General features: G+C 72.4%; 50 protein-coding genes and 1 pseudogene (1 of these 51 only partly in view). 14 read left to right on the top strand and 37 right to left on the bottom strand.

Translation table 11 applies throughout. The annotated features are described in order from the left end of the window. Positions 1-341: the 5' end (the start) of a BTAD domain-containing putative transcriptional regulator gene (locus ABZS58_RS29225; protein ID WP_354786425.1), read on the bottom strand. It extends 3,430 nt beyond the left edge of the window; the window shows 341 of its 3,771 coding nt (coding positions 1-341); it begins with the start codon at positions 339-341; its stop codon lies off the left edge, out of view. 107 nt (positions 342-448) lie between these two features. Between ABZS58_RS29225 and ABZS58_RS29220 the strand changes: the two genes are divergently transcribed. Further along, complete coding sequence (locus tag ABZS58_RS29220) at positions 449-1,111, top strand: hemerythrin domain-containing protein (protein WP_354786424.1); 663 nt, start codon at positions 449-451, stop codon at positions 1,109-1,111. Here ABZS58_RS29220 and ABZS58_RS29215 read toward each other — a convergent pair. Then, positions 1,108-1,554 (bottom strand): hypothetical protein, encoded by a 447-nt coding sequence (locus ABZS58_RS29215; RefSeq protein ID WP_354786423.1) that lies wholly within the window; start codon positions 1,552-1,554, stop codon positions 1,108-1,110. The genes ABZS58_RS29220 and ABZS58_RS29215 overlap by 4 nt on opposite strands. Positions 1,555-1,641: 87 nt before the next feature. Then, entirely contained in the window at positions 1,642-3,135 is a 1,494-nt protein-coding gene (locus ABZS58_RS29210) for an amino acid permease (RefSeq protein WP_354786422.1), read from the bottom strand. Between the two features lie 116 nt (positions 3,136-3,251). On the opposite strand from ABZS58_RS29210, the gene ABZS58_RS29205 reads away from it, so the two are divergent. Beyond that, a complete protein-coding gene (locus tag ABZS58_RS29205; protein WP_354786421.1) occupies positions 3,252-4,553 on the top strand; it encodes an FAD/NAD(P)-binding protein in 1,302 nt (433 codons plus the stop codon). Here ABZS58_RS29205 and ABZS58_RS29200 read toward each other — a convergent pair. Genes ABZS58_RS29200 through ABZS58_RS29185 form a run of 4 tightly spaced genes read right to left on the bottom strand, consistent with a single transcriptional unit; the run spans position 4,507 to position 8,381 of the window. After that, complete coding sequence (locus tag ABZS58_RS29200) at positions 4,507-5,112, bottom strand: ATP/GTP-binding protein (RefSeq protein ID WP_354786420.1); 606 nt, start codon at positions 5,110-5,112, stop codon at positions 4,507-4,509. The genes ABZS58_RS29205 and ABZS58_RS29200 overlap by 47 nt on opposite strands. After that, on the bottom strand, positions 5,093-5,476 hold the full coding sequence (locus ABZS58_RS29195; RefSeq protein ID WP_354786419.1) for a DUF742 domain-containing protein: 384 nt from the start codon (positions 5,474-5,476) through the stop codon (positions 5,093-5,095). Before ABZS58_RS29195 ends, ABZS58_RS29200 begins: the two co-directional genes overlap by 20 nt. Next, a complete protein-coding gene (locus ABZS58_RS29190) occupies positions 5,463-5,885 on the bottom strand; it encodes a roadblock/LC7 domain-containing protein (protein WP_354786418.1) in 423 nt (140 codons plus the stop codon). Before ABZS58_RS29190 ends, ABZS58_RS29195 begins: the two co-directional genes overlap by 14 nt. Beyond that, positions 5,886-8,381 carry a nitrate- and nitrite sensing domain-containing protein gene (locus tag ABZS58_RS29185; protein WP_354786417.1) on the bottom strand — a complete coding sequence of 832 codons (2,496 nt, stop codon included), beginning with the start codon at positions 8,379-8,381 and terminating at the stop codon, positions 5,886-5,888. A 217-nt stretch (positions 8,382-8,598) separates the two neighbouring features. Between ABZS58_RS29185 and ABZS58_RS29180 the strand changes: the two genes are divergently transcribed. Continuing rightward, a complete protein-coding gene (locus ABZS58_RS29180) occupies positions 8,599-8,985 on the top strand; it encodes a hypothetical protein (protein ID WP_354786416.1) in 387 nt (128 codons plus the stop codon). A 4-nt stretch (positions 8,986-8,989) separates the two neighbouring features. Here the strand turns inward: ABZS58_RS29180 and ABZS58_RS29175 are convergent, their stop codons facing one another. Continuing rightward, entirely contained in the window at positions 8,990-10,084 is a 1,095-nt protein-coding gene (locus ABZS58_RS29175; RefSeq protein ID WP_354786415.1) for a DUF5925 domain-containing protein, read from the bottom strand. 11 nt (positions 10,085-10,095) lie between these two features. Then, positions 10,096-11,037: a PfkB family carbohydrate kinase gene (locus ABZS58_RS29170; protein ID WP_354786414.1), complete on the bottom strand. Its 942-nt coding sequence runs from the start codon at positions 11,035-11,037 to the stop codon at positions 10,096-10,098. Here ABZS58_RS29170 and ABZS58_RS29165 point away from each other — a divergent pair. Next, a complete protein-coding gene (locus tag ABZS58_RS29165; protein ID WP_354786413.1) occupies positions 11,005-12,240 on the top strand; it encodes an FAD-binding oxidoreductase in 1,236 nt (411 codons plus the stop codon). The two genes, ABZS58_RS29170 and ABZS58_RS29165, sit on opposite strands and share 33 nt — an antisense overlap. A 55-nt stretch (positions 12,241-12,295) precedes the next feature. Here the strand turns inward: ABZS58_RS29165 and ABZS58_RS29160 are convergent, their stop codons facing one another. Next, positions 12,296-12,886 (bottom strand): helix-turn-helix transcriptional regulator, encoded by a 591-nt coding sequence (locus ABZS58_RS29160; RefSeq protein WP_354786412.1) that lies wholly within the window; start codon positions 12,884-12,886, stop codon positions 12,296-12,298. A 57-nt stretch (positions 12,887-12,943) separates the two neighbouring features. Between ABZS58_RS29160 and ABZS58_RS29155 the strand changes: the two genes are divergently transcribed. The 4 genes from ABZS58_RS29155 to rpsT all read left to right on the top strand — a co-directional run bounded on the left by ABZS58_RS29155 (position 12,944) and on the right by rpsT (position 17,780). Further along, positions 12,944-13,693 carry an ABC transporter ATP-binding protein gene (locus ABZS58_RS29155; RefSeq protein WP_354786411.1) on the top strand — a complete coding sequence of 250 codons (750 nt, stop codon included), beginning with the start codon at positions 12,944-12,946 and terminating at the stop codon, positions 13,691-13,693. Positions 13,694-13,755: 62 nt separating this feature from the next. Then, complete coding sequence (locus ABZS58_RS29150) at positions 13,756-16,170, top strand: ATP-binding protein (RefSeq protein WP_354786410.1); 2,415 nt, start codon at positions 13,756-13,758, stop codon at positions 16,168-16,170. A 21-nt stretch (positions 16,171-16,191) separates the two neighbouring features. Next, on the top strand, positions 16,192-17,382 hold the full coding sequence (locus tag ABZS58_RS29145; RefSeq protein ID WP_354786409.1) for an Ig-like domain-containing protein: 1,191 nt from the start codon (positions 16,192-16,194) through the stop codon (positions 17,380-17,382). A 131-nt stretch (positions 17,383-17,513) separates the two neighbouring features. Further along, a complete protein-coding gene (gene rpsT / locus ABZS58_RS29140; RefSeq protein WP_354786408.1) occupies positions 17,514-17,780 on the top strand; it encodes a 30S ribosomal protein S20 in 267 nt (88 codons plus the stop codon). 654 nt (positions 17,781-18,434) lie between these two features. On the opposite strand, the gene ABZS58_RS29135 is transcribed toward rpsT, so the two are convergent. The 10 genes and pseudogenes from ABZS58_RS29135 to nadD form a co-directional block, all read right to left on the bottom strand. Then, the gene (locus ABZS58_RS29135; protein ID WP_354786407.1) at positions 18,435-21,347 is read right to left on the bottom strand and encodes a hypothetical protein; all 2,913 of its coding nucleotides are present in this window, start codon (positions 21,345-21,347) and stop codon (positions 18,435-18,437) included. Then, positions 21,344-22,327 (bottom strand): DNA polymerase III subunit delta, encoded by a 984-nt coding sequence (holA, locus tag ABZS58_RS29130; protein ID WP_354786475.1) that lies wholly within the window; start codon positions 22,325-22,327, stop codon positions 21,344-21,346. Before holA ends, ABZS58_RS29135 begins: the two co-directional genes overlap by 4 nt. 35 nt (positions 22,328-22,362) lie before the next feature. Further along, positions 22,363-23,472: a ComEC/Rec2 family competence protein gene (locus ABZS58_RS29125; RefSeq protein ID WP_354786406.1), complete on the bottom strand. Its 1,110-nt coding sequence runs from the start codon at positions 23,470-23,472 to the stop codon at positions 22,363-22,365. A gap of 67 nt (positions 23,473-23,539) precedes the next feature. Then, a pseudogene (locus tag ABZS58_RS29120) lies at positions 23,540-24,100 on the bottom strand (ComEC/Rec2 family competence protein); the annotation flags it as partial. Positions 24,101-24,669: 569 nt separating this feature from the next. Then, the gene (locus ABZS58_RS29115; RefSeq protein ID WP_354786405.1) at positions 24,670-25,416 is read right to left on the bottom strand and encodes a ComEA family DNA-binding protein; all 747 of its coding nucleotides are present in this window, start codon (positions 25,414-25,416) and stop codon (positions 24,670-24,672) included. A gap of 85 nt (positions 25,417-25,501) precedes the next feature. Then, entirely contained in the window at positions 25,502-26,368 is an 867-nt protein-coding gene (locus ABZS58_RS29110; RefSeq protein WP_354786404.1) for a DegV family protein, read from the bottom strand. A gap of 17 nt (positions 26,369-26,385) precedes the next feature. Continuing rightward, positions 26,386-26,763 (bottom strand): hypothetical protein, encoded by a 378-nt coding sequence (locus ABZS58_RS29105; protein WP_354786403.1) that lies wholly within the window; start codon positions 26,761-26,763, stop codon positions 26,386-26,388. A 59-nt stretch (positions 26,764-26,822) separates the two neighbouring features. Then, entirely contained in the window at positions 26,823-27,422 is a 600-nt protein-coding gene (locus tag ABZS58_RS29100; RefSeq protein WP_354786402.1) for a histidine phosphatase family protein, read from the bottom strand. A 58-nt stretch (positions 27,423-27,480) separates the two neighbouring features. Next, the gene (gene rsfS, locus ABZS58_RS29095; protein WP_354786401.1) at positions 27,481-27,864 is read right to left on the bottom strand and encodes a ribosome silencing factor; all 384 of its coding nucleotides are present in this window, start codon (positions 27,862-27,864) and stop codon (positions 27,481-27,483) included. Between the two features lie 81 nt (positions 27,865-27,945). Continuing rightward, the gene (gene nadD / locus ABZS58_RS29090) at positions 27,946-28,539 is read right to left on the bottom strand and encodes a nicotinate-nucleotide adenylyltransferase (RefSeq protein WP_354786400.1); all 594 of its coding nucleotides are present in this window, start codon (positions 28,537-28,539) and stop codon (positions 27,946-27,948) included. A gap of 84 nt (positions 28,540-28,623) precedes the next feature. On the opposite strand from nadD, the gene ABZS58_RS29085 reads away from it, so the two are divergent. Continuing rightward, complete coding sequence (locus ABZS58_RS29085) at positions 28,624-28,842, top strand: DUF397 domain-containing protein (protein ID WP_033365485.1); 219 nt, start codon at positions 28,624-28,626, stop codon at positions 28,840-28,842. Positions 28,843-28,914: 72 nt separating this feature from the next. On the opposite strand, the gene ABZS58_RS29080 is transcribed toward ABZS58_RS29085, so the two are convergent. After that, positions 28,915-29,472: a hypothetical protein gene (locus ABZS58_RS29080; RefSeq protein ID WP_354786399.1), complete on the bottom strand. Its 558-nt coding sequence runs from the start codon at positions 29,470-29,472 to the stop codon at positions 28,915-28,917. 457 nt (positions 29,473-29,929) lie between these two features. On the opposite strand from ABZS58_RS29080, the gene trpS reads away from it, so the two are divergent. Continuing rightward, a complete protein-coding gene (trpS, locus tag ABZS58_RS29075; RefSeq protein ID WP_354786398.1) occupies positions 29,930-30,961 on the top strand; it encodes a tryptophan--tRNA ligase in 1,032 nt (343 codons plus the stop codon). Here the strand turns inward: trpS and ABZS58_RS29070 are convergent. The 10 genes from ABZS58_RS29070 to ABZS58_RS29025 all read right to left on the bottom strand — a co-directional run bounded on the left by ABZS58_RS29070 (position 30,894) and on the right by ABZS58_RS29025 (position 44,349). Continuing rightward, on the bottom strand, positions 30,894-32,042 hold the full coding sequence (locus tag ABZS58_RS29070) for a hypothetical protein (protein WP_354786397.1): 1,149 nt from the start codon (positions 32,040-32,042) through the stop codon (positions 30,894-30,896). The genes trpS and ABZS58_RS29070 overlap by 68 nt on opposite strands. A gap of 16 nt (positions 32,043-32,058) precedes the next feature. Next, a complete protein-coding gene (locus ABZS58_RS29065; protein ID WP_354786396.1) occupies positions 32,059-32,979 on the bottom strand; it encodes a GNAT family N-acetyltransferase in 921 nt (306 codons plus the stop codon). A 69-nt stretch (positions 32,980-33,048) separates the two neighbouring features. After that, positions 33,049-34,503, bottom strand: a complete 1,455-nt coding sequence (gene obgE / locus ABZS58_RS29060; RefSeq protein ID WP_354786395.1) for a GTPase ObgE — start codon at positions 34,501-34,503, stop codon at positions 33,049-33,051. 178 nt (positions 34,504-34,681) lie between these two features. Then, entirely contained in the window at positions 34,682-34,939 is a 258-nt protein-coding gene (gene rpmA / locus ABZS58_RS29055; protein WP_033365480.1) for a 50S ribosomal protein L27, read from the bottom strand. 10 nt (positions 34,940-34,949) lie between these two features. Further along, positions 34,950-35,264 (bottom strand): 50S ribosomal protein L21, encoded by a 315-nt coding sequence (gene rplU, locus ABZS58_RS29050; protein ID WP_033365478.1) that lies wholly within the window; start codon positions 35,262-35,264, stop codon positions 34,950-34,952. 160 nt (positions 35,265-35,424) lie between these two features. Next, complete coding sequence (locus ABZS58_RS29045) at positions 35,425-38,367, bottom strand: Rne/Rng family ribonuclease (RefSeq protein ID WP_354786394.1); 2,943 nt, start codon at positions 38,365-38,367, stop codon at positions 35,425-35,427. Positions 38,368-38,499: 132 nt separating this feature from the next. After that, positions 38,500-39,303, bottom strand: a complete 804-nt coding sequence (locus tag ABZS58_RS29040) for a TIGR03936 family radical SAM-associated protein (protein ID WP_354786393.1) — start codon at positions 39,301-39,303, stop codon at positions 38,500-38,502. Then, positions 39,296-41,248, bottom strand: coding sequence for a TIGR03960 family B12-binding radical SAM protein (locus tag ABZS58_RS29035; RefSeq protein WP_354786392.1), 1,953 nt, complete (start codon positions 41,246-41,248; stop codon positions 39,296-39,298). Before ABZS58_RS29035 ends, ABZS58_RS29040 begins: the two co-directional genes overlap by 8 nt. 27 nt (positions 41,249-41,275) lie before the next feature. Beyond that, entirely contained in the window at positions 41,276-43,621 is a 2,346-nt protein-coding gene (locus tag ABZS58_RS29030) for a glycosyl hydrolase family 65 protein (RefSeq protein ID WP_354786391.1), read from the bottom strand. After that, positions 43,621-44,349: a beta-phosphoglucomutase family hydrolase gene (locus ABZS58_RS29025; RefSeq protein ID WP_354786390.1), complete on the bottom strand. Its 729-nt coding sequence runs from the start codon at positions 44,347-44,349 to the stop codon at positions 43,621-43,623. The genes ABZS58_RS29030 and ABZS58_RS29025 overlap by 1 nt, the downstream gene beginning before the upstream one ends. A gap of 85 nt (positions 44,350-44,434) precedes the next feature. Between ABZS58_RS29025 and ABZS58_RS29020 the strand changes: the two genes are divergently transcribed. Further along, entirely contained in the window at positions 44,435-45,289 is an 855-nt protein-coding gene (locus ABZS58_RS29020) for a hypothetical protein (protein ID WP_354786389.1), read from the top strand. A gap of 2 nt (positions 45,290-45,291) precedes the next feature. Here the strand turns inward: ABZS58_RS29020 and ABZS58_RS29015 are convergent, their stop codons facing one another. Together ABZS58_RS29015 and ABZS58_RS29010 are read right to left on the bottom strand one after the other, a co-directional pair. Beyond that, positions 45,292-45,990: a lysophospholipid acyltransferase family protein gene (locus tag ABZS58_RS29015; RefSeq protein ID WP_354786388.1), complete on the bottom strand. Its 699-nt coding sequence runs from the start codon at positions 45,988-45,990 to the stop codon at positions 45,292-45,294. A gap of 99 nt (positions 45,991-46,089) precedes the next feature. After that, complete coding sequence (locus ABZS58_RS29010) at positions 46,090-46,944, bottom strand: DMT family transporter (protein WP_354786387.1); 855 nt, start codon at positions 46,942-46,944, stop codon at positions 46,090-46,092. A gap of 134 nt (positions 46,945-47,078) precedes the next feature. Between ABZS58_RS29010 and ABZS58_RS29005 the strand changes: the two genes are divergently transcribed. Beyond that, positions 47,079-47,684, top strand: a complete 606-nt coding sequence (locus ABZS58_RS29005; protein WP_354786386.1) for an XRE family transcriptional regulator — start codon at positions 47,079-47,081, stop codon at positions 47,682-47,684. Here the strand turns inward: ABZS58_RS29005 and ileS are convergent. Continuing rightward, a complete protein-coding gene (gene ileS, locus ABZS58_RS29000) occupies positions 47,671-50,775 on the bottom strand; it encodes an isoleucine--tRNA ligase (protein ID WP_354786385.1) in 3,105 nt (1,034 codons plus the stop codon). The genes ABZS58_RS29005 and ileS overlap by 14 nt on opposite strands. 349 nt (positions 50,776-51,124) lie before the next feature. Here ileS and ABZS58_RS28995 point away from each other — a divergent pair, with 349 nt between their 5' ends. Further along, positions 51,125-52,642 (top strand): glycosyl hydrolase family 18 protein, encoded by a 1,518-nt coding sequence (locus tag ABZS58_RS28995; RefSeq protein WP_354786384.1) that lies wholly within the window; start codon positions 51,125-51,127, stop codon positions 52,640-52,642. 73 nt (positions 52,643-52,715) lie between these two features. Here the strand turns inward: ABZS58_RS28995 and ndk are convergent, their stop codons facing one another. After that, positions 52,716-53,129: a nucleoside-diphosphate kinase gene (ndk, locus tag ABZS58_RS28990; protein ID WP_354786383.1), complete on the bottom strand. Its 414-nt coding sequence runs from the start codon at positions 53,127-53,129 to the stop codon at positions 52,716-52,718. Between the two features lie 235 nt (positions 53,130-53,364). Here ndk and ABZS58_RS28985 point away from each other — a divergent pair, with 235 nt between their 5' ends. After that, a complete protein-coding gene (locus tag ABZS58_RS28985; protein WP_354786382.1) occupies positions 53,365-55,821 on the top strand; it encodes a VOC family protein in 2,457 nt (818 codons plus the stop codon). Here ABZS58_RS28985 and ABZS58_RS28980 read toward each other — a convergent pair whose 3' ends face one another. Together ABZS58_RS28980 and ABZS58_RS28975 are read right to left on the bottom strand one after the other, a co-directional pair. Further along, complete coding sequence (locus ABZS58_RS28980) at positions 55,822-56,793, bottom strand: YafY family protein (RefSeq protein ID WP_354786381.1); 972 nt, start codon at positions 56,791-56,793, stop codon at positions 55,822-55,824. Between the two features lie 89 nt (positions 56,794-56,882). After that, on the bottom strand, positions 56,883-57,236 hold the full coding sequence (locus ABZS58_RS28975) for a DUF4233 domain-containing protein (protein ID WP_354786380.1): 354 nt from the start codon (positions 57,234-57,236) through the stop codon (positions 56,883-56,885). Between the last annotated feature and the right edge of the window lie 243 nt (positions 57,237-57,479).

Genomic DNA, 57,479 nt, shown 5'->3' with positions numbered 1-57,479 from the left:
GCGTCGGCGAGCAGGGACTCGAAACGCCAGGCGTCCACGGCGTCGGGCGGCACCCGGATCGCATAGCCGGGCGGCGCGCTGACCAGGAGGCGGGCCGGGGCGCGGCGCTCGCGGCCGGGTTCGAGGACGCGGCGCAGGTTGGACACGTACGCCTGCAGCGACGCGATCGCGCGCGGGGGTGCCTCGCCGCGCCACAGGTCGTCGATCATCCGGTCGACGGAGACGACCTCGCCGCCGGCGGACAGCAGGAGCGCGAGCACGGCGCGCTGGCGGGGGCCGCCGAGGTCGGCCGCACCGCCGTTGACGTCGACCGCGAACGGTCCGAGCACCCGCATCAGCATGACGCGCGTCATCGTAGCCGCCCACAAGCGCCTTCCAAGACCGCTACAAGACAGTCCCCGCACCTTGAATCCACTGCTGAACCGAGCTGATTTGAGGAGCGACCGATATGACCACCACCGTCGAGCGTCCGTGGGTCCAGGAGATGATCGTCGTGCACCGCGTGTTCCGGCGCGAGTCGCGGCTGCTGCCCGAACTCGTCCGGGGCGTGCGGCCCGGCGACGTGGAGCGGGCCCGTTTCCTGGCCGGCATGGTCCGCGAGTACGACAAGGGCCTGCACTCGCACCACACCACCGAGGACGCGTTGCTGTGGCCGAAGCTCCTCGCCCGGGTCGACCTCGACGCGGACCTGGTGCTGCGGATGGAGCAACAGCACGACGTCGTCGCCAAGGGGTTGCACACGGTGATGGGCCGCCTCGCCACCTGGGAGCGGGACGCGTCGGCGAGTGCCCGGGACGGGCTCGCCGAGGCGATGGACGAGCACCGCCGGGACCTGCTCGTGCACCTCGACGAGGAGGAGCGCTCGGTGCTGCCGCTGGTGTCGGAGCACATCACGGTCGCGGAGTGGGCGGAGCTCGGCGAGACGGGGCGGTCGCACACGCCGAAGGACAAGCTGCTGTTCATGCTGGGCGCGCTGCTGGAGGAGGCGACGCCGGACGAGACGGCGCGGTTCCTGTCGCACCTGCCCGTGCCGGCGCGGATCCTGTGGCGCACGGTGGGCCGCCGCCAGTATGCGAAGCAGATGCGGAAGGTCCGCGCCGGGCTGCGTTAGTTCGAGGTGTACCCAGGGATCTCCTGCGAGCCGTCGGCGGTCTCGACGCGGTCGACCTCGCCGTCGAAGTCGTCGTCGTGGTAGATCAGGTCGATCCGGCCGTCGTGGTCCTGGTCGTAGGCGACCTGGTCGATGAGGCCGTCGCCGTTGGTGTCCCACATGGCGATGTCGGTCACACCGTCGTGGTTCTCGTCGGCGAGCAGGACGTCGGCGATGCCGTCACCGTCGCTGTCGTAGCCGGCGGTCTGCAGCCCTTCGGTGGACGGCGGCGCCTGCGAGCCGGTGTCGGACCCGGTGTCGCCGGTCGCGGCGGCGGGTTCGAGACCGGCCTCCACGCCGTGTTCGGCGCCGAACACGGCGTGCGGGTCGGCGAAGTCGGACACGCTGAGGTCGTCTGGATCGAAGTCCGCACCGAAGTCGGACTGCAGGCCGAAGTCGCTCATGCGTGTCACCTTTCCAGCACCGGCGAGCCCGGCGCCACCCGGGACACGTGCGGGTGGGTGTGCGAAGACCCGGCGGCGCCGGACTCCCTACGACGACCGGTCCGCCGGTCCATCAGGTCGCGCGTCGCCTGCGGCGGAAGCGCTGTCGATGGCCAGGTTCGCTCGGCGCATGCCGTACACGAAGTAGAGCACCAGACCGGCGGCCATCCAGATCAGGAACCGCGCCCACGTGATCACCGGCAGGTTGAGCATCAGCCACACGCTGGCCAGGACGCTCAACGCCGGCAGCCACGGCACCCCCGGCACCCGGAACGCCCGCGGCAGGTCGGGCCGGGTCCTGCGCAGGACGACGACGCCGATCGACACGACCACGAACGCGAACAGCGTCCCGATGCTGGTCAGCTCGGAGAGCTCGGACAGCGGCACGAACGCGGCGAGCACCGCGACGACGACCCCGGTGATGGTCGACATGACCCACGGCGTGCCGTACCGCGGGTGCACACGCGCGAGGACCGGCGGCAGCAGCCCGTCGCGGGCCATCGCGAACGTCACCCGGGACTGCCCGAGCAGCAGCACCAGGATGACCGAGGTGATGCCGCACACAGCGCCGAGGGAGATGATGTCGGCGGCCCAGCCCTGCCCGACGAGGTCGAAGGCCTTGGCGAGCGGCGCGGCGGTGTCGAGCTGTTCGAAGGGGACCATGCCCGTGACGACGAAGGCGGTCGCCATGTACAGCACGCCGCAGATGATGAGCGAGCCGATGATGCCCCACGGGACGTCCCGCTGCGGGTTGCGGGTCTCCTCGGCGGTGGTGGCGACGACGTCGAAGCCGATGTAGGCGAAGAACACGATGGACGCGGCGGCGACGATGCCGAACCAGCCGAAGTGCTGCGGGGTGATCCCGGCGAGGACCTGCAGCAGCGGCGCGTCGCCGCCGCCGGCCTTCTCCGAGGGCGTAGCGGCGGGGATGAACGGCGTGTAGTTGGCGGCCTTGATGAAGAACAGCCCGAGGCCGATGACGAACACGACGACGGCGACCTTGACGACGACCAGGACGCCGGTGACGCGGCCGGACAGCTTCGCGCCCATGATCGACACGATGGTGAGGGCGGCGACGATGAACGCGGCGCCGAGGTCGGGCCGTGCCGCGTCGCCGGCCAGCCAGGTGGGCAGGTCGAAGAGCTCCTGCAGGTAGGCTGACCAGCCGCGGGAGACGACGGCGGCGCCGAGCGCGAGCTCCAGGCACAGGTCCCAGCCGATGATCCAGGCGACGAACTGCCCGAGGGTGGCGTACGAGAACGTGTAGGCGGAGCCGGCCACCGGCACGCTGGAGGCGAACTCGGCGTAGCAGAGGGCGGCGAGGGCGCACACGATGCCGGCCAGGGCGAAGGACAGCACGATCGCGGGGCCGGCGTTGCGGGCGGCCTGCTGGCCGGTCAGGACGAAGATCCCCGTGCCGATGATGACGCCCACCCCGAAGACGGTGAGGTGGAAAGCCGACAGGTTCTTGCGCAGTCCTCTGCCCGGTTCGTCCGTGTCCCGCAGTGACTGTTCGATCGACTTGGTGCGGAATATCGACATCGGTGCACCTCCTAGGCCCTCAGACCCGACATGCCCGGAGGATCTGGGTTCTACACGCCGCCGCCCGCACCTAGTACAGTTAAAACCTACCGGGTAGATAGAAATTAGGGGTTGCTATGCGAACCACAGTGGTCGTGGGCGGAGGCTGTAGCGGCGCGCTGACGACGATCCATGTCAGCGCACCCGAGGAGCGCGTCGTGCTCGTCGACCCGGCGCCGGCGGACGCGCTCGGTCGCGGCGCGGCCTACCGGACCACCGACCCGACGCATCTGCTCAACTCGCGGGCGGCGGCGATGAGCGCCCTCGCCGACGCGCCCACCGACTTCGTCGACTGGTGCCGGGAGCAGGGGCTCTCCATCGGCCCGGCGGACTTCGCGCCCCGTGCGGTCTTCGGCGGCTACCTGCACGACCGGCTGGGGACCGCCGACTTCGAGCACGTGCGCGGCGTGGCGATCCGCCTGGTCGCCCACCAGGACGAGGTGCGGGTGGTCCTGCGCGGCGGGGAGGCGGTGGCCGCCGACCGGGTCGTGCTCGCCCTCGGCCATGGCGCCCCGGCCGGTCCGCTGTCGATCACGTCGGCGGTACGGACGCATCCCTACTATGTGGGAAACCCGTGGACGCCAGGCGCGCTGGACCGGGTGCCGGGCGACGTGCCGGTGCTGCTGATCGGCACCGGCCTCACCGCCCTCGATGTGGCGATGTCGCTGAGCAACCGGGGGCGCCGGGCGCCGCTGCACGCGGTGTCGCGCCGCGGGCTGCTCCCCCAGTCGCATCTGGAGATCCAGCCGAGGGCCGTCGGGACGTTCGCCTACGACGGCAGCGACGCCCGTGGGTTGCTGCGCGCGGTCCGGCGGTACGCGGCGACCGAACCCGACTGGCGCTGCGCGGTGGACACCCTGCGGCCCCAGATCGACCGGCTGTGGTGGCAGCTGTCGGTGGACGCCCGGCGCAGGTTCCTGCAGCACGTCGCGGCGTACTGGGAGGTCCACCGGCACCGGATGGCGCCGACGGTCGCCTCGCGGGTGGCGGCGCTGCGCGACAGCGGCGCCCTCTTCACCCACGCGGCGGCGATCCACTCCATCCGCCGCGGTGAGCGTGGGTTCGTCGTCACGCTGCGGTTCAGGCACAAGGACGAGAGCTGGCCGGTCGGCGCGATCGTCAACTGCACCGGCCCCGGCGGCGCGGCCACCAGCACCCTGGGCAGGGCGCTGCTGGACGACGGCCTGGCCCGCCGCGACCCGACCGGCACCGGCCTGGACGTCGACGGCCGTGGCCGGCTCATCGGGCGCGACGGCGAGCCGGACGACCGCATCCTTGCGATCGGCCCGACCCGCCGGGGCGCCTGGTGGGAGACGACGGCCGTGCCGGAGATCAGAACCCAGGCCGCCGCGCTGGCTCGAGTGCCGGTGGCTGCTTGATCGTCATCACGTGCTCGACGAGGGCGATGAGCACGCCCTTGATCGAGCGCCGGTCCCGGGCGTCGCAGAGCACGACCGGCACGTCCGGGTCGAGGTCCAGGGCCTTGCGGACCGCTTCCGCGGTGTGCTTCTGCACGCCGTCGAAGCAGTTGACGGCGACCAGGAACGGCGTGTTGCGCCGCTCGAAGTAGTCCACCGACGGGAAGCAGTCGGTGAGCCGCCGGGTGTCGGCGAGCACGACCGCGCCCAGCGCGCCCAGCGCGAGCTCGTCCCACAGGAACCAGAATCGGTCCTGCCCGGGGGTACCGAAGAGGTAGAGCACGATGTCGTCGTTGATGCTGATCCGGCCGAAGTCCATCGCCACCGTCGTGGTGGTCTTGCCCTCCACGCCGTTGACGTCGTCGATGCCGACGCCGGCGTTGGTGAGCACCTCCTCCGTCTGGAGGGGACGGATCTCGCTGACCGCGCTGACCAGCGTGGTCTTGCCGACGCCGAACCCCCCGGCGATGAGGATCTTCACCGCCAGCGGGATGTGCCCGTCAGAGCGATCGGAGACCATTGACAACCGCCTTGAGGATGCGATCGTCGGGCCGCTGCGGCCCGACGGACTGTTCGTACACCGGTTCGTGCATCTCGATCAGACCCTGCTGGAGCAGGTCGCCCAGCAGCACGCGCACCACGCCGAGCGCGAGATCGAGGTGTGAGGCGAGTTCCGCGACCGTGACCGGCTCGCGGGTGCGGGCCAGGATCGCGTAGTGCTCGGGCTGCAGGTGCCGTGGCCCGGCACCGTCGGAGGCGTTGACGACGAACGCCACCAGGTCGAAGCCGCCGACGACGGGTTTGGCCCGCCCTCCGGTCACGGCGTAGGGGCGCACCACCGGCCCGGCGTCGGAGTCGAGCCAGTCGTGCTCACCCCGCGGCATCGGTGGGTGCGCCCGTTCGTGACGGTGCGGTGAGGTACTGCCCGACCCGGGTCACCAGCATCGCCATCTCGTAGGCGATCACGCCGATGTCGGAGTCCGCCGCGCTCAGCACCGCCAGGCAGGCACCTTGCCCCGCGGCGGTGACGAACAGGAACGCGTCGTCCATCTCCACGATCGTCTGCCGGACGGCACCGCCGTTGAAGTGCCGGCCGGCGCTGCGGGCCAGGCTCTGAAACCCTGAAGCCACCGCCGACAGGTGCTCGGCGTCGTCGCGGCCGAGACCCGTGGACGCGCCCATGAGCAGCCCGTCGGCGGAGAGCACCACGGCGTGCTGCGCCGACTCGACCCGATCGACGAGATCGTCGAGGAGCCAGTCGAGCTTGCCGGTGCGACTCGTCGATTGTGCCACCTATGCGTCCCTTTCCAGTGTGGGTTGATCGTCGGTGAGCGCCGCTTCCCGGCGCCCCCGGGTGAACCCTGCCTGCAGCGACGTCATCATCGCGCGGGTCTGCTCCGGCGACCTGACACCCGTCGCGGTGGCGGCCGCGAACTGGGCCGCCGGCACGCCGTCGACCGTGTGCTCGTCCTCCGGCCGCTCCCGCAGCTGCGGGGCAAGGCTCGCCTGCCGGCGCCGTTTTGGCAACCCGTCATCGGTCAGATCTTCCGGTTCTGGTTGCCGCGGGTGTACCGGTTCCGCGGGCTCCCGCGGTGGCGGCAATGACGGCAGCACCTCCGCCTCGATGTCGGGCCGGCGGTGAGACCCGCGGGTCTGCGCCGGCACCATCTCCAGCACGTCGGCGACGACCCGTTCGGCCGGCTCGACGGCGTGCTCCGACGCGGACCCGTCCAGTTCGGCCGCCCGCCCTGCAGCCGACCCGGAAGCCGGCCCGGTGGCCAGCCCAGGAACCAGCCCGGTGGCCAGCTCTGAGGCCAGTTCTGAGGCCAGCTCTGAGGCCAGCTCGGACGGTGTCGACGCGGTCAGCTCCGGCGTCGCGCCGGCGATCAGGTGCGGCGGGATCAGCACGACCGCGGTCACGCCACCGTACGGCGAGGACCGCAGCGTGACCCGGACGCCGTGGCGGGCCGCGAGCAGCGCCACCACGAACAGGCCCAGCCGGGCGCTGTTGGCCGGGTCGAAGTCCGGCGGGTGCAGCAGCCGCTGGTTGGCCTCGTCGATCGCCTCGGGGGCCATGCCGAGACCGCGGTCCTCGATCTCGATCGCGAAGCCGTTCGGCACCAGCTGCCCGCTGATCTGCACCCGGGTGTGCGGCGGCGAGTACGACGTCGCGTTCTCGATGACCTCGGCGAGGAGGTGGATGACGTCGGCGACGGCCCGGCCGACCAGCGACGCCTCGGGCAGCGTGAGGAAGCCGACCCGTGCGTAGTCCTCGACCTCGGAGACCGCGCCGCGGACCACGTCGACCATCGGCACCGGGTTGCGCCAGCCGCGGCCCGGTGTCGCGCCGGCCAGGATGACCAGGTCCTCGGCGTGCCGGCGCATGCGGGTCGCGAGGTGGTCGACCCGGAACAGGTCCTCCAGCTCCTCCGGGTCGCCGGTGCGCCGCTCCATGCGGTCCAGCAGTGCCAGCTGCCGGTGCAGCAGCGTCTGGCTGCGGCGGGCGATGTTGAGGAAGACCTCGTTGAGGCCGCGCCGCAGCTGCGCCTCGTGCGCCGCGGACTCGATGGCGGTGCGCTGCACGGCGCTGAACGCGTTGCCCACCTTGCCGATCTCGTCCGTGCCGTATTCCAGCGGTGGCGCCGCCTCCGCCAGGTCGAACTCCTCGCCGCGTCGCAGCCGGCCGACGAGTGCGGGCAGCCGCTGGTCGGCGAGGCTCTGCGCGTCCTGCCGCAGGCCCGTCAGCCGGTTGATCAGCGACCGGCCGATCCGGATCGACAGGATGACCGAGACCGCGATCGCGAGCAGCCCCAGGACCGCGGCGAGGACCAGCCGCACGATGATGCCGACGGCGACCGGCTCGGCCCGCACGAGGATGGTGTCGCCGTACTGCAGGTCCAGCTTGCGCAGCTGCTCGGCGAGTTTGTCGTAGGCGTCCCGCCAGACGGCGATGTCGACCGGGACGGCCCCGTTCGGCTTCGCCTCGGAGATGATCTTGTTCTCGAAGTCGGTCAGCTTCTGGTGCGGGTCGCCGGCGACGATGTCCCGGTACGTCTGCTGCACCGCCGCGGGCAGCTCCGCCGACTGTTCCGCGTACGCGTTGCGCTTCGCGCCGATCATCGCGATCAGGTCGGCGGCCTCGGTGCGGATGAACTTGCCCGCCGCGGCGGCGCCGTTGACCAGCGAGTCCTCCCGGGCGAGCAGCTCCCGGGCCCGGCTCATCGCGATGTTGGTGCGGGCGTCCTTGCCCAGCTGCGCGTCACCGACGCCGGGCAGCGAGTTGTACCACCGGTAGATCGCGTCGATCGGGCCGTTGTAGATCTCCATCGCGCCGGACCGGTCGACCTGCCCGAGCGAGATCCCCGACCGTCCCGACACGATCCCGTCGAGCGCCACCATGATCTCGCCGAGGCGGCCCTTGGCGGCCTCGGGCATCGCCTCCCGGGTCTCGGCCTTGGACGCGAGGGTCCGGAAGTTGCCGAGGGCGGCGTCGGTCTTACGCCGCTGCTCGGCCAGCAGCGCCGCCTCCGGCTTCCCCTCGGCCCGGCCGGACCCCAGGTACACCAGCGACAGCTTCCGCTCCCGCTGCAGCTCGACCGTCACCGTCTCGGCCGGCTCGGCGGCCAGCTCGTAGTAGGTCTGGGCGTCGAACAGCTCGACCACGGCGCTGGACGTCAGGCTGGTCGCGAAGATCCACAGCACGACGAGCGACAGCAGTGGCGGGAGCAGCAGGGTGACGATCTTGGCGCGGATCGACCACGTGCGGATTCTCCACGTGCGGGACTTCATGTGATCCTCGTGGGTCGCGTCGACAGGGGGGTGGCGCGTCTCGGGCATGATACGGACACACAGGCGGGGAAGTCACCAACAAGGTCGTCGCCGTCCCAAACCCGGCCGGCCCTCGGGGCGCGGATCTCCCCCGGGATCTCCTCCCGGGACTCCCCCAAGGTCCGGTGTGCTTCCCCACCTCCCGGGCAGGGCGCCCCCCATGCGAGGTGGACGGTGGGTGTTCGCGATCGGCGCCTGGACCATGTGCACGGCGGCACTGAGCGCGTTCGGCATCGGCAAGGTGGACGCCGTCCGGTCGGCGCTGCTGGCCGCCACGGACGGTGACCGCTCCGCCGCCGCCCCCACCGCTTCCCCGTCCCCGTCACCGTCACCGGGCTCCGCCCGGGTCCTGCGCACCCCGGGCGGCGACATCGTCGCCCGCTGCGACGCTGGCATGGCCTGGGCCGACTACCTCAGGCCGGCGCTCGACTTCCACGTCGAGGACGCCCAGCCAGGGCCCGCCGTCGAATACCGGGTGACGTTCAAGACCGACGGCCGGGAGGTCCGCGTCGTCGTGCGCTGCGACCCGTCGCTGACCCCGACCGCCGACGTGACCCTCGGCTGACGGGTCACAGGTAGAGGCCCACCCGGGGCGGTTCGTCGTCGGTGACGGTGAGGCGCGGGGAGCCGTCACGCAACGCGTACAGCTCGGCGAGCGTCGCGCCGTCCGGGCCGATGCCCACCGGGGTGCCGAGCCAGGCCACGGCCTCGGTGAACGGCAGCGGCGCCACGTGCAGCTGGGCCAGGCAGCGGCCGGGACGCACCACGGCCGGGTGCAGTTGCGCGACGTCCTCGTTGGTGGTGATCGCGACCAGCACGTCGCGGCCCTGGCCGAGCAGGCCGTCGGTGAGGTTGAGCAGCCGCGACAGCGCCTGGCCGGTGGCCTGCTTGGCCTCGCCGCGGATCAGCTCGTCGCAGTCCTCGAGCAGCAGCAGCCGCCATTTCGGGGCGCGGTCGTCGTCCTCGCCGAGGGCGGTGTCCATGAGGTACGCGGGGTCGGCGAACAACCGCTCCGGGTCGAGCACGCAGTCGACCTGGCACCAGTCGCGCCACTGCTTCGCCAGGGTCCGCAGCAGTGTGGTCTTGCCGGTGCCGGGCGGGCCGTGCAGCAGGATCATCCGGCCGGTGACCTGCTCGGCGGTCGTCGCCATCAGGCGGTCGAGGGCCTCGGCGGTCTTCGTGGCGTAGTTGCCGCGCACCGCGTCCCACGGCTCCGCGGTGATCCGGCGCGGGGTGCGCTGCGGGCCGTGCTTGCCGGAGTGCCAGAAGCCGATCGACACGGACTCGTCGGCGGGCGGCGGCGGCTCGGTGGCCCCGTCGACGGCGCCGGCGATGACGCTGTCGGCGAGGTCCGCGGTGACGGCGGTGACGGTGACGTTGGCCCGGCGGCCGTGCTTCCAGCGGGTGGCGCGCAGCGTCCAGCCGTCGCCGGCGGCGAGCGTGCAGACGTCGTCGTCGTCGAACGCCTCGCGCAGGACGGTGGCGCCCTCCGGCAGGAGGGTCGCCTCGCGGCGGAGGTTGGACAGGTGGCGGGTGCGGGCGTAGGGCTGGCTGCCGGCGACGAACGCCGACAGCGCGAGGAGGTCGAGGACGTCGATCACGCTGTCCGCGTCGTCCACGGCGGCCGCGATCGGCAGTGCGGTGGTGGGATCGACGTGGGTCACGCACACAAGGATCAGGCCCGCGCGGCCTGGAGTACACCAATTTTCGCGGCGGCCAGCGCCAGGTCGCGGTCGCGGATGGCGGCGCAGCGCTGGGCGGTCGCGGCGGCCTCCGGCAGGGGCGCGCCGGCGAGCTGGGCGAGGACGAAGCCGGCGACGTACGCGGACCTGTTCCGGGGCGCGGGCGCCGCCGACGTGTGGACCGTGTCCGCGTCCTGGCCGATCACGACCGCCCCGTCGGCGTCGAGCGTGACGGCGACGACGGCGGCGGCGGTCGAGCGCAGGAGCATGCCGCGGGCCGCGACGACGGCGGCGGCGTTGGTACCGTCGACGACCCCACTGACGGTGTCGAGCGTGGGCGTGACGAGATCCGGCCCGAGGTGCGCCCACGGCGCGAGGTCCAGCGCGTCCACGGCCAGGAGCGGCACGTCGAGGCGGCGGCCGGCGAGCAGCGCCCGGACGGCGGGGCCGAGGGTGCCGGCGCCCAGGTCGCACACGACGACCGCCTCCGGGCGCTCGGCGAGGGACTCGTCCAGCCGTTGCAGGAGCGTCTCGGCCGCCGGGCCGTCGAGGGCGCCCGTGTCGCCGTCGTCGAAGCGGGCGAGGACCTGGCCCGAGGCCACGACGCGCCGTTTGGTGACGGTACGCCGGCCGACCGCGACGACCAGGCGGTCCACGGCGCCGCCGTCCCACACCCGCGACCGCAGCGTGGCGCCCGCGTCGTCGTCGCCGGTCGCGCCGACGACGGTGGTCCTCGCGCCCAGCGCGGCGAACGCGCCGGCGAGGGCCGCGGCGCCGCCGGCGACCTCGCGGGTCGCGTCGAGCGTGATGACGGGGACGGGGGCCTCCCGGCTCATCCGGGTCGGGGTGCCGGACAGCCAGCAGTCGAGCACGGCGTCTCCGACGACGAGCACGGGACGGTCATGCCAGCGGGCGGCGAGCTCGGCGAATCTCACGCCCAATGCCTACCCGGCGCTAAACGGAACATTCTGCGACATCACAACATTGCCTGCGACAATCACAGGATCGAACGCGCAGACGTGGCGATGATCGGTGGGGGCATGGCCGGCCTGTCCCTCGCCGCCGAGCTCGCCGAGCTTGATGGCCGGCTGGTCGCACGGGCGGAGGCCGCGGGCGGCCACCGCGAGCCGTTGCGGATCGTGGTGCTCGAACGGGAGAACCAGTTCGGCTACCACACGACCGGGCGGTCCGTGGCGGCCTTCCTGGAGAGTTACGGCTCGCCGGAGGTGCGGGCGCTGACCCGGGCGTCGCGGACGATCCTCGACGCGCTCGGCGCCGAGTCCGGCACCCCGCTGCTGCGGGCGCGGCCGCTCGTCTGGGTCGCCCGCGAGGATCAGCTCCCCGCGATGAACGCGCTGCTGACGGCCAACCCGTCGCTGCGCGGCACGGATGTGGCGGGCGCGCAGACGCTCTGCCCGGCGCTGCGCACGTCGGCGGTGGCGCGGGCGGCGGTCGAGCGGACCGCGCAGGACATCGACGTCGACGCGCTGCAGCAGCTGTACCGCAGGCGCGCCGCCGACGCCGGGGTGGTGCTGCGCACCGCGATCGGCCTGGAAGCCGGCGAGTGGACCGGACACGGCTGGCGGCTCACGACCGACCGCGGCGACCTCGAAGCGGGACGGGTCGTCAACGCGGCCGGCGCGTGGGCGGACGCCGTCGCGGGCCGGCTCGGGGTGACCACCGCCGGGTTGCGGCCGATGCGGCGGACCGTGGCCATCGTCTCCATCGAAGGGGTCGCGCCGAACTGGCCGCTGGTCCACGACGTCGGCGACGAGTTCTACTTCCGTCCCGAGAGCGGCGGGCTGCTGGTGTCGCCGTGCGACGAGACGCCATCGCCGCCGGTCGACGCGGTCGCGGCCCCCGAGGACGTGGCGCTCGCGGTCGAGCGGGTCGCCGCGGCGACCACCCTGGAGCTGCGGCGGGTGCGCACGAGCTGGGCGGGGCTGCGGACGTTCGCGGCCGACCGGAACCCTGTCGCCGGGCCGGATCCGGTGCAGGAGGGGTTCTACTGGTTCGCGGGACAGGGCGGCTCCGGCATCCAGACGGCGCCGGCGCTGGCCCGGCTGGGCGCGGCCGAGCTGCTCGGCGAGCCCTTCGAGATCCCCGGCCTGCGGCGCGGGTCGCTGCATCCCCGTTAGGCGGGCTTTGCTGAGCTGTTCGCCTTCCGGGGCGGCGCGGGTCGCTGCATCCCCGTTAGGCGGGCCTGCTGAGCTGTTCGCCTTCCGGGGCGGTGCGCCGGGCGCTCGCCAGGCCGGCCACCGTCGACGGGTCGCGGAGCAGGGCCTGCTCGGCGTCGTCGACGAACGCGAGGTCCGCCTCGACGTGCCGGGTCGCCGCGGACAGCAGCAGCCCGACGACCGCGTCGGCCGCCTTGCGCCGCAGGCCGTCGAGGTTGCGCAGCTCGCGCATGAGATAGGTGCGCTGCTGGCCGAGGACGGTGCGCACGATCTCCGGGTCGCCGGAGCGGGCCGCCGCCGTCACCTTGAGGAAGAAGTCGTCGCGGAAGCCGCCGCTGCGGGGGCTCGCCTCGTCGAGCCAGCGGCGCAGCTCGCCGCGGCCGGTGTCGGTGATCTCGTAGACGACCCGGTCGGGCTTGACCGCCTGGGCGTGCCGCTCGGAGCTGACCATGCCGTCGCGGGAGAGCCGGTCGAGGATCTGATACAGGTGGCCGATGTTCAGCGGGCCCCACTGCGGGCCGACCGCGGTCTCGAAGGCGCTCTTCAGCTCGTAGCCGTAGCTGGGGCCGTGCGACAGCAGCGACAGCACCGCGTGATGGATCGGCATGTGCGGAAGCCTACCCGCCCCTTGCATTGTCGCAATGCATTGCGACAGAGTAGGGCCATGACCGCACCGTCCACCGGCGCCGCCCTGACCGTCACGGGTCTGACGAAACGGTTCCACACCGGGGAGCAGGACATCGTCGCCGCCGACGAGCTGACCCTCGACATCGAGGCGGGGTCCTTCACCGCGGTCACCGGGCCGAGCGGCTCGGGCAAGTCGACGCTGCTGCACCTGGTCGGCGCGATCGAGACCGCCGACGCGGGCACGATCGTGGTCGACGGTGTCGAGGTCACCGCGCTGCGGCGGCGCAGGCTCAGCGAATACCGGCGCACCGTCGGCTTCGTGTTCCAGCGGTACCACCTGCTGCCCGCCCTCACCGCACTGGACAACGTGATCGCGCCGGTGCTGCCGTTCCGCGTCGGCTTCGACAAGCAGGAGCGCGCCCGGGAGCTGCTCGGGGCGGTCGGCCTCGGCGGGCGCGAGCGGGCCCTGCCGGCCCAGTTGTCCGGCGGTCAGCAGCAGCGGGTCGCGATCGCCCGGGCGCTGATCGGGTCGCCGAAGCTGCTGCTCGCGGACGAGCCGACCGGCAACCTCGACTCCGCCAACGGCACCCAGATCCTGGACCTGCTGCTCGACCTGCGGGAGGCGCGCGGCATGACGGTGCTGCTCGCCACCCACGAGCAGCAGATCGCCGCCCGCTGCGACCGGCTGCTCCGGCTCACCGACGGCCGGCTCACCGACGACATCGACCTGACCGCCGGCGAGGACCCGGCCTCGACGCTCGCCCGCGCCACGCAGCTGCGGCTTTAGTCTGATTCAACCCCTTTGCGCGGGTACGATCAACGCTACGTGCTTGCGGGTCGGGGGTGGGAATGCCGCAACTCGATCTCGGCGTGCTCGCGCAGCCCGAACGGCTCGCTGCACTCCAACGTGCGCAGATGCTGCTCGCCTCGTCGTCGGCGCCGGTCGACGGCCTGGTCCGGCTCGCCGCCCGCGCCGTCGTCGCGCCGGTCGGCCTGCTGACCCTCGTCGACGACGAGCGGATGCACATCGTCGGCCGGCACGGGCTGCCGCCGGACCTCGACCGTGTCCACGCGGAGCCGGCGACCAGCTCCTTCTGCCAGTACGTGGTGACCGAGAACGCGCCGCTGGTCATCAGCGACGCCCGGGACCATCCGGCGCTGCGCGACCTCGGCGCCGTGCAGGTCCGGGGCGTCACGGCGTACCTCGGCCAGCCCGTCCACGACCTGCACGGCCACACCCTCGGCGCGGTGTGCGTCACCGACTCCGTGCCGCGGCACTGGACCGAGGACGACATCGCCGCCGTGGCCGAGTGCGCCACGATGCTCGAGGTCATGCTCAGCGCCGAGACCAGCCGCCACGACATCGCGCTCGCCGCCGCCGAGACCGACGCCGTGCTGGAGACCGCCCTGGAGGCGTTCGTCGGCATCGAGCTGACCGGCGAGATCACGCGCTGGAACCGGGCGGCCGAGCGGACCTTCGGCTGGTCGGCGACGGAGGCGATCGGCAAGCAGGTGGACGAGCTGATCATCCCCGAGCGCTTCCGGGCCGCCCACCGGGCCGGGCTGACCAGGCTCGCGCGGGGCGGCGTACCGAAGCTGATCGGGCAACGGCTCCAGCTCTACGCGATCAACCGGGCCGGCGACGAGTTCCCGGTCGAGCTCACCCTCAACGTCGTGGAGGGACCGACCGGGCGGCACGCCCACGCGTTCGTCTACGACATCAGCGAACGCGTCACCGCCGAGCGGCAGCTCGCCCGTGAGCGCCACTTCCTCAGCGCCCTGCTCGACAACCTCGACGCCGGTGTGGTCGCCTGCGACGAACGCGGCCGGATGATCCTGTTCAACAGCGCCATGCGGGAGATCGCCGGCGGCGAGACCGGCTCGCTCTCCGAGGACGTCCCCCTCATGCGGGCGTTCCACGGTGAGCACGTCCGCGAGGCCGAGGTCGTCATCCACCTGCCCGGGCGCCCCCGGCGCAGCTTCACGGCCAACGCGCAGCCGATCCGCGACAGCGACGGCACCCGGCTCGGCGCGGTCGCGGCCCTGCACGAGGTCACCGACCGGCGCCGGGCGGAGCGGCTCATCGAGTGCGAGCTCGCGGTCTCCCGCATCCTGGAGCAGGCGCCCACCATCGAGGACGCGGGGCCCGACCTGCTCGGCACCGTCGCCCGGACCCTGCAGTGGCCGCACAGCGAGCTGTGGCTGGTCGACAAGGTCGGCAACGTCCTGCGCAACGCGGCCATGTGGACCGAACCCGGCTACGTCATCCCCGAGCCCGGCCCGCTCGCCCCCGGCGTCGGCGTCTCCGGCGTCGCCTGGGAGACCGGCCAGCCGACCTGGATCCCCGACATCTCCGCGACCGCGAGCAGGCTCAACGTGCCGTCGCTGGCCCGGCACGGCCTGCGGGTCGGTCTCGCCGTGCCCATCCGCGACGGCGGCGGGGTCACCGGCACGCTGAGCTTCTTCGGCGACGCCGCCGAGGAGCCCGAGCAGTCCCTCATCGCGCTGCTGTCCGGGATCGCCGCGCACGTCGGGCAGTTCCTGGAGCGCCGCCGCGCCGAGGACCTGGCCCGGCAGCTGGCCCGCACCAAGGACGAGTTCATCTCGCTGGTCGGTCACGAGCTGCGCACGCCGCTGACGTCGATCTCCTCGTACACCGAGCTGCTGCTGCACGACAACGACGACGAGACGACCCGGTCGCAGTTCCTGGCGGTGATCGCCCGCAACGCGGAGAACCTCCGGGCGATCATCGACGACCTGCTGGACCTGGCCGGCCTGGAGAGCGGCTACGTCTCCCTCGTCGAGCGGCCCCTGGACTTCGCCGAGGTCGTCGGCGCCTCCGCGGCCGTGGGCACCCGCGCGGCCACCGAGAAGGACATCGACATGCGGGTCACGCTGCCGGACGGCCCTGCGCCCGTCGCCGGCGACCAGCCGCGGCTGCGCAAGGTCGTCGACCACCTCGTCACCAACGCGGTGAAGTTCACACCGGCCGGCGGCCGGGTCGACATCGAGCTGGTCCGCGACCGGGCCGGGGTCGACCTGCGCGTCACCGACACCGGGGTCGGCATCCCCGAGGAGGAACGCTCCCGGCTGTTCGAACGCTTCTTCCGCGGCTCCAACATCCGCAGCCTCGGCGTGCCCGGCACCGGCCTGGGCCTGGCCATCAGCCGCACCGTCATCGAACGGCACGGTGGCACGATCACCGTCACCGACCACGGTGAGAAACCCGGCACCACGTTCCTCGTCAGGTTGCCGTCGCTCTAGAGCGAGGCACAATGGTTGCTGATGCGACTCCGACGCCTGACCCTGCTGTTCGTGGCGAGCGCCCTGGTGCTCGCCGGCTGTGGCGACTCCGCTCCGTCCTGGAAGGACCCAGGTGGCGGCTCCAGCGGCGGCGCGGCCGCCGGCACCGTCAAGGTGAGCACCCCCACGGACGGCGCGCGCGATGTGTCGACGGCCACGTCCGTCGTGTTCTCGTCCTCTTCTCCTGACGCCAAGGTCACACTGCAGGACGCCTCGGGCGCCGCGGTCGAGGGCGCTCCCGCCCCCGCTTCCGGTGGCGCTCCGCCCTCCACCGACGGCACCGTCGAGTGGATGCCTGCCAAGCAGCTGAAGTACGCCACCGAGTACACGGCGACGGTGACCGCCGGCAGCGCCAGGTCCACGGTGAAGTTCACCACCATGGCCAAGCCGTCCGGCCTCGTGCGGACCTCCAGCCAGATCGGCGACGGCCAGGTCGTCGGCGTCGGCATGATGATGATCCTGTCCTTCGGCACCGAAATCCCGAAGGACAAGCGCGCCGGCATCGAGAAGCGCCTGTTCATGACCTCCGACCCGCCACAGGAGGGCAGCTGGAACTGGTACACCTCCAAGGAGGTCCACTACCGCCCCAAGGAGTACTGGCAGGCCGGCACGAAACTCTCCCTGCGCGCCGCCGTCGGCGGTGTCTCCTTCGGCGGCAAGTCCTACGGTGAGAAGGACATCACCGTCGACGCCACGGTGGGCAAGAAGCTCATCATGGAGGTCGACAACGCCACCAAGCAGATGACCGTCACCGAGGACGGCACCGTGCTCAAGACGATGCCCGTCTCCCTGGGCAAGCCCAGCAACCCCTCGGACAGCGGCAACTTCATCGTCATGGTGAAGAACGAGTGGGAGTGGTTCGACTCCTCCACCTACGGCGTCCCGGTCGACTCTCCCGACGGCTACCGCACGAAGGTCGAATACCCGCAGCGGATCACCTGGAGCGGCCAGTACATCCACGCCGCCCCCTGGTCCGTCAAGGACCAGGGCAAACGCAACGTCTCCCACGGCTGCGTCAACATCTCCCTCGACCTCGCGAAATGGCTGTACGGCGTCACCCACATCGGCGACCCCGTCATCGTGAAGGGCACCGAGGAGCGCGTGAAGTACGGTGACGGCTGGACCGACTGGGAGCTCTCCTGGGAGGAGTACCAGAAGGGCAGCGCCCTGTAGCCCCCTGCCGTTGACCCGGCCGTTTTGGCTGGCCGGGTGGGGACCTGGTAACCTGATTCATCGCGCATGGTGACGCGTCCCCTTGCGTCTTCAACGTTTCCAACCCGAGCTAACAAGACGAGGTCTGTCGCGTGGCGAACATCAAGTCCCAGATCAAGCGCAACCGGCAGAACGAGAAGCGCCGCCTGCGCAACAAGTCGGTCAAGTCTTCGCTGAAGACGGCGATCCGGAAGTTCCACGAGGCGACCGCCGCCGGCGACACCGAGACGGCCACCACGCTGCTGCGTGCCGCCTCGCGCAAGCTGGACCAGGCTGCCAGCAAGGGCGTCATCCACAAGAACCAGGCCGCCAACCGCAAGTCGGCGATCACCAAGAAGCTGGGCTCGCTGGCCGCCTGACCGGCCCACCAGCTCATCGCTCCGCGAAAAGCGCCGCCCCGAACCGGGCGGCGCTTTCGCTGTGCCCCGAGCCGGTTCCGCCTGTGCGCTGAACACGCTCCCCGCTGAACTCGCTCCCTGCGCTGAGCTCTCGCCCGGTGCGCTGAGCCCGCTCCACCTCTGCGGCGAGTTGGTTCGCTGACCGTTCCACCGTGCGCGGGACTTCCTGAACACCGATGAGCGCGAACAGCGCCGCCCCCGCCCGGAAGGGCTTTCGCTGTGCCCAGGCCAGTTTCACCTGTGCACTGAGCTCGCCCTGGCGCACTGAGCTCGCCCTGGCGCACTGAGCTCGCTCCACCTGTGCGGCGATGTCGTCGACAGTTCCGCCGCGCGCGCGCGGACTTCCTGAACGCCGATGAGCCGGAGGATCCCGGGCTTCGCGCCCTGGGTTCCTCCGGCTCATCGGCTATGTCCCCCGGGTCCAGCCCGCCCCGGCCGTCAACGAACCGACCGAACCGGGACCCACCCGGGTCAGGTGACGCATCTCCCCCGCTGCTCGAACCACAGCACCAACTGGGCCGTTCCCCCGCGTCACGGAGCGGAGGTACGCGATGTCGCGCTCCTCGCCGGCCCGTCGTCCCGAGGCGTCCCAGGGACCGCCACCGCGACTGTCCGTCAGGCGAAGCGGCCCTGGTTGAACCCCCCGGTCCTCTGCCTGGTCAGGTCCTCGTCGGTGCGCCACGGCCGCTCGGCGTGCCGGCCCGACTGGAACTGCCCGGACGAGAAGTGCCCCGTGTCATCCGCTCGCCGCCGGCCTCCCGGCTGCCGCTGCGCGTGCCGGCCGCCGGTCGCGTCCCGGCCGGTCGCCCGGCCGTTGTCGACAGGTCGCGTCGGCCCGTTCGGGTCGGGCTCGTCGGCGGCCTCGTACCCGTTCCACGCCGCCTGCCCCGCCGCCCAGCCGGTCTGACCACCCCGGCTCGCCGCGGCGCCCCACTGCGCCTGGTCCGCCCAGCCGGTCTCGTCGTCCCAGTCCGCCCACGGGTCGACCGGCTCACCATGCGTCACGTGCCCGTGCCCGTCACCACGCGCGGCATGCTCGTCACCGCCCGAACCCGCCTGCCCTCCGGCAGCGTTGCCCTGAGCGTCGGAGTAGCTCGCCTGCCCGTCGGCGCTGACGTAGCCGACCCGGCCATCCACATACCCCGCCCGGCCGTCGTCATAGTCAGCCTGACCAGCGGCGTAGCTCGACTGACCGTCGGCGTAACCGTTTGCCTGACCCTCCGCGTAGCCTGCCTGACCAGCGGCATAGCTCGCCTGGCCGTCCGCGTGACCGTCTGCCGGGCCGTTGGCGTGCCCACCCGGACCCGCCTGCCCGCCCGTGCCCGGGTGACCGGTGGAGTCCGAGCGTCCCGCGGCGCGGGCGATCCATGCGCCACGGTCGCCCCAGACGGTCTCGTCGCCCCAGTTGGACTGGCTGTCGCGGGCGCCCGGCTGGCCTGTCCAGGCGGCCTCGTTGCCCCAGCCCGCGGCGGTGTCCTCGCCCCATGCCTGCCGGCCTTCACCGGAGGACCCGTGCTCGGCCCGGCCCGGGTGCCCACTCCACGATCCGTCGTTCTGCCGCGCGCTGCGACCCCGGCCGTCACCCGCGTCCTCGGAGCTCCGGTCGTGGCCGTCAGGCGCGTCGGCAGCCCAGCCCGCGGCCGGTGCATACCCGGCTCCTGCCCGGCCGGCGTCCTGTGAGGCTCCCTGCTCCCAGCCCGCCGGGGTCGCACGGTCCCAGCGTTGACCGTCGTCGCCGCGGTCCCACTCCGGCGCGCCGTTGCCACCCTGCGCACTCTGCCAGCCGCGACCGTCGGAGCCGTCCTGCCCAGCCTGCCAACCGCGACCGTCTGAGGCGTCCTGCGCAGCCTGCCAACCGCGACCGTCTGAGGCGTCCTGCGCACTCTGCCAGCCACGACCGTCCGAGGCGTCCTGCCGGCCGTCGTAGCCGTCCTGCCCGCTGTGCCAGCCGCGGCCGTCCGATGCTTCCTCGTCGCGACGCTGCTGGACGTGGCCCTCGTGCTCCCAGCCCGAGCGGGGGTCGTGGTCGCCTGCCTGGCCGGTCCTGTCCCACGCCTCCGTGGCCTGGTCGTCGTGGCCGTGGCGCTGAGCGGTCTGCGCAGCGCGGTCCCAGTGCTGGCCTGCCTCCGCGGGCTGGGTCGACTCGTCCCAGCCGGTGCGGGTCGGCCAGGTGCTGTCGCCGGTCGCCCGGTCCCACGCCTCGTGCTCGCCGGTCCGGCCGTGGCGCCCTTCGCCGCCCTCGTCGGCGCGGACGCGCGACCTGCGGGGGTCCGCGGCACGGTACGCCGGATGCACCCCCGTGTCACCGTCCTGCGGCTCCGGATGGTCGTCGCCGTCGTGGAACGCGGCGTGCGCGCCGCTCTCCCCCGCCCGGACCGCCGCGTGCTGCCCCGAGTCATCGTCCCGGAACGCGCGACCCGAACCCGTGTCGCCATCACGGAACGCACGACCCGAACCCGTGTCACCGTCCCGGAAGGCGCGACCCGAACCAGTGTCACCGTCCCGGAAGGCGCGACCCGAACCCGTGTCACCGTCCCGGAGGGCACGGCCCGAACCAGTGTCACCGTCGCGGAAGGCGCGGCGGGAGGTGGTGTCGGCGGTGGGCTGGGTGGGCGGGGTGTCGCTGGCGGGCGAGATCCCGTATTCGGTGCTGGGCGGTGCCTCCGCCTGGCGGGTGGCGCCGCCCGGGCCGCCGTCACGGGCCGGGACCGAGATCCGGATGACACCGACCTTCTTGCGCTGCGCCGGGGGCTCGCCCACCGCCTGGCGCGTCGCGGTGCGCGTCGCGCCTGCCCCGGCGGCGCTGCCCGAGCCGCCCTGCCGGACGCCGACCGCATTGCCGGTGCCGCTGCCGGAGGGGGCGCCGTTGCCGGCCGGGGCCGCACCAGCGTCACCGGACGAACCAGCACCACCGGACGAACCGAGGCCACCCGGCGAGCCGGCGCGGCCCGAGGTGCCGGCGCCCGAGGTGCCGGCGCCCGAGGTGCCGGCGCCCGAGGTGCCGGCGCCGGAGAAGCTGGACCTGGCGACGCTGCCGGCTGAGGCGCGGCCCGAGCCGGCGGTCGACTCGCCGATGCCGGACTGGTCGCGGCCGGCGCCCGCGGCGCGGGCGGCGGCGCCGGCGCCGGTCCCGGTGGAGCTGCCCGAGCCTCTGGCCATCTCGGCGCGGTCGAGCGCGGTCGTGGTCCGCCGGATGGCGGAGGCCGGCTCGTCGGTGCCGGTGGGGGAATCCACCCGAGTGGATGACGCCCGTTCGGATGAACCCCGGGCGGCGGAACGCGCCTGGGCCCGGACCCGCTTCGAACCTCCGATGGCCAGATCGTTGATCTTGACCATGATCGCGACCACTGCCGGGAGGACGGGGACCGCCCACCAGCTGGCCAACTCGGCGAGTGCGAGCAGCACACCGGCCGCGATCATGCACTCGAACAGCATGAAACTGACGAATCCGCCGATGTGCAGGTGGCGAAGCCGCAGCGCACGCACATACAGCGGCGCCTGTGGGGCGAACCCGTTGCTCGTCGTCATCGTCCTATTCCTCCAGCGCGCGCCGCGACCACTGCGAACACAGCCCGCTCGAGCGCATAGCCGCGGTCGTCCGAGCCACCCTTGACGGCGGCATTGCACTCTGCCGCCACTCGCATGGCATCAACGAGCGCCTCGGCCGTCCAGCCACGGGCTTGGCGCTGTGCGCGTTCGACCTTCCACGGAGGCATTCCCAAATTTCCGGCGAGTTGATATGCGCTGCCCTTGCCCGCGGCGGCCACCCGGGCGACGGTCCGGACGCCGTCGGCGATGGCGTCGGCGATCGGCACGGGGTCGACGCCGACGTGCATCGCCCACCGCAGCGCTTCGAGGGCCGCGGCCGTGTCGCCGACCATGACCGCATCGGCGACGGTGAATCCGGAGACCTCGGCGCGGCCGCGGTAATACTGCGCGACGGTGGCCACGTCGATCCTGCCGCCGGTGTCGGCGACGAGCTGTGAACAGGCCGCGACCAGCTCGCGCAGGTCATTGCCGACGGCGCTCAGGAGGGCCTCTGCGGCGTCCTCGCCGATCTTGCCGCCCTGCCGGCGGATCTCGTTGCGCACGAAGTCGACGCGCTCGCGGTGCTTGCCGATCTTCGCGGCGGGCACGACGTCGGCGCCTGCGGCTTTGAGCCCGTCGGCGAGGGCCTTGCCCTTGGCGCCGCCGGCGTGGGTGACGACGAGGACGACGTCGTCCTCGGGGTCGCGGGCATAGGCGAGCAGCGCCGCGGTGATGTCCTTCTTGGCGTCCTGCCCGCTGTCGACGACCAGCACCCGCCTGCCGCCGAACAGCGACGGGCTCAGCAGCTCGGACAGCTCGCCGGCCAGCAGGTCACCGCCGGGGCGGCGGTGGACCTCGGTGTCGGGGTCGTCGGCGCGGGCGGCGGCGATGGTGTCGGTGACGGCACGGGAGACGAGCAGCTCCTCGTCACCGATCACCAGGCGGAGGCGGGGCAGACCAGAACCAGACACGCCAGTCATCGTGTCACGACCCCCCGACAGAAATTCGCCACGCATCAGCGGGCGGGTGTGGACGGGCCGTGTTCCACGACGGCGAGGTCGCCGTCCGCGTCCCTGATGACGGCGACGTCGCCCTGTTCGTCGGTGCGGGCGACATACGTGCCACCGCGGGCGAGACGGGCGAGGACCACCGGGCTGGGGTGGCCGTAGTCGTTGCCGGTGCCGACGCTGACCAGGGCGATCCTCGGCGCGACCGCGTCCAGGAACGCGGGGTCCTGATAGGCGGAGCCGTGGTGGGCGACCTTGAGCACGTCGGCGCGCAGGGGCGCGTTGTGCAGGCTGAGCTGCTCCTCGGTCTCGGCGTCGCCGGTGAACAGCATCCGGATCCCGGCGACGGTGACGGCGACGACCAGCGAGTTGTTGTTGACGTCGGATCTGGTGCCGGTCACCTGCCGGTCCGGTCCCAGGACGGTCAGCCCGGCCTCGCCGACGGTGAAGGTGGTGCCGGCCGGGGCGTCGAGGGTGGCGACGCCCCGGTCGAGGACGGCCCGGCGACCGGCGGCCGGCTCGGCGAACGGGGGCAGGAGCAGCCGGTCGACGCGGCGGCGGCGCAGGACGCCGTCGAGGCCGCCGATGTGGTCGACGTGGAAGTGGCTGATGATCAGCAGTGAGACCCGCTCCACGCCGAGGTCGCGCAGGCAGCGGTCGACGGGGTCGGCCTGGGGGCCGGCGTCGATGACGATGGCGTCGCCGCCGCCGCCGGACACGACGACCGCGTCGCCCTGGCCGACGTCGCAGGCCACGACGATCCAGCCCGGCGGCGGCCAGCCGCCGGTGAACGCCCGGACGGGGACGGCGCCGAGCGTGCTGCCGATCATGACGGCGATGACGGCCCGGCGGATCTTGCGCCGGCGGAACGCGATGATCAGCGCCGCGAGGAGCACGCCGAGCGCCACGCCACCCCAGACACCGCCGGGCCACGGGAGGACGCCGTCGGGGACGGCGGCGCCGTGGTGGGCGATCGTGACGAGCCAGCGGGCCGGCCAGGCGGCCACCCAGGCGATGAACTCGGCGAGTCCGGGCAGGACCGGCGAGATCACCGCGGCGAGGATGCCGAGGATCGTGGCGGGCGCGACGGCCGGCGCGGCGAGCAGGTTGGCCGGCACGGTGGTGGAGGCTGACCCCGGCGGAGATGGCGGCGATCACGGGTGCGCAGGCGGCCTGCGCCGCGGCGGGCACGCACACCGCCTCGGCCGCGAAGGCGGGCCACCCCCTGGCCCGCAGCGCCTCCGCCCAGCGCGGCGCCAGCAGGACCAGGCCGCCGGTGGCGAGGACGGACAGCGCGAACCCGGCGTCGACCGCCAGCTCGGGATCGACCACGACGAGGACGAGGACGCTGGTCGCAAGCGACGGCAGCACCGCCCGGGGGCGGCCGAGGGCGAGCGCGACGAGGGCGAGGCCGCACATCGCGGCGGCCCGCAGGACACTCGGCGACGGCCGGACCAGCACGACGAACCCGGCGAGGGCCAGCACGCAGATGACCGCGGCGACCTTCGGGCTCGCCCGGCACCACCGGGCGAGGATCAGGACCAGGCCGACGACGATCGCGAGGTTCGCGCCGGAGACGGCGGTCAGGTGGGTCAGGCCGGTGGCGCGGAAGTCGTCGGAGAGCTGCTGGTCGAGCCGGCTCGTGTCGCCGACGACGAGGCCCGGCAGCAGCCCGCCCGGCTCGGCGGGCAGCGGCAGGCAGGCCCGCTGGAGGCCGGCCCGCAACGTGCCGGCGGCCCGCTGCACCGCCGGCGCCGGGTCGACACGGGACGGGGCGTCGGTGACGGAGATGATCGCGGCGCTCAGGTCGCCGCCGTCGGGCAGTGACAGCCGGCCGGTGGTCTCGGCCGTCTGCCCCGGCAGCAGTCCCAGCCAGCCCCGGTCAGCGGCGAGGATCAGGACGCGGGCGCCGAGCTCGACCCGGGTCCCGTCGGCGGTCCGCAGCCAGGTGAGCCGGGCGTGGACGATGACCGTCGGCGACCGTCCCGCCGTCTGGCGCCCGAGCCGTGGGTCGTCGGAGACGCGCAGGCCGAGCTGCACGGTGCGGTGCGCGGCCGCGAGACCGGTGAGCGGCTCGGCGTCGCGTTCGCCGACCCGGGCGGCGGTGGCGACCGCGCCGCAGGAGACGCCGAGCAGCGCCGCGACGACCACCCAGCGGGTCGGTCGCAACGCCCGCACCGGGAGCCGGGCCCAGCACACGGCGAGGGCGACGGCGCCGAGGCCGACGGACCAGCCGGCCCAGGCGGGACAGAACAGGCAGCCGAGCGCGGTCAGCCAGCAGCCGACGGCGGCACCGGCCAGGCGCAGGTCGGTGCTCACACCGTCACCCGGTCCTTGAGCTGCGCGAACTTGGCGTCGCCGATGCCTTCGACCTGGCGCAGGTCGGTGACGGCGCGGAAGCCGCCGTGGCGGTCGCGATACTCGATGATGCGCTGGGCGAGGACCTCGCCGATGCCGGGCAGCGTCTGGAGCTCGGCGATCGTGGCGGTGTTGAGGTTGACCGGACCGCCGCCGCCACCCCCGCCGCTGCCCCGGCCGGGCGCCCCCGCGGCACCCGGCGGAGCGGGGACGCCGACCGGGATCATCTCGCCGTCGACGACCTTACGGGCGAGGTTGAGGCCGGTCAGGTCGGCGCCGGGCAGCGCACCGCCGGCGGCGGCGATGGCGTCGGCGACCCGGGCGCCGGCCGGCAGCTCGACGAGGCCGGGCCGCTGGACCTTGCCGTTGACCGAGACGATCAGCCGGGAGGGCGCGCTGGAGACCGCCGCCACGGACGGGGCGGCGGAGATCGCGGCGGCCGGCGGCGCCGGGGTGACCTGGGGCCGGGAGCGCCACGCGAGGAACGCCGCGATACAGAGGACCAGCGCGGCGACGGCCGCCAGGGCCCGCACGCCCCGCCGCCCGGGATCGACGGCCGCCAGCCACGACCCACCAGCGGCGGAAGGAGGAGAGGTGGAGGGCGGATCCCCCGGATCCCATGGATACGGATCCGGGGGCAGGCCGACCACCCTGGCCAGCCGCCCCGCCGTCTCGTTGTCGTCGTCTGCAGCACCGCGCCTCATGCCCGGTCACGCTAGGACCGGGCACGGACGGCGGGCCGCCACCGGAGGTCCGTCCTGTGGACAACCACGCCCTTGTGGAAAACGGCTACACCGCGTGCACCACCACGGCGACCATGCCCGGCCCGACGTGCGCGCCGACGACCGCGCCGACCTCCGTCAGGTACGCCCCCCGCAGCCGCTCCCCGAGCCGCTCCTTCACCGTGGTCAGCAGCGCATCGGCGCGGTCCGGCGCGGCCAGATGGTGCACCGCGACGTCGACCACCGACGACCCCGCCGCCTCCTCGGCCATGTCGACGAGCCGTGCCAGGGCGCGGCTCGCCGTGCGGACCTTCTCGCGCACGACGACGCCCTGGTCGGTGGTGTGCAGGATCGGTTTCACCGACAGCGCGGTGCCGAGCAGCGCCGCGGCCGCCCCGATCCGTCCACCGCGCCGCAGGAATTCCAGGGTGTCGACGTAGAACAACGTCGACGTCCTGCCGACGGCGTCGAGGGCCGCCTGGCGTACCTCCGGCAGATCGGCACCCGAGGATGCGGCCGCCGCGGCGGCCAGGGCGGGAAAGCCGAGGCCCATCCCGGTCGACTGGGTGTCGACGACGGAGACGGCGCCGTCGAACTCGGCCGCCGCGAGGGCCGCCGCGTCATAGGTGCCGGACAGCTTCGCCGACAGATGCACCGACAGGACGCAGGACGCGCCCGCGGCGAGCTCGCGCCGGTACACCTCGGCGAACGCCTCCGGGGAGGGTCGTGAGGTGGTGACGGCGACGCGGCGGGCGTTGAGCGCCTCGGCGACCGTGGCGGAGTCGACGTCGACGGTTTCGAGGCCGGGGACGCCGTTGACGACGACGGCGAGTGGGACGACGGTGAGCCGCCTGGACGGGTCGTCGGCCAGGTCGGCGGGCAGGCAGGAGGTCGAGTCGGTGACGACGGCAACGGCGGGGTGAGAGCCGGTCATGACGGCACCGTAGCCGATCAGCCGCTCCGGACCGAGGTCACCTGGAACGGGGTGCCCTGCTGGCAGGTGCTCATCATGCCGGGCTGCGGGCTGCCGGTGACGGTGACCCGCTTGCCGGCCTGCAGCGCGGCCCGGTCGCCGCCGATCAGCAGATACAGCGTGCCGGAGGTCCTGAGCAGCAGACAGCCCGGCTCGACCCCTTCGACGACCTCCCCGGAAACGGAGACGCCGGACGCTGCCCGAGAGGGCACGGCGGACAACGACGGCACAGGGGACAACGACGGCGACGCGGAGACAGACGCAGCACCCGAGGGGGACGACGGAGACGGCGACGCGGCGCAGCCGCCCAGCGCGAGCGCGCAGGCGGCGACGAGAAACACGGAGCGAACTGCCATGACCCTTTCGACGCTACCGTCACCCGCCCGGTTCCGCAGGCGGGACGGGGCAGGCAGGATCACGGCAGGTTGTGCCCCGCGAGCTGCCAGCCCCGCGTCGCGTCGAACCGCAGCTCGGTGGAGTGACAGTTGAGCAGCGCCCCCAGCGTCGGCGCGAGCGAGTGCGGCCACCCGAGCAGCGCGCACGTGCCGTGCCGGGCCGCGGCGCCGTGGGTCGCGACGACGATCGTCGCGCCGTCCGGAGCCGCGGACACGATCTCCTCCAGGGCGTCGGTCATGCGCTTGCTCAGCGCGTCGACCTCCTCGACGTCGGCGGCGTCGACGGGCTCACCCCGCCGCCACCGCTCGAACGCGTCGGCCCACGTCGCACCGATCTCGGGGTGGGTCAGCCCCTCCCACTCGCCGAAGCTGCGCTCGCGCAGCCGCGGGTCATAGGTGACCGGGACGTCGACGAGCGCGGCGAGGGCGGCCATGGTGGTGTCGGCGCGCCGCAGGTCGCTGCTGACGAGCACGGTGGGCTCCAAGGCCGCGAGCCGGGGCGCCGCGGCGGCGGCCTGCGCCAGCCCGGTCTCCGACAGCGGCGTGTCGATCTGCCCCTGCACGCGCCCCCCGGCATTCCAGGAGGTCTGCCCGTGCCGCCACAGCACCAGCCGGGTCACGCCGCCGCCCCCGCGACGCTCGGGCGGCGGCAGGCCGCGCGAAGACGAACGGGTGACGTCACGCCGGCGCGGGGAGATCGCGGTCGACGAACTCGATCACCGGGCAGTCCTTCCAGAGCCGGTCGAGCGAGTAGAACTCCCGCTCCTCCGTGTGCTGCACGTGGACCACGATGTCGACGTAGTCCAGCAGCACCCAGCGCCCGCCCCGCTCGCCCTCGCGGCGCACCGGCTTCGCCTTCTCGGGCAGCTGCGCCAGCCGCTCCTCGATGGCGTCGACGATCGCCATGACCTGCCGCTCGTTGGGCGCGGAGGTCACCACGAACGCGTCGGTGATGGCCATGCGGTCGGCGACATCCAGGACGACGATGTCTTCAGCCTTCTTGTCGGCGGCCGCCTGTGCAGCGGTGAGCGCCAGCTCGATGGCACGCTCAGTCGCGGGCACCGGGCTCCCTTCGTCGGATCTGCCCCGGCCTGCTGCGCCGGGCTGGTTCTAGCCTCTCACGCCCGTACGACAGTCCGCCGCTCAGATGTTGTCGACTTTTCGGTACAAACCCCGCTTAGCGATGTATTGCACCACTCCGTCGGGGACGAGGTACCAGACCGGTTTGCCTTCCTCGACCCGCCGCCGGCAGTCGGTGGAGGAGATCGCCATCGCCGGCACCTGGACCAGCGAGACCGAGTCCGCCGGCAGGTGGGAGGCGTCGAGCTCGAATCCCGGCCGGGTCACGCCGACGAAGTGCGCGAGGTCGAACAGGTCCCGGGCGTCCTTCCAGGACAGGATCTTGTTCAGCGCGTCGGCGCCGGTGATGAAGAACAGCTCGGCCTCAGGGCCGTACGTGTCGCGCAGATCACGCAGTGTGTCGACGGTGTACGTGGGCCCGTCCCGGTCGACGTCGACGCGGCTGACCGTGAACCGCGGGTTGGAAGCGGTCGCGATGACCGTCATCAGGTAGCGGTCCTCCGGCGAGCTGACCGCCGACCGGCTCTTCTGCCAGGGGTCGCCGGTCGGCACGAACACCACCTGGTCGAGCCCGAACCGGTCGGCCACCTCGCTCGCGGCGACCAGGTGACCGTGGTGGATCGGGTCGAACGTCCCACCCATGATGCCCACGCGCATCCTGGCATCGTAATGATCAGCAGCGTCGCCCGGACGAGTGCTCCGATTCCGCCGCCGCGCACCGGACGTGTAGCCTCAAGGGCCATGACGTTGTCGCACCCCAAGGGTGCCTTTGACAGCTCCCGCGCCGTGTGGCGCTCCGCCCCCGGTGAGAGCCACGGCAGCAGGGTCGAGGTCGCGTTCGTCGACGACCTGATCGGTCTGCGCAACGGCGCCGACCCGCACAGCCCGGTGCTCGTCTTCACCCAGGACGAGTGGGACGCCTTCGTCGCCGGCGCCAAAGACGGCGAGTTCGACGTCTGAGCAGCGGCCACACAGGGACGACGGAGGCCGCCGCGGAACACGACGGCCTCCCGGACATGGTCGACAGCACAGTCAATAGAGCAGCGACCGGATCGGCGGCATCCGCTCCAGCCGCGGCGCCAGCGCGCGCAGCCGCAGCGCGAGCGTGACCGCCTCCAAGGTCACCTCGGCGTCGGCGCCGGACGGCACCGCCGCCCGGTGCCGGTCGAGCCATGCCGCCACGTCCGGCCAGTGGAAGACCGGCCGCCGAGGGTGATCCCGCACCGGCGCCGGAAACCCGCCGCCCACGGCCGGCGCCGGAGCACCGTCCGCCGGAATCCCGGCGGCCGCCCAGCCGCGCACGACCTCGACCGGCCGCCCGGCCCGCGTCGCGATCACCTCCAGCGTCACCAGCGGGTCGTCGCCGGCGACCCCGGCGATGCCCACCCCCGCCGTGTCCAGGTCCCGGACCCCGGACACGACCGCGTCGACCAGCGTCGGCGCGACCCGGTCGAACGCCACCCAGGCCACGCCCTCGGCTGGCACCACCTCCACGCTGAGGTCGCGGGCCCGGTCGAACAACAGGTCGGCCCGCTCGTCGTCCAGCGGGCCACTGGCGTACAGGCGGAACTGCCGCAACATCATCGTCACCGCCCTCGACCGCACAGCGCGTGCCGCTGCACGAACGCGTCGATGCGTCGCGCGACCAGCTGCCCCGCCACCCCGGGCGGCACCTCACCGGGCACCCCCAGCCATCCCCTGCACCCCGGGCAGCTCAGTCGCAGCCAGTGCCGGTCCCTCTCCACGTCGACTCCCGTCCCCGTCATCCCGTGCATGTCGCGCCTCCCCCGATCGGACCTCCGCTCACGGACCAGCCAACACCTGGATCCGCCGTTTGGGAGGGGCCAGAGAGGGGGCCACTGAGACCACTGCAAGCTTGGTAGAATCAACGAATGCCGCACCGTGCGATGAGCTGGCGCGCCCGCTAGGGGCGGCCGCTGACCTGCACGCACGCAGACAACATCCCCATCCGAGGCCGTCCGTTCCGGACGGTCTTCTCGCATGTCCTGGGACGGGTCGGCCTCCAGAAACCCGAGGAGTCCCCCGAATGTCCCGTCGCATCTCAGGGTTCAAGCCCACCGGCCCGCTCCAGCTCGGCAACTACGTCGGCGCGATCAGACCCGTCGTCCGCGGCCAGCACGAGCAGCCCACCGTCGTGTTCATCGCCGACCTGCACGCCCTGACCGTGCCGCACGACCCCGTCCTGCTGCAGGCCCGGTCGCGCGAGGTCGCCGGGCTGCTGCTCGCCGCGGGCGTCGACCCGGACCACGCCCTGCTCTACCGGCAGTCCGACGTCGCCGCCCACCTGGAGCTGCACTACCTGCTCGAATGCGTGACCAGCTACGGCGAGGCGCACCGGATGATCCAGTTCAAGGAGAAGGGCGGCGGTGGCGGCTCACGGCTGTCGCTGCTGACCTACCCGGTCCTGATGGCGGCCGACATCCTGCTGCACGACATCGACGAGGTGCCGGTCGGCCGTGACCAGCGCCAGCACGTCGAGCTGACCCGCGACCTCGCGGTGCGCTTCAACGAGCGGTACGGCGCCACGTTCACGGTGCCGGAGGCGGTCCACCCGGAGGTCGCCGCGCGGATCGCGGACCTGGCCGACCCGGCCCGCAAGATGGGCAAGACCAACGCCTCGACCGCGGGCGTGCTGTTCCTGCTCGACAAGCCCGACGTGCTACGCCGCAAGATCATGCGAGCGGTCACCGACGCGGGCACGGAGGTCGTGTACGACCCGGACGGGAAGCCCGGCGTCGCCAACCTCCTCGACATCCTCGGCGCGCTCACCGATCGCGACCCGCGGGAGATCGCCGCGGAGCACGAGAAGAACGGATACGGCGGGCTGAAAGCACGACTCGCGGACGCGGTGATCGCCACCCTGGAGCCGATCCAGCGCCGCTACCACGAGCTGACCGACGAGGAGATCGAAGCCGTCCTCGCGAAGGGCGCCGAGCGGGCCGCCGAGCGGGCCGGGCGGACGGTCCGACGAACCAAGGCAGCGCTCGGGCTCACAGGCGGACGGCGCGCTCCCGCAGGTAGCCCAGCGACGCCGGCGACGGCCGGTCGACCGTCGTGAAGCGCGCCGGCCGGAAGTCGATCTCCTCGATCAGCAGGTCCGCCTCGACCATCAGGGCCCACGGCACGTAGAAGACCCGCTCCCCCGGCAGCGCCACCCCGACGAAGTCGACGACGGGCAGCAGCGTCGGCGAGCCGACGGCCCAGACGGCGGTGGTGAACGTGGAGCCGTCCGGCCGGGCGGTCAGGGTGCAGTCGGACAGGCGCGGGTCGGCGAGGGTCCGTCGCTGGTGCTCGGCCACGTCGGTGGCGAGACGGCGGCGGGCCTTCGCCGCGGCGTGGAAGGCGGGGTGGCCCGGCGCCGGGTCGAAGGGCACGACGCGTCCGTCGTCGTCGGTGGTGTACGCCATGGGCGACAGCGGCACCGGCGTGCGCGCGTACTCGTCGGCGGCCAGGTCGTACAGCTGCTCCACGAGGCGTGGCTCGTCGGCGCAGATGAGCAGCATCAGGGTGCTCGGCAGGAACGCGACGGCCCGCCCGCCGACCTGCTCGTCGAGCTCGGCCAGCCACCCCTCCAGGAGCACCCACGACACCAGGTGATCGCCGGAGTAGTCGGGCACGTGCAGCACCGACGGGCCGAACAGCGCGGCGCTGGCCGGCAGTTCGGCGCGGGCGAGGGTGTGGTCGTGCGCGGCCGCGAAGATCTCCTCGACGCTGACCCCCCAGCGGGCGGGACTGTCCAGGTCGACGGGGACGTCCTCGACGAGCACGACCTCGTCGAGGTGCGGCAGGGCGGGGCGGCGCAGCGTGCGGGCGCCACGGGCGGCGTGCCGCAGCGCGAGGCGGAGCTTCGGCAGCGCCTCGTCGAACGTCTCCGGCTGGGCCGGCGGCGCGAGGCTGCTGGCGACGAAGTCCCGCACGAACCGCTTCCGGTCGCCGGGCCTGCGCTGATACTGGCTGAACGCCTTGGCGAGGAACAGCCAGCTGTACGCGTCCTGGCCGCACTCACACACGATCGCGAACTGGGACGGGCGGAACTCGGCGTCACGGACCCCGAGCCTGCGCAACTCCGCCAGCACCTGGTCGGCGAAGCGTTCACGTGGCGATCGGGCCGGTCGGGTCAGCCGTTCAAGGATGCCCACCGACCGAACATTAGCCTCACGCGAGCTCGGACGCGATGGGCTCGGTGGCAATAACGAGCTTTTCGTAGCACAGGCTGAGCGGACTGTGTACGTACGGCCCATAGGGTGGAATCGGTCGGTAACCCGCAGATTCGTACAAACGGATCGCCTCGGGCTGTCGGTTACCCGTCTCCAGCCGGATCAGCGGGTAGTGCGAGCCGACCGCGAGATCCTCCAGCGCCGCGAGGACCCGGCGGGCGATGCCGGTGCCGCGGTGCGCGGGTCGCACGTACATCCGCTTGAGCTCGACGGTCCGGTCGTCGAGCGGCTGGATCGCCCCGCAGCCCGCGCCGGCGCCGTCGACCGTGGCGACCACGAACCGGGCCGCCGCGCCGACCGGGGCACGGGGCGCCATGCGGCCGTAGCGGCCGGCCATCTCGTCGGCGGCCGCCGCGAGCAGCTCCACCACCGCCGGATCACCCGCCGCGCGGCGGGTGACCCGCACCTCCCGGCCGGTGTCGTCGAAGCGCTTCTCGAAGCAGCGGCTGCCCTCGTACCGCACATAGACACCGAACCGCGGAATGGGCCGGTACCCGGTGGCGAGGAACAGGGCGATGGCGTCGGGTGAGGTCACGTCGGTCTCGACCCGCAGCACCCGGTGCCCGCGCGACACGGCGAGATCCTCCAGCGCGGCGAGCACCCGCCGGGCCACCCCGCGCCCCCGGAAGCTGGGGCGCACGTAGAGCCGGGTGACCTCGGCGACGTCGATGTCGGCGGCCAGCAGAGCGCCGCAGGCAACCGCGTCACCGCCCATGACCGCGACGAGATAGCGCGCGGCCGGGTCGACCGCGTAGACGTGGCCGTCGCGGCCGCCGTCCCGCGCCCGCAGCTCGACCTGCTGATCGACCACGAGCGCGATCACTTCCGAGTCGTCCGATGGACGTTGCTCGATCAACATGGGACGACGGTACGCACCCGGGATTTCCCGGATGTTTCCTCTGACCAGCGATTCTTGTTGCGCGCCGGGTTAAAAATCGTCCTCGTCGTCGCCACCCGCGGATGAAAGTTCCAGCGCCTCGAACGGCTGGCGGCGGGCACCCCGCATGGCCTTGCGCTCCGAGGCACGCACGCGTTTGTTGGGCTCCTCGATGCGGTGGTCGGTGCCGCGGTTACCGGGGACGTAGTCGTCCGCCGTATACGTGTTGGGCTGCCAGTCGAATTCACGAGCGCCAATACGAACCGGCGATCCTGACACCGCGCCGGCTTTCTTGAGCGCGTCCTCGACGCCGAGCCGGGCGAGCCGGTCGGCAAGGTAGCCGACGGCCTCGTCGTTGTCGAAGTTGGTCTGCCGCACCCACCGCTCGGGCGCGCCGCCGCTGACCACGTAGACACCCTCGGCGTCCTGCTTGATCGTGAAGCCGCTGTCGTCGACGGCGACCGGGCGGATGACGATGCGGGTGCGCTCCGGCGGCGGCGCCATCTTGCGCTGCGCCAGCACCAGCTCGGACATGGCGAAGATGAGCTCGCGCAGCCCCTCGTGGGTGACGGCGCTCACCGCGTACACGGCGTAGCCGCGCTCCTCGAGCTCGGCGCGCATGATGTCGGCGAGGTCGCGGCCGTCCGGCACGTCGATCTTGTTCAGCGCGACGATCCGCGGCCGGTCCTCCAGGCCACCGTAGGCGGCCAGCTCGGCCTCGATCGCGTCGATGTCGGACACCGGGTCGCGCTCGGTCTCCAGCGCGGCCGTGTCGACCACGTGGACGAGCACCGCGGTGCGCTCGATGTGCCGCAGGAACTGCATGCCGAGGCCCTTGCCGGTGGCCGCGCCCGGGATGAGGCCGGGCACGTCGGCGACGGTGAACGTGTTGTCGCCCGCCTGCACGACGCCGAGGTTGGGCACCAGGGTGGTGAACGGGTAGTCGGCGATCTTCGGCCGGGCCGCGGAGACGACCGAGATCAGCGACGACTTGCCGGCCGACGGAAAGCCGACCAGGCCGATGTCGGCGACGCTCTTGAGCTCCAGGACGACGTCGATCTCTTCGCCGGGCTCGCCGAGCTCCGCGAAGCCGGGCGCCTTGCGGCGGGTGTTGGCCAGGGCCGCGTTACCGCGCCCGCCGCGGCCGCCGCGGGCCAGCTCGAACTCGGTGCCCTCGCCGATCAGGTCGGCGATGACCTCACCGTCCGTGCTCAGCACGACGGTGCCGTCCGGCACCCGCAGGACGAGGGTCTGCCCGTTGGCGCCGTCGCGGTCGTTGCCCGCGCCGCCGGCGCCGTTGCCACCCTTCTGGTGCGGGTGGAAGTGGAAGTCCAGCAGCGTGTGCACACCCGGGTCGACGACGAGCTTGACGCTGCCGCCGTGACCGCCGTCACCGCCGTCGGGGCCGCCGAACGGCTTGAACTTCTCGCGGTGGATGGACACGCAGCCGTGGCCACCGTCACCGGCCCTCACGTGCAGCACGGCCCGGTCAACGAACGTGGTCACGACCCGATCCCCTCACTCACGAACACGAACTCACGAACCTGAAATCACGAACGCGAGCCCCACGAAACAGGGCCCACGAACTCACGAACGCGAGGCCCCACCGAACAAGACCCACGAAACACACGAACGGCGGGCTGGGAGCGTATATGCCCCCGGCCCGCCGTCCGGAAAAGAAACTTCAGCCTGCGGCTGGGGTGATACTGACCGTCTTGCGGCCCCGCTTGGTGCCGAAGAGCACGTGGCCCGCGGCGAGCGCGAACAGCGTGTCGTCGCCACCGCGGCCCACCAGGTCACCCGGGTGGAACTTGGTGCCGCGCTGCCGGATGATGATCTCGCCGGCGTTGACCAGCTGACCGCCGAAACGCTTCACGCCGAGCCGCTGGGCAGCGGAGTCGCGCCCGTTCCGCGAGCTGGACGCACCTTTTTTATGTGCCATCGCGCTGCCCCTACTTCCCGGTGGAGATGCCGGTGACCTTCACCTGGGTCAGCGGCTGGCGGTGACCCTGGCGCTTGTGGTAGCCGGTCTTGTTCTTGAACTTGTGGATCCGGATCTTCGGACCCTTGGTGTGCGCGACGACCTCAGCGGTCACCGCAGCGCTGGCAAGCTTCGCCGCGTCGGTGATGAGATCTTCGCCGTCGACAAGCAGCACCGCCGCAAGCGACAGGGAGTCGCCAGGCTGGCCCGCGAGCTTCTCGACCTCGATCACATCGCCCTCGGCGACCTTGTACTGCTTGCCGCCGGTCTTGACGATCGCGTACATCGGACGCGGACTCCTGTCGTAGCTACTGGCGGTTGGTCATCTGCATTGCTGACACGCGGCATCGCTGCCGTGAAGCAGCGCTGAGGTGAAGAGCACGCAAAGACCCGACGCACGAAGGTGCGCCTTTAAGAGGGTACGCCATCGGCGGCGCACCCCCAAATCAGGGGCGGGTCCGCCTGCGCAGGCCACCCCGCCGGGTCCGGCGGCGGGCGCCGTTACCGGCCGACTCGTCGTCGTCCTCGTCGATGTTGTCGGGGTCGTCCTCGGAGGCGATCGGCGTGAACTCCGAGTCCTCCTCGACGTCCTCGACGGTGCGCGGCACGTCCACGGTGTCGGTGTCCGTGGCGGTCTCGTCGTCGGCGACCTCGGCGACCGCCGCACCGCCCCGGCGCCCCCGCCGCCGGCTGCTGCGCGCGGGCTGCACGTCGGACTCGTCCACGCCGCTGGTGACGGTCGCCGCCTTCGCGGGCGCGCTGTGACCGTTGCTGCCGGCGTTGCCGCCACCACCGCTGCCGCCGCCGCGCTTCTCCGGGATCGGCTCGGTGTGGATGATCAGGCCGCGGCCCTTGCACACCTCGCAGGTCTCGCTGAACGCTTCGAGCAGGCCCTGACCGACCCGCTTACGGGTCATCTGGACCAGGCCCAGCGACGTGATCTCGGTGACCTGGTGCTTGGTCCGGTCCCGGCCCAGGCACTCGGTCAGCCGGCGCAGCACCAGGTCGCGGTTGGACTCCAGGACCATGTCGATGAAGTCGATGACGATGATGCCGCCGAGGTCGCGCAGCCGCAGCTGGTGGACGATCTCCTCGGCCGCCTCGAGGTTGTTGCGGGTGACCGTCTCCTCGAGGTTGCCGCCGGCGCCGGTGTACTTGCCGGTGTTGACGTCGATGACGGTCATCGCCTCGGTGCGGTCGATGACGAGGCTGCCGCCGGAGGGCAGGAACACCCGCCGGTCGAGGGCCTTGATCAGCTGCTCGTCGATGCGCAGGTCCGCGAAGACGTCGTTGACGCCGGTGTACCGGCGGACGCGGTCGACCAGGTCCGGCGACACGTGCGACAGATACGGCTCGACCGACTCGTAGGCGTCGTTGCCCTGGATGACCAGCTCGTGGAAGTCCTCGTTGAACAGGTCGCGGACGACCCGCACGACCAGCTCGGGCTCCTCGTAGAGCAGGGCCGGCGCGCTGCTGCTGCCGGACTTCTCCTGGATGGCCTCCCACTGCGCCTGCAGCCGCTTCACGTCGCGGGCCAGGTCGTCCTCGCTGGCGCCCTCGGCCGCGGTGCGCACGATCACCCCGGCGCCGTCGGGCACCAGGTTCTTCAGCACGTCGCGCAGGCGCTTGCGCTCGATGTCCGACAGCTTGCGGCTGATCCCGGAGGCGTTGCCGTGCGGCACGTAGACCAGGTGCCGGCCGGACAGCGCGATGTGGCTGGTGAGCCGGGCGCCCTTGGTGCCGATCGGGTCCTTGGTCACCTGCACGAGCACCGAGTCGCCCGACTTGAGGGCCTGCTCGATGGAGCGGGAGCGCCCCTCCATGCCGGTCGCGTCCCAGTTGACCTCGCCGGCGTAGAGCACCGCGTTGCGGCCCCGGCCGATGTCGACGAACGCCGCCTCCATGCTGGGCAGCACGTTCTGCACGCGGCCGAGGTAGACGTTGCCCACCATCGAGCTCGACGACGCCCGGGTGACGTAGTGCTCGACGAGCACCTTGTCCTCCAGGACCGCGATCTGCGTGCGGTCGTTCTTCTGCCGGATCACCATCGTGCGGTCGACCGCCTCGCGGCGGGCCAGGAACTCCGACTCCGACAGGATCGGCGGGCGGGTCCGGCGCTGCTCGCGGCCGTCCCGGCGGCGCTGGCGCTTGGCCTCCAGGCGGGTCGAGCCGGAGATGCCCTGCACCTCGTCGCGGTCGCGCTCACGGGCGGCCGGACGCGGCTCACGGATCTTCACGACCACGTGCGGGTCGTCGGCGGGCTCGGTGTCGGCGGAGCCCTTGCGCCGGCGGCGGCGCCGGCGCCGGGTCAGGCCCTCGCCGTCCTCGTCGCCGTCGTCGGCGGCCTCGGCGTCCTCGTCCGCCGCGGCCTCCTCGCCCTCGGCGTCGCTCTCGCCGTCGCCCTCGCCCTCGCCGTCGACGTCGTCGATGTCCTCGCCGAGCGTGCCGCGGCCACGACCCCGGCCACGGCGGCCGCGCCGCCGCCGGCGGCGGGTGCCGGGCTCGAACTCGTCGTCGTCCTCGTCGTCCTCGGCCTCGGCGTCGACCTCGTCGGTCTCCACCGGCGCCTCGACGGCGGCGGGCGCCTCCTCGGCGACACGGCGGCCGCGGCGGCGACGGGTGCGGCCGGCGGGCTCCTCGACCGGCTCGTCGCCGAGGTCCTCGCCGAGGTCGTCGTAGCCGGCGGCGACCGGTGCGGGCGCGACGGGCGCGACGAACGGGTCGATGCCGGACGCGCCGCTGGGCGTGACGGCGGCCGGGCGGACCGGCTCGACCTCCTCGCTCGGCGGCATGAACAGCACCTGGATCGGCGCGGCCCGGCGCCCCCGGCGGGCCGGCGGCTCCTCGACCACGGGCTCCTCGGCCACCGGCTCCGCGACAGGCTCCTCAGCGGGCTCCTCGGCGGGCTCCTCGGCGGGCTCCTCGACCGGCTCCTCGACAGCGTCGGCAGCGGGCGCCTCCCCGGCGACGGGTGCGGCGTCGGCGACCGGGAGCGGCTCCGGCTCCTCGACCGGCGCGGCCTTGACGGCCCGGCGGCGGGTGCGGGTGGCCTTGACCGGCGCGGCGACCGGCTCCTCGGTGTCCAGTGGCAGCGCCTGCTGCCCGGACTCGCCCAATTCACCCGTTTCGTCGCTTGCGGTCGCTTTCACCGCCCTACGACGGGTCCGCCGGACCGGCGCGGGCTCCTCGGCCGGTGTCGCGTCCGCCTCAGCGGGAGCGGGCGGCGCGGCCTCGGCCGGTGCCGTGTCCGGGTCGGCCGCCGCGGCGGCGGCCGCCTTGGTGGTCCGTCGCCGCGTGCGGCGGACGGGCGTGGTCTCTTCGGTGGTAGCGGCGTCTGCAACCGGCTCGTCGCCGGTTGCCTCGCCGCTTGCCGACTCGTTGTCGAACATGCGGACGTTCTCCAGTTCTGGCGCTCCCGGGCGCGTACAAACGCAGCCACACGGGGGCACCGAATATATGTTGTGCCGGCGGAGGTATCCGCTCGCACGGACGATCCGCCGAAAGTCTGCCAACCTCGCCGACTACACCAGTGACGAAGCCCCGACGACGACCGCCGGCCGATCCGCTGCGAGCGGATCGACGAACTCTCCCTGCGCGGTCAGCACGCCCTGAGCCAGTCGGGTCGCACGAGGCGGGACCGGAGGCTCCAGGTCGGCTACTACACGCAGACCGGACAGCACATCATCGGGTCGCACGGTCGGGGTTCCCTGCCGCACGACAAGGTCGAGTATCGCACACGGTGCCTCGGTGACCTCGGAAGGTACGTCACCGAGGGACGAAGGGACCCCGATCACACCGAGCCGGACGACGGCGGCCCGGGTGTCGAAGACCCGCTTTCCCTGCTTGGTGAGCCGCTCCACGAGCACCTCGGAGGCGTTCAGGAAGGCCTGGACCGCCTTCGCGGCGTGCTCCGGCGTGATGCCGGGCAGCTCGATGTGCCACGCCGACGCGTCGATCCGGTCGGCGAGGCTGCCGCCGCCGTTGAGCGGCGACTGGACGGCCTCGATCACGTCGAGGCCGGGAGACAGCGCCGCGTCCAGGGCGGCCCGCAGGTCCGCGGGGTCCACCACCGCCCGCAGGCCGATCTCCAGGTATTCGGCCTCGCTCGCCACCCCGGTCGGCGCCGCCGAGGCGTAGGAGACCTTGGGGTGCGGGGTGAAGCCCTGGGAGTAGGCGATGGGCACGTTGGCCCGCAGCAGCGCCCGCTCGAACGCGCGGGCGAAGTCGCGGTGCGAGGTGAAGCGCATCGGGCCCCGCTTCGCGTAGCGCAGCCGGATGCGCTGCACGATGGGGTCCTGACCGCCCTCAGGCTGTCGTTTAGCCATGAGCCGGCACCCGCAGTCCCGTGCCCACCGGGGTCAGGGGCAGCAGCTTCTTGCCCGTGGGGCCGATCTGGATCTCGGTGTCCTGGCTCGGGCACACGCCGCAGTCGAAGCACGGCGTCCACCGGCAGTCGTCCTGCTCGAAGCCGGTGACCGAGTCCTGCCAGTCCTGCCAGAGCCAGTCCTTGTCCAGACCGGAGTCGAGGTGGTCCCACGGCAGGACCTCGTTCTGGTCGCGCTCGCGGACCGTGAACCAGTCCAGGTCCACGCCGAAGCCCGGCAGGACCTCACCGGCGGCGTCGACCCAGCGCTGGTAGGAGAAGTGCTCGGACCAGCCGTCGAAGCGGCCGCCGGCCTCCCAGACCCGCCGGATGACCGCGCCGACCCGCCGGTCGCCCCGGCTGAGCAGGCCCTCGATCAGGGAGGGCTGGCCGTCGTGATACCGGTAGCCGATCGCCTTGCCGAGGTTGCGGTCGCTGTTGATGGCGTTCTTCAGCGCCCGGAGCCGGTGGTCGATGACCTCCGGGGTCTCCATCTTCGCCCACTGGAACGGCGTGTGCGGCTTCGGCACGAACCCGCCGATGGACACCGTGCACCGGATGTCGCGGGAGCCGGTGGCCTCGCGGCCGGCCCGGATGACCTCGTGCGCCAGCTTGGCGATCTGCAGCACGTCGTCGTCGGTCTCGGTCGGCAGGCCGCACATGAAGTACAGCTTCACCGCCCGCCACCCGTTGGTGTACGCCGTGACGACGGTCCGGATCAGGTCCTCCTCGGTGACCATCTTGTTGATCACCTTGCGGATCCGCTCCGAGCCGCCCTCGGGGGCGAAGGTCAGGCCGGTGCGCCGGCCGTTGCGGGCCAGCTCCTGCGCCAGGGTCACGTTGAACGCGTCGACCCGGGTCGAGGGCAGCGACAGGGACACGTTGGTCCCCTCGTACTGCTGTGCGAGGCCGGAGCACATGTCGCCGATCTCGGAGTGGTCGGCCGAGGAGAGCGAGAGCAGGCCGACCTCGTGGAAGCCGGAGAACTCCAGCCCCTCCTTGACCATCTGCCCGACGGTGGTGATCGAGCGCTCCCGCACCGGACGGGTGATCATGCCCGCCTGGCAGAAGCGGCAGCCTCTCGTGCACCCGCGGAAGATCTCGACCGCGTAGCGCTCGTGGACCGTCTCGGCCAGGGGCACCAGGGGGCGCTTCGGGTAGGGCCACGCGTCCAGGTCCATGGTGGTGCGCTTGTGCACCCGGAACGGCACGTCGGCCCGGTTGGGCACGACCCGCTGGATGCGGCCGTCGGGCAGGTAGTCGACGTCGTAGAACCGCGGAACATAGACCGACTCGGTCCTGGCCAGGCGCAGCAGCAGCTCGTCGCGGCCGCCGGGCGAGCCGTCGGCCTTCCACTGCCGCACGATGGCGGTGATCTCCAGGACGGCTTCCTCGCCGTCGCCGAGGACGGCGGCGTCGATGAAGTCGGCGATCGGCTCCGGGTTGAACGCGGCGTGCCCGCCGGCGACGACGACCGGGTGCCGCTCGTCCCGGTCGCGGGACTCCAGCGGGATGCCGGCCAGGTCGAGCATCGTGAGCATGTTGGTGTAGCCGAGCTCGGTGGCGAACGAGATGCCGAACACGTCGAACGCGGTCACCGGGCGGTGCGCCTCCACGGTGAACTGCGGCACACCTTCGGCGCGCATGAGCGCCTCCAGGTCGGGCCAGACCGCGTAGGTGCGCTCGGCGAGCACGTCAGGCTGCTCGTTGAGCACCTCGTAGAGGATCTGGACGCCCTGGTTGGGCAGGCCGACCTCATAGGCGTCGGGATAGGACAGGGCCCACCGCACGGTGACGGAGTCCCAGTCCTTGATGACCGCACCGAGCTCACCGCCCACATATTGGATCGGCTTGCTGATCCTGGGCAGCAGACGCTCGAGTTGCGGGAAGACGCTTGCGACGCTCACGGGTCACCAGGGTACGCGCATACGCCCTCACGACGCCCGCTGGCGCCTCCTCGGGCCGCGTCCTTCAGGCTGCCGGGGAGGCGGCGTGCCCGGGTGCGGCGGCGGAACGGGCAGCGTGACGGGCTTGTCGGGGGTGACGGTGAACCGCTCGCCGTGGTGACGCAGCGTCATCTCCCCGGAGTCCAGCCGGTAGGACGCCTCCTGGTGGTCGACGACGACCCGCAGGATGCTGCCGTGGCACGTGATCGCGAACGACAGCCGGTCGAGCCGGTCCGGCAGCCGCGGCATGAACGACAGCTCGCCGCCGTGGTCGCGCATCCCGCCGAAGCCCGCGACCAGGGCCAGCCACGTCCCGGCGAGGGAGGCCATGTGCAGCCCGTCGCCGGCGTTGTGCTGCAGGTCGTACAGGTCGACGAACGCCGCCTCGCCGAGGTAGTCGTACGCCAGCTCGGTGTGCCCGACCTCGGCGGCCATAACCGCCTGCGTGCACGCCGACAGTGACGAGTCGCGCACGGTGCGCTCGTCGTAGTAGGCGAAGTTGCGGGCCTTCTCCTCCGCGGTGAACGCGTCGCCCCGCCAGTGCATGGCGAGGACCAGGTCGGCCTGCTTGACGACCTGGCGCCGGTACAGGTCGAAGTACGGATAGTGCAGCAGCAGCGGGTAGTGCTCCGCCGGCGTGTGCTCGAAGTCCCACTCCTGGTGCCGGGTGAAGCCGGCGTTCTGCTCGTGCACCCGCAGCTCCGGGTTGTAGGGCAGGTGAGTCCTGGCCGCCGCGTCCCGCCACGACGCGATCTCCTCGTCGTCGACCTCGAACTGCCGCGCCGCGTCCGGGTGGCGTTCGGCGGCCTGCGCCGCGGCCAGCAGGTTCTGCTGGGCCATGAGGTTGGTGTAGACGTTGTCGTCGGCGATGGCGCTGTACTCGTCGGGTCCGGTGACCCCGTCGATGTGGAAGACGCCGTGCCGGTCATGGTGGCCCAGCGAGCGCCACAGCCGGGCGGTCTCGACCAGCAGCTCCAGGCCCACCTCGGCCTCGAAGGCGCTGTCGCCGGTCGCCTGGACGTAGCGGACGACGGCGGCGGCGATGTCGGCGTTGACGTGGAACCCGGCGGTGCCGGCGGGCCAGTAGGCGGAGCACTCCTGCCCGCGGATCGTCCGCCACGGGAACGCCGCCCCGGCCAGGCCGAGCAGCGCGGCGCGGTCCTTCGCCAGCTGGAGCGTGTCGTGCCGCCAGCGCAGCCCGTCGCGGGCGGCGCGAGGATGCGTGTACGTCAGCACCGGCAGCACGAAGCTCTCGGTGTCCCAGAACACGTGCCCGTCGTAGCCGCGGCCGGTGAGACCCTTCGCCGCGATCGGCCGCGCCTCGGCCCGCGCGCCGGCCTGCATCAGGTGGAACAGCGCGAAGCGCACCGCCTGCTGGATCTCCGCGTCGCCCTCGACCTCGACGTCGGCCTGCGCCCAGAAGCTGTCGAGGAACTTGCGCTGCGCCGCGAAGAGCCCGTCCCAGCCGCCGAGCCGGGCGCCGGCGATCGCGCCGTGCACCTGGTCGCGGATCGCCTGCCGGGACCGCTGGCTCGACCAGCCGTAGGCGAGGTACTTGACGATCCGCAGCCGCTGGCCGGGCTGCAGCTCGCAGGCGAACGTGGTGCGGGCCCAGTCCTCCCGCGCCTCGGTGTGCGAGCGGACCGGCACGGGCGCGTCGACCTCGTGGTCCATCTCCGCGCCGAGCCGCAGCCAGCTTGCCTTCGTGCGGTGCAGCAGCTGGGCGTTGAGCCCGTTGGCGGCGTGCTCCTCCGGCTCGAGGGCGTGACCGAGCGCCGCCGCGACCCGCGGGTCCTTGCTCGGCTGCGGCACGTCCTCGTTGGCGACGAGCTCCGACTGCACGATCACCCGCGCCGGGCCGTCGACGGGCTCGACCTCGTACAGGAACGCGGCGACCGACCGTTGCTCCAGCGACACCAGCCGGGTGGTGCGGACCTTGATCCGCTGCTCGGCCGGGGACACCCAGTCGACGTCGCGGGTGAGGGTGCCGGCCCGCAGGTCGAGGACCCGCTCGTGGCTCAGCAGGTTGCCGTACCGGACGTCGAACGGCTCGTCGTCGACCAGCAGGCGGAACACCTTGCCGTTGGTGACGTTGAGGATCGACTGACCTTCCTCGGGAAAGCCGTACCCGGCCTCCGCGTAGGGCAGCGGGCGCTCCTCGTAGAAGGAGTTGAGGTATGTGCCGGGCAGCCCGAACGGCTCGCCCTCGTCGAGGTTGCCGCGCAGCCCCAGGTGCCCGTTGGACAGCGCGAACAGCGACTCGGTCTGGCCCAGGTCGTCGAGGTCGAGACGGGTCTCGCGGATCGCCCACGGCTCGACCGGGAACGTCGCCATCAGTCCTCCAGCAGCGCGTCGAGGTCCGGCACGACCACGTCGGCGCCGGCGGCCCGCAGATTTCCGGCGTGCTCCCCGCCGATCCGGTCGAGGCCGATGACGTAGCCGAACCCGCCGGCCCTGCCCGCCGCGACGCCGGCAAGGGCGTCCTCGAAGACGGCGGCGTGCCCGGGCTCGACGCCGAGCTCCCGCGCCGCGGCCAGGAACGTGTCGGGGGCGGGCTTGCCGTGCAGCCCGCGCTCGCGGATGGTGACCCCGTCGACCCTGGCCTCCAGGTATGCGTCGAGGCCGGTGGACGTGATCACCTGCAGGGTGTTGGCGCTGGAGCTGACCACAGCCCGGCGCAGCCCCGCCGCGGCGGCCGCCTTCAGGTAGCGCACCGATCCCGGGTACGGCTCCAGGCCGTCGGCGATCAGGGTGAGCAGCAGCTCGTTCTTGCGGTTGCCGAGGCCGTTGACCGTCTGCGCGTCCGGCGGGTCGCCGGGCGTCCCCTCGGGCAGTGTGATGCCGCGGGAGGCGAGGAAGTCGCGAACGCCGGCCTCGCGGGGCTTGCCGTCGACGTAGTCGTTGTAGTCGGCGACCGGGTCGAACGGCCGCTGACCGTCCCGGCCCTTGAGGAAGTCGTCGAACGTCCTGGTCCAGGCCTTGTTGTGGATGACCGCGGTCGGGGTGAGGACCCCGTCGAGGTCGAACAGGCAGGCGGTCACGCGTTCCGGTAGCCCCAGCACACCGCAACGGTATCCGCGGCGGGTGTCCACCAAACCTGCCGTCGCTGAACAGCGGCCCGTGCACGGGGTCGCTAGCCTTCGAGGTGTGACACTCCCGGACGAGTCGCCCACCGAACGCCAGCCAGCCACCCCGACGTGGGTGGGTTCGGCGTCGGTGCCGCCGGGCGGGTCACGCCGGCGCAGGCAGTGGGAGGACACGCTCGACCTGCCCGCGGCGCCGCGCACCGTGCCGCTGCCGCCGGACCCCACGCCCCCGCCGCCGGAGATCCGGTACGTGCCGGTCCCCCAGTACGGTCCGCCGCCGCCCGGATACCGTCCGCCGCCCGGGTACCGCCCGCTGCCGTCCGGCTACGCCCCGCAACCGCCGCCGCAGTACCGGCGACGCAAACGCCGCTGGCCGTGGGTCATGCTGCTGCTGCTGGCCCTGTGCGCCGGCTGCTGCGGCGGGTCCTATGCCTGGGCCCGTCCGTACTGGGTGCAGTACCCGGCATCCGTCCAGGTGGATGCCACGGTGCCGGGCCTCACCCGTACCGGCGACGCCAACGCGAAAAAGGCGGCCGCCGACATCCAGAAGGCGCTCACGTCGGACCACCTCGACGAGTCCGGCTTCACCGTGACCTACACCGATGCCTCGAACAAGTCGCTGCGGGTCCTGGTCGCGGGCGCCACCCGCTTCATCACCGACCCCGGCCGCGACCTGGAGGCGAGCATCCGCAAGCTGCCCGCGGCGCTGCAGGTCGGCACGGTGCGCGACATCGACCCGGGCCCCTTCGGCGGCGAGCAGCGCTGCGCGGCGGCCCGTTACGACGGCCGCTCCGCGACGGTCTGCGGCTGGGCGGACCACGGCGTGATCGCCCTGGCCGTCTTCCCCGGCAGATCCGTGGAGCAGGCCGGCACCCTCACCCACAACATCCGCGGCTCGATCGTCCGCCGCGGCTGACCTCAGTCCTTCTCGGCGGCGGCGATCTGGTCGGGGCGCTTCGGCGCGTACCGGGTGACATACTCCTGGCCGGTGAGCTGCTGGATCGCATTCATCAGCTTGAGGGTGAGCTCGCGCATGCCGCGGCTGTCGACCTCGCCGCCCTGCCACTGGCTGAGGTCGAGGGGCTCGCCGACGCGGACCTCGACCGTCGGGCCGAGGCGCGGCACGGAGGCGCCGATCGGCTGGATCTTCTCGGTGTTGAGGATGCCGATCGGGATGATCGGGGCGGGCGCGTCGAGGGCGAGCTTCGCCACACCGGGACGGCCACGATACAGCCGGCCGTCGGGCGAGCGGGTGCCCTCGGGGAAGATGCCCAGGACGTGCCCGTCGCGCAGGACCGGCAGCGCGGCGTCGAGGGCCATGAGGCTGGCCCGGCCGCCGGAGCGGTCGACGGGGATCTGGTTCAGCCCGAACATGACGTTGCGCATGACGGCGCCCCGGACGCCGGGGCCGACGAAGTACTCGTCCTTGGCCAGGAAGTAGACGTTGCGCGGCATGAGCGCGCCCATCAGCACCGAGTCGATGACCGACTGGTGGTTGCTGGCGAGGATCGCCGGGCCGGTGGCCGGCACGTTGTCCAGTCCGCTGATCTTGGGCCGCCAGAGCAGCCGGGACACTGGAGAGATCGCGAACTTGCCGACCGCGTACAGCGCGGACAAATGCCCTCCACCAGGCTCAACAGACGATGCCGCCCACTGTAGACGGCGCGGCCCGTCAGGTCAGCCGAGCGTGGGCAACACCACCCACTCAACGCGATCCTAGGAAGCGACCAGGACCAGCGCGGTCGCGGCCAGGCCCAGGCCGGCGAGCTGGACCGGGCGGAGGCGCTCGCGGTCGACGAGCATCGCGAGCAGGACGGTGCTCACCGGGTACAGCGAGGCGACCGGCGCGATGATGCTCAGGTCCCCACGCTGGACGGCCAGGATGTAGAGGGCGTTGGCGCTCATGTCGAGCGTGCCGGCGGCGAGCAGCCAGCGCAGCGGCGTCCCGCCCGGAACGATCCGCCCCCGCTCGGCGCGGCGCAGCAGCAGCGGTGCGCCGAGGGCGACGGCGGTGACCTGCGCGCCGAGGACCGGCCACATGCCGGCGTCACCACCGGCCGCGTCGCCGGCTGCGGACAGACAGATGAAGAACAGCCCGAACGCGACGCCGGCGCCGAGCGCCATGCCGAGCAGCCCGGCGGAGATCTTGGGGCCGCCGGCGGTTCCGGGCGCCAGGCTGACCAGGCCGATGGCGATGATCGCGCAGGCGGCGCCGGTCAGGGCGAGCCCGCCGGGCCGCTCCCCGGAGATCAGCCCGGCGACGAGCGGCAGCAGCGCGGAGGTGACGGCGCTGACCGGCGCGACGATCGTCATGGCGCCGCCGGCCATCGCCCGGTAGAACACCATCATCCCGACCATGCCGAGCGCGCCTGCGGCGGCGCCCCACCCCAGGGCACCGGCGTGCGGGGCGGTGGGCAGGAGCACGAGGAAGAGCAGCAGCAGCGGGATGCTGGCGGCCTTCGACACCACGACGACGGTCTTCGAGTCGACGCGCTGGCTGGCCTTGCCGCCCGCGAAGTCGCCGACGCCCCAGACCAGGCCGGACACCGCGGCGAGCAGCAGCCCGATCATGCCGTCACCGCGGCCGCGGGGACGGCCAGGACGGTAGCCTCATGGCCCACGGACCGGCACAGGTCGAGCACTTCATCGGCGATGGCGAACATGGCCCCAGTCGTATCACAATATTGACTGCGGAGGAAAATATTTTGACCGAGGATGTGGCCCAGGTCGCCCAGGCGGCGATCGCCAGGCATGTGAAGGTCCTGCGGCAGGGCCGGCGCTGGTCCCTCGACGAGCTGGCGAGCCGGTCCGGAGTCAGCAAGGGCATGCTCGTGCAGATCGAGGGCGCGAAGACCAACCCGAGCATCGGCACGCTGTGCCGGATCGCGGAGTCGTTCGGGGTGAGCATCGGCCGACTCCTGGAGTCGGAGCCGGAGCCCGTCGTGAGGATCGTCGGCGCGGACGAGCCGCCGGTGCTGTGGCGCGGCGGCGCGGGCGGGACCGGGCGGCTGCTGCGCGGCGTCAACGACCCCGCGTTCGTCGAGGTCTGGGAGTGGCGGATGCCGCCGGGCGAGTCGCACGACTCCGCCGACCACTCGGTCGGCACGCGCGAGCTGATCCACCTCCGTGAGGGCACCCTGGCGGTGACGGTCGACGGCGTCGAGTACACCGTCGGGCCCGGCGAGACGATCGACTTCCGGGGCGACCGCCCCCACGCCTACCGCAACGCGGCGGACGTGGAGGCGGTGCTCACGATGGTGGTCGTGATGCCCGAGGGCGAGTTCGACCGGCGCGCGCTCAGACCTTCGTGACCTTGACGGCGACCGCCTGGCCCTCGCCGACCTCCCCGGCGAAGCCGGCCTCGACCTCGCCCAGCTCCACCGCGTCCGCGAGGGTCTCCCCCGCGACGAACGCGCCGTGCACGGCGAGGACCTCGGCCAGCTCGCCGGCGACGACGACCGTGATGCGGTCCGAGACGTTGAGGTCCGCGTCGCGGCGTGCCTGCTGCACGACCCGCACCAGGTCCCGGGCCAGACCCTCGGCCGCCAGCTCCGGGGTGACCGTGCTGTCGAGCACGACCACGCCCTCGCCGCCGGGCAGCGGCGCCGACTGGGCCGGGTCCGCCGCGACGAGCTTGAGGTCGTACTCGCCCTCGAGCAGGGCCACGCCGCCGGCCACGACGTCGTCGCCGTCCTGCCGCCAGTCGCCGGCCTTGACCGCCTTGATCACCTGCTGGACGTCCTTGCCGAGACGGGGGCCGAGCGCCCGCGGCACCAGCGTCAGCACCGGCGTGCAGTGCGCGGCGACGTCGCCGGTGAAGACGACCTCCTTGACGTTGACCTCGTCGGCGACGAGCGCGGCGAAGGGTCGCAGCGCCTCCGCCCGCGGGGACGCCACCGTCAGGGTCCGCAGCGGCAGCCGTACCCGCAGCCCGCGGGCCTTGCGCAGCGACAGCGCCGCCGAGCACACGTCCCGGACCGCGTCCATGTCCGCGACCAGGGCGTGATCGGCCGGGAAGTCCTCCGCCGACGGCCAGTCGGTCAGGTGCACCGACCGCTCACCGGTGAGGCCGCGGTAGATCTCCTCCGCGGTCAGCGGCGCGAGCGGCGCGACGACCTGCGTGAGCGTCGTCAGCACCGTGAACAGCGTGTCGAACGCGTCCTGGTCGCCGGACCAGAAGCGGTCGCGGGAGCGGCGCACGTACCAGTTGGTCAGCGCGTCGAGGTACGACCGGACGGTCCCGCAGGCGCCGGACAGGTCGTAGGCGTCCAGCTGCTGCTGCACGGTCGCGACCAGCTCGCCGGTCTTGGCCAGCACGTACCGGTCGAGCAGGTGCGTGCTGCCGGTGCTGCGCCGGGCGGTGTACCCGGCGGCGTTGGCGTACAGGCCGAAGAAGTACCAGACGTTCCACAGCGGTAGCAGCACCTGCCGGACGGCGTCGCGGATGCCCACCTCGGTGACGGGCATGTCGCCGCCGCGCAGTACCGGCGACGACACCAGGAACCAGCGCATCGCGTCGGATCCGTACTCGTCGAACACCCGGTAGACGTCCGGGTAGTTGCGCAGGCTCTTGGACATCTTGCGGCCGTCCTCGCCGAGCAGGATGCCGTGGCTGACGCAGTTGGTGAACGCAGGCCGGTCGAAGAGCGCGGTGGCCAGCACGTGCATGGTGTAGAACCAGCCGCGGGTCTGGCCGATGTACTCGACGATGAAGTCGCCCGGGTAGTGGTGCTCGAACCAGTCGCGGTTCTCGAACGGGTAGTGCACCTGGGCGAAGGGCATCGACCCGGACTCGAACCAGCAGTCCAGGACCTCGGGGACCCGGCGCATGACGGACTGCCCGGTCGGGTCGTCCGGGTTGGGCCGGGTCAGGTTGTCGATCTCGGGCCGGTGCAGGTCGCCGGGGCGCACGCCGAAGTCGCGTTCGAGGTCGTCGAGCGATCCGTACACGTCGACGCGCGGGTGCTGCGGGTCGTCGGACTTCCACACGGGGATCGGCGAGCCCCAGAACCGGTTCCGGCTGATCGACCAGTCGCGGGCGTTGGCCAGCCACTTGCCGAACGAGCCCTCCTTGATGTGCTCCGGCGTCCAGGTGATCTGCTGGTTGAGCTCCACCATCCGGTCGCGGAACGTGGACACCGCCACGAACCACGACGAGACCGCCTTGTAGACCAGCGGCGTGTCGCACCGCCAGCAGTGCGGGTAGGAGTGCGTGTAGGAGTCGTGGCGCACGACGACGCCGGCGGCCTTGAGGTCGCGGATGACCGGCTTGTTGGCCTCGAAGACCTGCAGCCCCTGATAGGTGGGGACGATCGAGGTGAAGCGGGTGTGCTCGTCGACGGTGACGACGGTGGGGATGCCGACGGACGCGCAGGCGGTCTGGTCGTCCTCGCCGAAGGCGGGCGCCATGTGCACGACGCCCGTGCCGTCCTCGGTGGTGACGAAGTCCGCGCCGATGACCTGGAACGCGTTGGGGGTGTCGGCGAGGAAGTCGAACAGCGGCGTGTACCTGCGCCCCACGAGCGTGGCGCCCTTGACCGTGTCTACTTTGACAGCGTTGCCGAGCTCCTTCTCGTAGGCGGCCACCCTGGATTCCGCGAGGACATAACGGACACCCTCTTCCTCGAAGACGGCGTAGTCGATGTCCGGGCCCACGGCCAGGGCCAGGTTCGAGGGCAGCGTCCACGGCGTGGTCGTCCAGGCGAGGATCTTCTCCCCGGTCTCCAGCTGGAAGGCCACGGTCAGCGCCGGGTCCTGCCGGTCGCGGTAGACGTCGTCGTCCATCCGCAGTTCGGTGTTGGACAGCGGCGTCTCGCAGCGCCAGCAGTACGCGAGGACCCGGAACCCCTCGTAGACCAGGCCGTTGCTGTGCAGGGTCTTGAAGGCCCACATGACGCTTTCCATGTAGTCCAGGTCGAGCGTCTTGTAGTCGTTGGTGAAGTCGACCCAGCGCGCCTGCCGCGTGACGTACCGCTCCCATTCGGCGGTGTACCGCAGCACCGACTCCTTGGTGGCCGCGTTGAACTTGTCGACGCCGAGCTGGAGGATCTCCGCCTTGCTGGTGATGCCGAGCTGCTTCTCCGCCTCGACCTCGGCGGGCAGCCCGTGGCAGTCCCACCCGAAGCGCCGCTCGACCCGGAAGCCGCGCATCGACTTGTACCGGGGGACGACGTCCTTCACGTAGCCGGTCAGCAGGTGGCCGTAGTGCGGCAGGCCGTTGGCGAACGGCGGGCCGTCGTAGAAGACGAACTCGCCTCTGCCGTCGACGCCGGCGTCGCGCTGGTCGACGGACGCCTCGAAGGTCTTGTCGGCGGCCCAGTAGTCCAGGACGCCCCGCTCGACCGCGGGCAGGTCCGGGCTGGCGGGCACGCCGCCGCCCGCGTTGTGCATCGGATAGGCCATCGGTGGTCGCAACTCCTCGCGTGATGTCAGTTTCCTGCACTTCACGCGGGGACGAACCTTCGCAGATCCGCGGTACCACCCCGCTTGCCACCTGGGCGGTGGCCGCTCGTCGGCCGGCTGTCACGTGCCGGTGCCCGTCCGGTTCTACTCGGACCTGACGGTCCTTTCTTCCGGAGGCTCGCCGGTGATGGCCGGGTCGATGCCTGTGCGTCCAGAGTACCGCGCCACGCATCCGGCTTTCCGCGGCTCCCATAAAGAATAGTAAAGAAACCTTGACATTAAATCCGCGCTGGAGTTTGGTGACACCAAACGTCGACGCCCATCGACGTCACCCCCACCTGGAGCCACGATGCGTCCACGCACTATCGCCCTGCCCGCGGGCACCGGAGCGGCCGCGCTGACCCTCGCCGGGGTCGTCATCGCGATGCCCGCCTCCGCCGCCGAGCTGCTCACCAACCCGGGCTTCGAGACCGGCAACGCCAACAGCTGGAGCTGCGAGCCGTCCGCGGCCGTCACCTCCGGCGGCGCCCGGACCGGCAGCTACAAGCTCACCGGTACCCCCGGCGGCGCCACCGCCCGGTGCCAGCAGACGGTGTCGGTCCAGCCGAACACGAAGTACACCTTCTCCGGCTGGGTCAACGGCTCCTACGTCTTCATCGGCGCCACCGGCGGCGTCGACGCCAGCACCTGGACCCCCGGCACCAGCGGCTACCAGCAGCTGTCCGTCACCTTCACCACGGGCGCGTCGCAGCGGTCCGCGGTCGTCTACGTCCACGGCTGGTACGGGCAGCCCGCGTACTCGGCGGACGACTTCTCCCTGAACGGCCCCGGCGGCACCCCGCCGACGACGCTCGAGCCGACCACGCCCTCGGCGTCGCCGTCGCGCTCGACGTCACCGTCGCCGTCCGTGTCGCCCTCGAAGTCGCCGTCGACCTCACCGTCGCCGTCCACCTCGACCCCGCCGAGCCCGCTGCCGAAGCACTTCCTGACCGGCTACTGGCAGGACTTCGTCAACAGCGCCGCGAAGCTGAAGCTGCGTGACGTGCCCAGCGAGTACGACCTGATCGACGTCGCGTTCGCCGAGACCGGCTCGCAGCCGGGCCAGCTGACCTTCGCGGTCGACCCGCAGCTCGCCTCGGCGCTCGGCGGCTACACCGACGCGGAGTTCAAGTCCGACATCGCCACCCTGCACGCCCGCGGCAAGAAGGTCATCCTGTCCGTCGGCGGCGAGGCCGGCCGGGTCAGCGTCGGTGACGCGACCGCCGCGACCAACTTCGCCAACAGCGCCTGGTCGCTGATGCAGCAGTACGGCTTCGACGGCATCGACATCGACCTGGAGAACGGGCTCAACCCGACCTACATGGCGCAGGCGCTGCGCTCGCTGCGGGCCAAGGCCGGCGCCAACCTCATCATCACGATGGCGCCGCAGACGATCGACATGCAGTCCACCGGCGGCAGCTACTTCGCCCTGGCACTGTCCATCAAGGACATCCTGACGGTCGTCTACACCCAGTTCTACAACTCGGGCAGCATGCTCGGGTGCGACCAGATGGCGGCGTACTCGCAGGGCACCGTCAACTTCATGACCGCCCTGGCCTGCATCCAGCTGGAGAACGGGCTGCGGCCCGACCAGGTCGCCCTGGGCCTGCCCGCCGGTCCCGGCGCGGCCGGTGGCGGCGTCGTCGCTCCCGCGCTGGTCAACCAGGCACTGTCCTGCCTGGCGACCGGGTCGAGCTGCGGCACGTTCAAGCCGCCGCACACCTACCCCGGTATCCGCGGCGCGATGACCTGGTCGATCAACTGGGACGTCACCAACGGCAACAACTTCGCCAAGACGGTCAAGCCGCACCTGGCGACGCTGCCCTAGCGCTTTCCTCCCCAACACAGTGAGGAGGGCGGGTGTCCCAGCACCCGCCCTCCTCGCCCGTTCAGGGTGATTTCTATTCCGCGAGCTCCGGGAACCACAGCGCGATCTCACGCTTCGCACTGTCGACGGAGTCGGACGCGTGCACGAGATTCTCCCGGTTGGACAGCGAGAAATCGCCCCGGATGCTGCCCGGCGCCGCCTTGCGGCCATCGGTCGAGCCGATGAGCGTGCGGATGACGGCGATCGCCTCGTCGCCGGAGACGACCAGCGCGACCAGGTCGCCGCTGGTCATGAAGTCGCGCAGCGGCGGGTAGAAGTCGCGCTCGACGTGCTCCGCGTAGTGCTGGTCGGCGAGGGCCCGATCCATGGTGCGCAGCCGCATCGCGTCGATCGCGAGGCCCTTGCGCTCCAGGCGGCCGACGATCTCGCCGACGAGTCCACGACGCACCGCGTCAGGCTTGATCAAAACGAGCGAGCGCTCGGCCACGACGTGCCTCCAAGATCGGTCCGGTACCGCCCCGAGCCTACCCAGCGTCACCGCCCCCGACCCGCCCGGGTGCCGAAGACTTCCTTTCCGGCGATGATCAGGCATAGCCTGATGTCAGTCGTCTGGGGAGGTCGACTTGCCGTCCAGCAATCGTGCACAGGACACCGGCAGCAGGAAACTCGTGATCGCGCTGCTCATCGTGGTCGGCAGTTTCCTGGCATTCTGCGGATTGGGTATGACCAACGCCTTGGTGGTCGCGTTGGGCATCATCCTGGCCGCGGCCGGTCCGGTGCTGATCCTTGTCCTGAACTCGCGCAACAAGGTGCGCCAATACGTCTACGGCACAGCGAGGGTCGCCGATATCTCGCCCCGCCCGACGACCGACGGCCGGACCGCGCGCGGGCGCCTCAAGCTCGTCGTGAGAGCGACCGGCGTCAACGGCGTCACAGTCTCCACCGTCGACCCGGCGATCCCGCTCGACAAGTGGCCCGACGCCGGCGCGACCCTGCCCGTCCAGGTCCTCAAGGGCAACCCGCGCAAGCTCGCCGTCGTGTGGGACAAGGTCCAGTCGCACCAGGACGCCCAGGCGTCGGAGCGCCGCCCGGCCGGCGGTGCCCCGCGCTACTCCTTGGACGGCGACGAGCTCGACGTCATCGACTCGCCCACCGACGACTACGAGCGTGCCCGCGCCCGGCGCGCAGGCGCGGCGACCGGCGCCGGCCCGGGCAGCGGCGGTCTCGGTGGCGGTCGCAGTGGTGGTCTCGGCGGCGGTTCGCCGTACGAACGGCCGGGCGAGGACCTGCCGCCGGACGACCGGCCCACGCTCACCGACCTTCCCCCGATCTCGGCGCCGGTCATCGAGCCGGTCCGGCTGTCCGGCGGCGACCACCCCGGCCAGACCAGGCCCGCCCCACGCCCGACCTCGCCCGCCCCGGGTCTCGCCGCCGGCACGGACTCCGGCCCTGCGCCCGCCGTCTTCGCCGACCCCGGCACGCCCTCGGCGACCGGAACGTCGACGCCGGGTACGTCCACGACGCCAGGCGCGTCGACGACGCTGGGCACGTCCACGGCGCCGGGCGGGCACGCGGCGCCGGGCGGGCACGCGGCGCCGGGCGGGCACGCTTTGACCGGCGACCGTGCGGTGGCCGGCGGACACGCGATGACCGCGACGGGTGCCGCCGGTGGGACGGCGCTCGCCGGGCCCGCCGCCGACGTCAGGGCGGCGCACGCGGGTGTCGTCACCGAGGACACTCCGATGGTGGTCCGCCTGCCGTCCACCCCGGTCCGTGGCGGCACCGGCCGCCGCCGGCCGAGCCCGCGCCCCCGCCCCGGCACCCACGACCGCACCCCCGCCCGGACCACCGATTCGCCCGCCGCCCCCGCCCCGGAGGAAACCCCGGCCGCGGTGACGGAACCGGCCGTGCCGAAGAAACCGGCCGTGCCGACGGAAACGGCCGGGGCGACAGGACCGGTCGTCGAGACGGGATCCGCCGCGGCGACCGCACCGGCCGCGGCGGAGACGGCGATCGTGACGCACGCGGACCCGGCGGCGGAGGCGACGTACACGATCCCTGAAGCCGGATCGCAGCTCTCCCCGCCGCCGGACCTGCCCGCCTCGGACCTTCCTGACCCGGAGCCGGTCGACCACCCTCCGGCGACCGTGATGCTGACCAAGGCCGAAGCACCGTCGGGGCCTGAGCTCGAGACGGCCGTCGAGGGCGGTGCCGACCGTCCCGATGGGGAACCGTCCGGCACCGCCGCCCTGCCCTCGGGGATCACCTGGTGGCCCGACCGCGAGACCGAGCAGCCGCCGGCCAGACGCCCGGAGCCCGACGGAATCGCCGACGCCGACCCCGCACCCGTCAGCGAAGCCGGCCCGGCCCCCGCTCAGGTCGCGGCGGACGGTCAGGACACCGCGGAGGCGGACAGCGCTGTGGTGCCGCCGTTGCGGTCCGCCAACGAGGCGGCGGCGGCCGGCAACGGCACCGCCACGGTCCGGCCGTGGGGGTCGGGGGACGCCGCCGGTGGGCGCACGACGTCGGCGTGGTCGGGCAACGGGCGCTCGCGGCACGCCGCGTCCAACGGGACGTTCGGTGCGCCGCCCGCCTGGCCGAAGCCGAACGCCGCCACCGCCGGCACCGACGCCGATGCCGTCACCACCGCAGCCGACGAGGACGAGGAGCCCGCCGCCCCGAATCCGTATGCCACCGAGCACTATGTCGGCGAGTCGCCCGAGGACCAGCTGGAGGAGCAGCCGCCGTCCGAGGGGGCGGTCGGGCAGTTCCTGGCGACCGAGCAGCGCCAGCAGTCGCTGCCGCTCGACGGCGTCAACGGCGTGAGCATCACGCTGATCGTGTCGGACCTGGAGCGGTCCCGGCGCTTCTACCGTGACACCCTCGGCCTCACCGAGCTCGACAGCGGCGACTCGGCGGCGGTCCTCGCGACCGGCGACGCCAGGGTCGTCCTGCGCCGGGTCGCCGACATGCCGCCGGTCGACCGCCGGGTCGTGCACCTCAACCTCGAGGTCCCCGACGTGTACGAGGCGTACGAACGCCTCCGCGAGCAGGGCGTCGACTTCGTCCACCGGCCGCGGGTCGTCCCGCAGGGCGAGCAGCTGGAGCTGTGCTCGGCGACGTTCCGCGACCCGGACGGCCACGCCATCGCCCTGACCAAGTGGGAGCTGCGGCGCTAGCTAGAGCGGGTAGCGGCGGAGGGTCTCCTCGGCGGAGCGGCGCATCAGGTCGCGCAGTTCCGCCGGGGCGAGCACCTCGACGTCCGGGCCGAAGCGGCCCAGGTCGACGCGGGCGTGTTCGAGCGACTCGATCGGCAGGACGACCCGGACCCAGCCGTCGGCGTCGGGCGGGCCGGCGGTGTCGCGCAGCGCCCGCTCGGCGACGGGGCCGAGCATCCACCACATGCTCGCCGCTCTGGGGCCGACGAGGACGGTGGCGTCGCCGCCGCGGTACAGCGTGCGCCGCAGACGATCGGACCACTCGGTCCAGTAGTCGCGCAGGTCGAAGCCCTCGGGCCGGTCGAAGCGCTCGTCGAGGACGGCGGCGGTGTCGATGCGGGAGATCCGGTAGGCGTTGACGCGTTCCCGGCCACGGGCGACGACATACCAGGCGGTGCCCTTGAGGACCAGGCCGAGCGGGTCGATGGTGCGCTCGACCTGGGTGCCGTCCCATTTGCGGTACAGCAACTGCAACCGGCGCTGGTCCCACACGGCGCCGGCGACGGTGTCGAGATGCGGCGGGGCCTCCGGGTCGCGGAACCATCCGGGCGCGTCGACGTGGACACGCTCCTGGATGCGGGCGGCCTGCGTGCGTTGCTCGAGGGGCATCGCGGCGAGGAGCTTCAGCTGCGCCGCGTCGAGGGTCGGCCCGAGCCCGAGGTGCCCGGCGGTGGCGCCGCTGCCGGCGAGGAACAGGGCGGCCGCCTCGTCGGTGGTGAGGCCGGTGAGCGTCGTGCGGTACCCGTCGACGAGCTGGTAACCGCCGGTGGGGCCACGGTCGGCGTACACGGGGACCCCTGAGGCGGAGAGGGCCTCGATGTCGCGGTAGACGGTGCGGACGGACACCTCGAGCTCGTCGGCGATCTGCTGCGCGGTGAGCCGGCCGCGGGTCTGCAGCAGCAGGAGTGTGGACAGCAGCCGGCTCGCCCGCACCGGTCAGGCCCTGTTCACGACGGTCCGGGTTTGTTCGCGCAGACGGCCCGTCTCACGACGGGCCGGGTTTGTTGCGTAGACGGCTCGTCTCACGACGGGCCGGGCTTGTTCGCGTAGACGGTTCGTCGCACGTACAACACGTAACCCCACGTGAGGCCGAAGACGACGCCGAGCGCGAGCAGCGACCAGTGCAGCACCCCGCCGGCGAGCAGCCCGACCGGCACGACCAGCGCCGCCGGCCACGCCCACGCGTGTTTCAGCAGCCCGCAGAGGGCGAAGCTGACCACGGCGAGCCCGGCGCAGAGCCAGATCGCCGCGTCTGACTGGCCGAGTTTGGCGAGGGGCAGCAGCGCGAGCAGCAGGACCACCCCGAACACGACGAGCGCGGACGCGCCGACGCCGCGGACGGCGCCGCCGGGGTTCTTCAGTCCGGCGGTGCTCACGCCGCCACCTTCCGCTGCGCTCCAGGCGTCGGCCCGAGCCACAACCCCACCCATGATGAGCGGCCCGAGACGCTACGCTGGCCGCTCACACCGCCACCTCCGCTGCGCTCCGGCGTCGGCCTGAGCCGATGCTGTCACATGATGAGCAGCCCGAGACGCTACGCTGGCCGCTCACACCGCCACCTCCGCTGCGCTCCGGCGTCGGCCTGAGCCGATGCTGTCACATGATGAGCAGCCCGAGAC

This window comes from Dactylosporangium sp. NPDC005555 (assembly GCF_040605635.1).
Taxonomy (GTDB): Bacteria; Actinomycetota; Actinomycetes; order Mycobacteriales; family Micromonosporaceae; genus Dactylosporangium.
This window is presented reverse-complemented; position numbering and strand designations above follow the sequence as displayed.

Coding starts and splice junctions, on each gene's coding strand:
- ABZS58_RS29195 (WP_354786419.1), bottom strand. CDS start 5,476: ATGCCGCGGGGTGAGCACGACTGGCTCGACTCCGACGCCGGGCCGGTG.
- ABZS58_RS28995 (WP_354786384.1), top strand. CDS start 51,125: ATGCGTCCACGCACTATCGCCCTGCCCGCGGGCACCGGAGCGGCCGCG.
- ABZS58_RS29155 (WP_354786411.1), top strand. CDS start 12,944: ATGACCGCACCGTCCACCGGCGCCGCCCTGACCGTCACGGGTCTGACG.
- ABZS58_RS29085 (WP_033365485.1), top strand. CDS start 28,624: ATGACGTTGTCGCACCCCAAGGGTGCCTTTGACAGCTCCCGCGCCGTG.
- trpS (WP_354786398.1), top strand. CDS start 29,930: ATGTCCCGTCGCATCTCAGGGTTCAAGCCCACCGGCCCGCTCCAGCTC.
- ABZS58_RS29040 (WP_354786393.1), bottom strand. CDS start 39,303: ATGGCTAAACGACAGCCTGAGGGCGGTCAGGACCCCATCGTGCAGCGC.
- ABZS58_RS29220 (WP_354786424.1), top strand. CDS start 449: ATGACCACCACCGTCGAGCGTCCGTGGGTCCAGGAGATGATCGTCGTG.
- ABZS58_RS29135 (WP_354786407.1), bottom strand. CDS start 21,347: ATGACGACGAGCAACGGGTTCGCCCCACAGGCGCCGCTGTATGTGCGT.
- nadD (WP_354786400.1), bottom strand. CDS start 28,539: ATGCGCGTGGGCATCATGGGTGGGACGTTCGACCCGATCCACCACGGT.
- ABZS58_RS29210 (WP_354786422.1), bottom strand. CDS start 3,135: ATGTCGATATTCCGCACCAAGTCGATCGAACAGTCACTGCGGGACACG.
- ABZS58_RS29010 (WP_354786387.1), bottom strand. CDS start 46,944: ATGATCGGGCTGCTGCTCGCCGCGGTGTCCGGCCTGGTCTGGGGCGTC.
- ABZS58_RS29105 (WP_354786403.1), bottom strand. CDS start 26,763: ATGGCAGTTCGCTCCGTGTTTCTCGTCGCCGCCTGCGCGCTCGCGCTG.
- ABZS58_RS29150 (WP_354786410.1), top strand. CDS start 13,756: ATGCCGCAACTCGATCTCGGCGTGCTCGCGCAGCCCGAACGGCTCGCT.
- ABZS58_RS29065 (WP_354786396.1), bottom strand. CDS start 32,979: ATGTTGATCGAGCAACGTCCATCGGACGACTCGGAAGTGATCGCGCTC.
- ABZS58_RS29185 (WP_354786417.1), bottom strand. CDS start 8,381: ATGAAGTCCCGCACGTGGAGAATCCGCACGTGGTCGATCCGCGCCAAG.
- ABZS58_RS29110 (WP_354786404.1), bottom strand. CDS start 26,368: ATGACCGGCTCTCACCCCGCCGTTGCCGTCGTCACCGACTCGACCTCC.
- ABZS58_RS29200 (WP_354786420.1), bottom strand. CDS start 5,112: ATGGTCTCCGATCGCTCTGACGGGCACATCCCGCTGGCGGTGAAGATC.
- ABZS58_RS29045 (WP_354786394.1), bottom strand. CDS start 38,367: ATGTTCGACAACGAGTCGGCAAGCGGCGAGGCAACCGGCGACGAGCCG.
- ABZS58_RS29160 (WP_354786412.1), bottom strand. CDS start 12,886: ATGCCGATCCATCACGCGGTGCTGTCGCTGCTGTCGCACGGCCCCAGC.
- holA (WP_354786475.1), bottom strand. CDS start 22,327: ATGACTGGCGTGTCTGGTTCTGGTCTGCCCCGCCTCCGCCTGGTGATC.
- rpmA (WP_033365480.1), bottom strand. CDS start 34,939: ATGGCACATAAAAAAGGTGCGTCCAGCTCGCGGAACGGGCGCGACTCC.
- ABZS58_RS29145 (WP_354786409.1), top strand. CDS start 16,192: ATGCGACTCCGACGCCTGACCCTGCTGTTCGTGGCGAGCGCCCTGGTG.
- ABZS58_RS29215 (WP_354786423.1), bottom strand. CDS start 1,554: ATGAGCGACTTCGGCCTGCAGTCCGACTTCGGTGCGGACTTCGATCCA.
- ABZS58_RS29030 (WP_354786391.1), bottom strand. CDS start 43,621: ATGGCGACGTTCCCGGTCGAGCCGTGGGCGATCCGCGAGACCCGTCTC.
- ileS (WP_354786385.1), bottom strand. CDS start 50,775: ATGGCCTATCCGATGCACAACGCGGGCGGCGGCGTGCCCGCCAGCCCG.
- ABZS58_RS28985 (WP_354786382.1), top strand. CDS start 53,365: ATGACCAACGCCTTGGTGGTCGCGTTGGGCATCATCCTGGCCGCGGCC.
- ABZS58_RS29115 (WP_354786405.1), bottom strand. CDS start 25,416: ATGAGGCGCGGTGCTGCAGACGACGACAACGAGACGGCGGGGCGGCTG.
- ABZS58_RS29205 (WP_354786421.1), top strand. CDS start 3,252: ATGCGAACCACAGTGGTCGTGGGCGGAGGCTGTAGCGGCGCGCTGACG.
- ABZS58_RS29165 (WP_354786413.1), top strand. CDS start 11,005: ATGCCAGCGGGCGGCGAGCTCGGCGAATCTCACGCCCAATGCCTACCC.
- rplU (WP_033365478.1), bottom strand. CDS start 35,264: ATGTACGCGATCGTCAAGACCGGCGGCAAGCAGTACAAGGTCGCCGAG.